This is a genomic window from Morganella sp. HMSC11D09, assembly GCF_001807955.1.
GTDB lineage: Bacteria > Pseudomonadota > Gammaproteobacteria > Enterobacterales > Enterobacteriaceae > Morganella > Morganella morganii.
In genome coordinates, this window is sequence record NZ_KV791672.1 from 145,498 (window position 1) to 203,168 (window position 57,671).

Genomic DNA, 57,671 nt, shown 5'->3' on the forward strand with positions numbered 1-57,671 from the left:
TTGCCACAGACTGAATGATTTAGAGGATTGTGCGAATTGTCCTTCAGCCTGTGGCGGTGTTGGCTTCATTCATCGCCCGGGTCACATACTGATGTATGCTCCCCGGATTCTTTATTTTGCCGCCTTGCCACAGACTGAATGATTTAGAGGATTGCGTGAATTTTTTAAAGATAATACCTGATGACTCAATTTGGGATTGATCAGAATAAAAAGAAGCGGTTTGCACAGTAACAGGCACAAAAAAAGCGGCGATTTCGCCGCTTTTTGCTGTCCGGAGTCCGGAGATTATTTTGCGGCTTTTGCTGCCGCTGCGGCTTTGACGATCACGGCGAAAGCATCTGCTTTCAGTGATGCGCCGCCGACTAATGCACCGTCGATATCCGGCTGGGTAAACAGCTCTGCGGCGTTTTTATCATTTACAGAACCGCCGTACTGGATAATAACCTGCTCTGCCACTTTCGCATCTTTCTTCGCGATATGGCTGCGGATAAATTTGTGTACTGCCTGTGCCTGCGCAGGAGTAGCGGACTTGCCGGTACCGATAGCCCAGATTGGCTCATACGCGATGACGGCGCCGAGGAATGCATCCGCACCCTGAGTGTTCAGAACGGCATCAATCTGACGTGAGCAGACTTCTTCGGTTTTACCCGCTTCATTTTCTGCTTCGGATTCACCGATGCACAGTACCGGGGTCAGACCCAGTTTTTTCAGGATCGCGAATTTCTCTGCCACTAATTCATCACTCTCACCGTGGTAAGTGCGGCGCTCGGAGTGGCCGATAATGATGTATTGTGCGCCGATGTCTTTCAGCATTTCAGGGGAGGTTTCACCGGTGAACGCACCGGAGAGATTCAGACCGGTATCCTGGGCACCCAGTACAATGGAGGAGCCCGCCAGAACCTGTTTGGCCTGAGAGAGATAAATTGCCGGTGGTGCGATCGCAACATCACATCCGGTGACATTGCCGATTTCATGACGCAGAGCGGTGATCAGCTCATAAACCATTTTACTGCTGCCGTTCAGCTTCCAGTTACCCATGACTAAGGGATGTCGCATTGTATTTCCTCCTGCCGGAATGAGTTAAATGACTTAAGCTTTATTACCATTGTCCGCGCAGAGCGGCGAACAGGCAAACAGAGAGACAGTATAGTGAAAGCGGCGCGAAATAGCTTTGCTTTTCGGCCACTGTTTACTGTGCCGTATCACTATTAGATAGCGAAAGCTTAATCGGTTCAATAGCGAAAGTTACCCCATTTTTGTCATCAACTACCAGAAGATAGCGTAATGCACCGAATTGAGAGGCGTAAGTGCCGGTTTTGAAATCCGTCGCCAGTGCCCGGCTCAGGGCAGCATCAATATTGTTTTTATTGAGCGTCGGTTCGAACTGAATAATCAGTGCCTTAATATAGGCCAGCATCAGGGCTCGGTTGGTTTTTTCCGCTGCACTGTCTGCACCGGGCAGCAGTGTCAGCTGGAGACTTTTGATTTTTTCACTGTCGCGCTCAAGGATGGCGGAAGAGTAAATATAAGGGCTGATGCGGGTTGCCGCCCGCAGATAGCTGGCGGTAATGTCGTTTGAGGCCACGACTTTGTATTCCCGTAATGGCAGCGACGGGTTGTTGCGGTTAAACTGTTCGCGCATAACGGGGATGGTGATGCCGAAAGCAGGGGCATCCGCCTGAAGCCAGAGTGTTTCCGGCGGGCAGGGGATGGGGATCAGTACCGCGTCACCGGCCGCAGCCGGTGTGACGGGCAGCAGCGTGCATCCCGCTGTCAGGGCGGCCAGTGCGGTTTTTTTGACTGCGTTCATAGCGACTCCCTGTGGTCCGTCTGCAATATAACCAGTGTACACGATTAGGAAAGAGAAATGACACTACAACAATGGGCGTTTTCGTTTCACGGGCGGATCGGCCGCAAAGCATTCTGGGCGGGGATCGGCGTGTGCGGCGCAGTGCTGTTTCTCCTGATGTCATTACAGGGGCTGTTTAAGCTGCCTGTTGAAGTGATTATGGTGCCGGTGCTGATGGTGATGTATCCCGCCGCCGCGATTTTTACCAAACGCCTGCATGACCGCAACAAGCGCGGCGGCTGGGCGTTAATGCTGGTGATGGCGTGGGCACTGACCACGCCGGACTGGAGCCTCGCCGGTGATTTCTGGCAGTGGGGGCTGGGGCGTTTTCTGCCGATTTTTATCGTGATGATAATGGTGCTCGACTGCGGTGTGTTTAAAAGTCTTGATGAGGGCAACCGCTTCGGGGAGAGCACACAGCCGGTGGATAAAATCGACAGCCACTGAGGCAGAGACAGCGGGCGAACCCGCGGTCAGGGTATCACCAGTATTGCTCGCTGGTGATATGGCCGGGTTTGCGGCGCAGGTGTTTGCGCATTTCCCGCCCAGTTTTCAGCAGATTTTGTGTGTCTTTCACCATCTCCGGGTTACCGCACAGCATCACATGGCTGTTTTCGGCGGTCAGCGGTAATCCGGCGGCGGCTTCCAGTTCACCGGAACTGATCAGCGCCGGTACCCGGCCATGCAGTGAGCCTTCCGCATGCTCCCGGCTGACGACAGTCACGATCCGCAGTTTGTCACTCCCGATTTTTTTCTGCAGTTCCCGCATCAGCGGCAGATAGCTCAGGTCGGCGGCATAGCGCACAGCATGCACCAGCACAATATGACGGAACCGCTCCAGATCTTTGCCATATTGCAGAATGGATAAAAACGGGCCGATGGCGGTGCCGGTGGAGAGCATCCAGAGGGTGTCGCAGTCCGGTACTTCATCAAGCACAAAAAAACCGGCCGCTTCATCGGTGATCAGCAGTTCATCTCCCGGGGTCAGGGCTGCCAACTGCGGGCTGAGTTTACCGTCGCCGACAGTGACCAGATAAAATTCGAGGTCATCATCATCCGGTGCATTAACATAAGAATAAGCGCGCTGTGTGCGTTCGCCGTCAATTTCCAGGCCGAGTTTGGCGAATTGTCCCGCTGTAAAGGGAAGGACAGGTGCCTGAACATGCAGGCTGAATAAGGTATCAGTATGGTGTGTGATACGTGTGACACGTCCTGTGATCCAGTTTGACATGCATAACCTCCGTCAGTCGCAGAATGGTCGTTATTAATATGTAAACCAGTGTAATAAGCCGACGGGGAAAAATGTATCGATTAAATGCGTCAGAGGATCCTGTCGCATGAATACGATAAATCAGGATGAACTGTACAGTTTAGTTGCCGGAAACAGCATAAAAACGGTCGTTCTGTTACAAAAATAAATGTGTGAACTATCTCCCAAAATTTTTTTAATTTGCTATTTTATACGGTATCGCAAGTATGACTGATTCCGGCCGTGATTAATGCTGCCGGAATTGTGCTGTGCCCTCCCGGTGACAATGTAAAGACTGACAATAAAAATGAAAAAACTGGAAAATTTTCATCTGCTGGTAATGCTGATTGCGCTGATTGCTGTCGGGCAAATGACGCAGACAGTGTATGTGCCTGTAATAACGGATATTGCGCTGGATTTCGGTAAACCGGCGGGTGCCGTGCAGAGCGTGATGGCGGCGTATTTATTTACTTATGGTGCATCCCAGCTTATTTACGGGCCGATTTCAGATAAAGTCGGCCGCCGTCCGGTGATCCTCACCGGGTTATTTATTTATGTGTTATCCACGACTGCCGCGCTGTTTTCACCGAATCTGACTATGCTGGTGATTGCCAGCGGGTTACAGGGGCTGGGGACCGGGGTGGCCGGGGTGATGGCACGGACCATGCCGCGTGACTTATACACCGGAATTTCCCTGCGTTACGCCAACAGCCTGCTGAATATGGGGATCCTGGTCAGCCCGCTTATCGCCCCGATGCTCGGCGGTGCACTGGCATTTTTCTTCGGCTGGCGTGCCTGTTATGCGTTTCTGCTCCTGCTCGGTCTGGCGGTGGGTTACAACATGTGGCACAAACTGCCGGAAACCCGTCCGCCGATGAAAGAGAAACCTAAAATGTGGGCCTCTTTCCGTCTGCTGCTGACCAACCGGACATTTGTGCCGTATCTGGCGATGCTGATATGCGGCCTGGCCGGGGTGGCGGTATTTGAGGCATCCAGCGGTGTGCTGATGCGTGACGGCCTGGGGCTGGGCAGTATGGCGGTGAGTATTCTGTTTATTCTGCCGATACCTGCGGCATTTTTCGGTGCCTGGTTTGCCGGGCGTGACAGCAAATCCTTCAGTTTTCTGGTGTGGTGTGCGGTAATCTGCTGTCTGGTGGCCGGGGCGCTGATGTGGATCCCGGGGCTGCTGGGCGTGATGAATGTCTGGACCTTACTGATCCCTGCTGCGCTGTTTTTCTTTGGTGCCGGGATGCTGTTCCCGCTGGCCACCACGGCGGCCATGGAGCCGTTCCCGTATCTGGCGGGGGCTGCGGGTGCGCTGGTGGGCGGATTGCAGAATGTGGGCTCTGGTGTTGCTACCTGGATTTCCGCACTGATGCCGCAGGGCGGACAGGGCAGTGTCGGCCTGCTGATGCTGGCGGTCTCTGTGATTATGGTGTTGTGCTGGCTGCCGCTGGCTCACCGGTTGCAGAATCAGCAGCCGATGGCATCCTGAGTCAGGCTGCTGATATAAAGAAAACGGGCACTATTGTGCCCGTTGTTCTGTTTCGCAACAGAGTAGTGATCACTGATGCCGTTTATGTTTTTGCAGAAACTGTATGCCTTTGTCCGGAAAATCAGTAAATAACCCTTCTGCTCCGGCCTGAATATAAATAGCATCAAATAACTGTTCAGTGTTTTCCGCATACGGCGGCAAGGCATCCGCGCGGACAGTAAACGGATGGATCATCAGTTGCGAAGCGTGTGCCTCTTTTGCCATCGGCGTCAGAGTGATGTGACCCGGTTTGGACTCCTTGCTGATAAGCATATGATAATCAGGCCCGATACCATCAGCATATGCTGCGATTTTACTCATCGCACCGGGAGCCATCATCCAGTCGTAGTTATAGTTGACCCATTTGCCTTCCGCATTCTGTTCAAATGTTTCCTGCCAGTCGGTGTAAGCGATCAGCTGTATCAGCATCAAATCCATCTTCATTTCCGGCATCAGCTCATTTTTGATGCGCTTTAATTCATTCGGATCGAAACACTGAAGAAATACCCCGGAATCTTTAGTCTGGTAGCCGTAGGCTTTCAGCACTTCCAGGGTTTTACGGGTGATATCTTTACCTTCCTGACGGTGGAACCACGGCGCTTTGATTTCCGGGTAAATCCCGGTATTTCTTCCGGTGGAATGGTTCAGACCCTGAATGAACTCAAGTTCTTCCTGAAAGGTATGAATACGGAAATCTGATTTTCCCATCGGAAAACGACCCGGATATTTTTGTACGGCTTTACCATTTTCGATTTCAAACCCCTCGGTAAATTTCAGGGATTTAATTTCCGCGAGGGTAAAATCGATGGCGTAGTAACGGCCATCTTTACGTGCGCGATCCGGAAAGCGTTTTGCCACATCGGTAACACGGTCAAGGTAATGATCATGCAGGACGATGAGCTCATCATCTTTGGTCATCACCAGATCTTGTTCCAGATAATCAGCACCCTGTGCATATGCCATCGCTTTGGCCGGCAGGGTATGCTCCGGCAGATAGCCGCTGGCACCGCGATGTGCAATCACAATCTTATTGTCTGCCGCAAAAGCGGCAGAGCCGCAGATCATGGCACCCGCAAGGGCACTGACAAGATAAAACTGACGGGGTATATTCATCTGTCTGTCTCCGCTTATGCTTTATTGCGGGCGATTTCATCGTGATGTTTCTTCTCACCACGCATCACCACAACTAACAGGATCACAGCGAGCACACTGCCGCCAATCATGACACCAAAACCGCCATCCCAGCCGAAATAATCCACAGTAAAGCCGACGATTGCACTTGCTGCCACAGAACCGCCGAGATAGCCGAATAATCCGGTGAATCCGGCGGCGGTACCGGCTGCTTTTTTCGGTGCCAGTTCCAGGGCATGCAGGCCGATAAGCATGACCGGACCGTAAATCAGGAAGCCGATGGTGATCATACACGCCATATCAACAGACGGGTTACCCGCCGGGTTGAGCCAGAAGACCACGGTGGCAATCGTCACCAGCGTCATAAAGAACACTCCGGTTGCACCGCGGTTTCCTTTAAAGACTTTATCTGACATCCAGCCGCACAGCAGCGTGCCCGGGATCCCCGCCCATTCATACAGGAAATAGGCGACAGAATAGCCTGTTATATCGAAATGTTTGACTTCCCGGAGATAGGTCGGTGACCAGTCGAGCACGCCGTAACGCAGCAGATAAACAAAGACGTTAGCAACAGCGATATACCACAGTAACTTATTCGGCAGAATGTACTGCATGAAGATCTGTTTTGCCGTCAGTTCAACTTCACTGTTCTCTGTATAATCATCAGGATAGTCGTTTTTGTACTCTTCGATTGGCGGTAAGCCACAGGATTGCGGCGTATCCCGCATCAGGGCAAATGCGATGAGTGCCACCAGAATGGCCGCAAATGCCGGCATATAAAACGCCGCTTTCCAGTCACCGAACCAATACATCCCCAGCAGCATCAGCATCGGCGGTAAGCCGCCGCCGACGTTATGGGCACAGTTCCAGATTGATACAATCCCGCCGCGCTCTTTCTGTGACCACCAGTGCACCATGGTACGTCCGCACGGCGGCCAGCCCATCCCCTGGAACCATCCGCAGAGAAACAGCAGGATAGCCATAACCCAGACGGAAGAGGTTGCCCAGTCGCAAAAGCCCATGATAAGCATGACAGCCGAGGCAAGGATAAGCCCGGTCGGGAGAAAATAGCGCGGGTTAGCCCGGTCAGAAAACGACCCCATGATAAATTTGGAAAGACCATAAGCAATGGAGATCGCAGACAATGCCGTCCCCAGTTCGCCTTTGGAAAATCCCTGCTCCATCAGGCCGGGGAAGGCGAGGGCGAAATTTTTCCGGACCAGATAATAGGCAGCATAGCCAAAAAAGATACCTATAAAAATTTGCCAGCGCAGACGGCGGTATACCGGATCAATGCGATCAGCACCGAGCCTCTGAATATGCGGTGCAGGTTTAAACAGGCTTAGCATAGACATCTCCCTCGCTAAGTATTTGTCAGTATTTGGTGGTGAAGTTTACCGGAACAGCAGCGGTTTTCTTCATATATTTTCCTTTTCGCTCACAGAATATTCGATTTAATTCGTTATTACTGTGAATGTCAGCACACACGGTTACATACTGATTACAGTTGGTTGTTTTTTGTGATCTCTGACGGGTATCCGGGAGTTTGGTCTGCGGATATGTACTTTTACCGGGTGAGGCGGGTTTTTGTTCTGGTGGTGATTATTGTTTTCGCGCATAAAAAACCGCCGGTATTAACCGGCGGCAGAGAGCAAAGAAAAAGAAAGAGGGATTAGTTGTGGTCTTCCCAGTCCTGTGCGCGGGCAACGGCTTTTTTCCAGCCGCTGTAGCGGACATTCCGTTCGGTGGTTTCAATGCCCGGACGGAAGGTTTTCTCGATGGTGGATTTGGCTTTGATTTCCTCTAAATCCTGCCAGAATCCGGTGGATAACCCGGCCAGCAGTGCCGCACCCAGTGCAGTACTTTCGCGGATCAGCGGGCGTTCCACAGATGTCCCCAGGATATCGGACTGGAACTGCATCAGGAAATTGTTTGCCACCGCACCGCCATCGACACGCAGCGCTTTCAGACGCGTTCCGGCATCGGCCTGCATGGCTTCCAGCACGTCGCGGGTCTGATAGGCGATAGATTCCAGGGTGGCGCGGATCAGGTGATTGCTGTTCACACCCCGGGTCAGGCCGAAAATAGCACCACGCGCATACGGATCCCAGTAAGGTGCGCCCAGGCCGGTGAAGGCAGGCACCACATACACGCCGTTGCTGTCTTTGACTTTGGTGGCGAAATATTCGGAATCGGTGGCATCGGCAATGATTTTCATCTCATCGCGCAGCCACTGGATAGAAGCGCCGGCCACAAATACCGCACCCTCAAGGGCATAATTCACTTCACCGCGCGGGCCACAGGCGATAGTGGTCAGCAGACCGTGTTCGGACAGCACCGCTTCGTTACCGGTGTTCATCAGCAGGAAGCAGCCGGTGCCGTAGGTGTTTTTCGCCATGCCCGGCTGAACACACATCTGGCCGAACAGTGCCGCCTGCTGGTCACCGGCGATACCGGAGATAGGAATACGCGTGCCTCCTTTCCCGCCGATGTTGGTTTTGCCGTAGATTTCCGAGGACGCTTTCACTTCCGGCAGCATGGCGCGCGGAATACCGAACAGGTCGAGGATTTTCTGATCCCACTCCAGTGAGCGGATGTTATACAGCATGGTGCGCGAGGCGTTGGTGTGATCGGTGACATGCACACGTCCCTGGGTCATGCGCCAGACCAGCCAGGTATCGACAGTCCCGAACAGTAGTTCTCCTTTCTCCGCCTTCTCCCGCGCACCTTCGACATTGTCGAGGATCCACTTCACTTTGGTGCCGGAGAAATACGGGTCAATCACCAGGCCGGTATTTTCCCGGATATAGCGGACCATCTCTTCATTCTGTTTGAGACCGGTGCAGTAATCTGCTGTCCGGCGGCACTGCCAGACAATCGCATTATAAACCGGTTTGCCGGTCTCTTTTTCCCAGACGATGGTGGTTTCGCGCTGGTTGGTGATACCGATAGCTGCGACTTCGTCCGGATGCACGTCAGTTTTGGCGAGGACTTCTGTTAAGACTGAGCTCTGTGTGGCCCAGATTTCCATCGGGTCATGTTCCACCCAGCCCGGTTTCGGGTAGATTTGAGTGAATTCGCGCTGCGCGATATCGATAATATTGGCATTACGATCAAAAAGTACCGCCCGTGAACTGGTGGTTCCCTGATCCAGCGCGACGATATACTTTTTCTCACGGGTGATTGTTTCTGTTGTCATAATTAAACCTGTTTTATTTCTGAGTGAACAAACACGCGATAACGTCAGAGTACGTGATTCGCTGCGGTATTATTTTTCGTCCCCGGTATTACACACTTCGCACGGCAGATGGCGGCCGATCAGCTTGCGGTAACCGAATGCACCGAGTAACCCGCCGACGATCGGCGCAAACATCGGTACCAGGAAATACGGGATATCACGCCCGCCGGTGAAGGCAATATCTCCCCAGCCTGCAAGGTATGCAACCACTTTCGGGCCGAAGTCACGGGCAGGGTTAAGGGCGAAGCCGGTCAGCGGACCGAAGGAGCCGCCGATAACCGCAATCAGCAGACCAATCAGCAGTGGTGCCAGCGGGCCGCGCGGTACACCGTTGCCGTCATCGGTCAGTGCCAGGATAAGACAGACGAGGATAGCGGCGATCACCACTTCGATAAAGAACGCCTGACCCACGCTGACCGGTGCTGCCGGATAGGTGGAGAAAACCCCGGCGGTAAAGAGGCTTTCCTGTGAGCCGCGGACAATATGATGCACCTGGTCATAATCGAGGAACACATTGTAATACATGGCATAAACCAGCGCTGCAGCGGCAAACCCGCCGAGGAACTGGGCCACAATATACGGAATCACTTTGCGGCGCTCAAAGCAGGCAAACAGCCAGAGCGCGAGTGTGACAGCCGGGTTGAGATGTGCGCCGGAGATCCCGGCTGTCAGATACACCGCCAGTGCCACACCCAGACCCCAGATGATACTGACTTCCCATAATCCCAGTTGTGCACCGGCGATACGAACCGCGGCCACACAGCCTAAACCAAAGAAGACCAGCAGTGCTGTACCCAGGAATTCGGAGAGACATTGTCCGAAGAGGGTCGGAGATTTCATTAGACTCATAGTATCAATCCTGATAGTGCAAAATTAGGGTGAAATAAGTGCAAATTATTAACAAATGATGTTCTTCGTGTATCAGACGTATGTCTTAGTGTGAATTTATCGTTAATGAGCGGAAACGAGAAATAACGAAATCAAAAACTGTGGATCTCGTCAACAAATTGAGCGATTTCGCTTATTTTATAACAAGCGAGCAACATTCAGGCGAATATCAGCCGGATTTTATTCTGCTGCATTATGGGGAATACACGGGATGTGACTGGACACATTGATAACACCTACTTACAATCAGAGCATCGCTTACAAGGAGGACGCAAGATGTCATTTGAAGTATTTGAAAAGCTGGAAGCAAAAGTCCAGCAGGCTATCGATACCATCACCCTGTTACAGATGGAAATCGACGAATTAAAAGAAACGAACAACAACCTGAACCGCGAAGTGCAGAATGCAGCCGGTGCCCGTGAGTCACTGGTGCGTGAAAACGAGCAGCTGAAGCAGGAGCAGGCAGGCTGGCAGGAGCGTCTGCGGGCGTTGCTGGGTAAGATGGACGACGTCCAGTAAATTACACGTCATCCTTCGTTCCGCAGCGGCGTTGGCTTCGTTCGTCCGCCCCGGTCACATACTGGTGTATGCTCCCGGGGACGTCCTCACTTCGCCGCCTTGCTGCAAAACGAATGATTTAGTGTAATCGCGGTTTTGATGCTGTGGCTGTGTTGGTTTCGCTCAGCTCCCCGGTCACATACTGGTGTATGCTCCCGGGGCTCTTCGCTTCACCGCCTTGCCACAGAACGAATGATTTAGCGTAATCGCGGTATTGCTGCAAAACGAATAATTGAGTGTGATGCGGTTTTTATCTTGTGTCATAACGACAAAAGGGCGGATATTCCGCCCTTTTTGCTGTTTGTATCTCTGATGAGGATTACGCTTCGGTCAGCTCGTCTTCATCGTCATCATTTTCTTCCGGAAGCGTCAGCGGGATATCTGACAGGATAATCCCGGTGTTATCCGCATACAGATAATCGCCGGAGAAGAAGGTCACACCGCCGAAATTCACGCGGATGTCACTGTCGCCGATACCTTCTGAACCACAGCCTGCCGGAATCGCGGCCATCGCCTGGATACCGATATCCATTTCAGCCAGATCATCCACCTGACGCACCGCGCCGTATACCACAATACCTTCCCAGCCGTTCTGCACAGCCAGTGCCGCGAGTTCCGCGTCAACCAGCGCACGGCGGACAGACCCGCCCCCGTCAACGAGGAGAATACGGCCCTCTCCCTCTTCTTCCAGGAGATCAAAGAGCAGTCCGTTATCTTCAAAGCATTTTACGGTGGTGATTTGCCCCGCAAACGATGAACAGCCCCCGAAGTTGGAAAACAGGGGTTCAACGACATTCACATTTTCCTGGTAAATGTCACAAAGCTCGGAGGTGTCGAAGGTATCATTTTTCATAGGATTTTACGTCTGGTTGCTGCCGGATACAGTCAGTATAGCCCCTTCACACGGTTGTTTGCAAAATCAACAGCGGCCGCTTTCCGATCTGAATCAAGAAAGCGGCAGATTTCGGCGTAAATCCCGGTTACAGACGCTGGCAGATAAGTCCTGCGGAAAACAGGATATTGACCAGAAGTGCGGCTTTCACCATCTGTTCCAGCAGCGGGCGCATTCCGGTGGCGGTCATATCCCCCAGCACGCGTCTGATATGCATAAACAGTACCGGTGCAGAGAGCAGGAACAGCCAGCTGTACCAGCCGTGCAGATAGAGAAGGGTAAAGAGCACCAGGCACAGGAATGCCACGGTAATCACGGTGGCATGGTAATAGCGGGATTTCAGCGGGCCGAGGCGGACGGCCAGGGTGTTTTTCCCGGCCAGGATATCATTTTCGATATCGCGCATATTATTGATATTCAGCACTGCAACAGACAGCAGTCCGCAGGCGGTCGCCGGCAGAATGGTCAGCGGGCTGAAAAAACCGGCCTGCAGGTAATAGGTGCCTATCACACTCAGCCAGCCGAAAAAGATCAGAACAGAAATATCACCCAGTCCGAGGTAGCCGTAGGGTTTTTTCCCGACTGTATAGGTGATTGCGGCGATAATCGCGGCCACACCTAACCCCAGGAAGCCGATAATATCTTCCGGTTTCTCACAGGCGACAATAATCAGGGCCAGCCCGGACAGACAGGCGAGAGTGACGGTCAGAATCAGCGCCTTTTTCATCTGAGCGGCGGTGATAACACCTTTCTGCATACCGCGCAGCGGCCCGAGGCGTGCTTCGGTATCGGTGCCTTTTACCGCATCGCCGTAGTCATTGGCCAGATTCGACAAAATCTGCAGAATGCCGGTGGTGATAAGGGCGAGCAGGGCAACAGGGAATTTAAAGTGGCCGGTCCAGTAAGCCAGAGCGGAACCGGTAATAATCGCGATCACCCCGAGAGGTAATGTTTTGGGCCGCAGGCTTTCCAGCCAGGCTTGGGTACGGCTGATGGCCGGTGAAGGGGGGACTGACATTGAAACTCGCTTACTTTTCAGAATGAAATAATAACGACAAAAAATAATAACGCAGACTGCCGGGCAGATAATACCCGTACAGTCTGAATACTATTATGTCTGATTATTATCAAATTACAGAATAAAGCGACTTAAATCTTCATCTGCCACGAGCTGATCCAGATGATCTTTCACATATTCCGCATTGATCTCAATGGATTGACCCTGTTTTTCACTGGCATCGTAGGAAATTTCTTCCATTAATCGTTCCAGCACCGTATGTAAACGACGGGCACCGATATTTTCGGTGGTTTCGTTGACCTGCCACGCAGATTCAGCAATTTTACGGATGCCGTCGGCGGTAAAGGTGATATTCACACCTTCGGTAGCCATCAGTGCTTTGTACTGAACCGTCAGTGAGGCGTTAGGTTCGGTCAGAATGCGCTCGAAATCTTCAGTGGTCAGTGCCTGTAATTCCACACGGATAGGCAGACGACCCTGTAATTCCGGGATCAGATCAGACGGGCTGGAAACCTGGAACGCACCGGAGGCGATAAACAGGATGTGGTCGGTTTTGACCATGCCGTGCTTGGTGGAGACAGTACAGCCTTCAATCAGCGGCAGCAGGTCACGCTGAACCCCTTCGCGGGACACATCCGGCCCGGAGGACTGGCCGCCGCGCTTACAGATTTTATCGAACTCATCGATAAACACGATACCGTGCTGTTCAACCGCTTCAATGGCCTGCTCTTTCAGCTCTTCCGGATTGACCAGTTTGGCGGCTTCTTCCTCAACCAGCAGTTTGAAGGCTTCTTTGATCTTCATTTTGCGTGGTTTTTGTTTCTGTCCGGCCAGGTTCTGGAACATGGACTGTAACTGGCTGGTCATCTCTTCCATGCCCGGAGGTGCCATGATTTCCACACCCATTGGTGCGGCAGAGACTTCAATTTCAATGTCTTTGTCATCCAGCTGGCCTTCGCGCAGTTTTTTGCGGAATGCCTGGCGGGCAGCTGACGGCTCTGCCTGGGTGTCAGTCTGACCCCAGTTATTTTTTGCCGGCGGGATCAGCACATCGAGAATGCGTTCTTCGGCCATTTCCTCAGCACGGAAACGGTTTTTCTCGATAGACTGCAGGCGCACCATTTTCACAGCGGAATCCGTCAGATCGCGGATAATGGAATCCACTTCTTTACCGACATAACCCACTTCGGTGAATTTAGTGGCTTCGACTTTGATAAACGGCGCATTGGCCAGTTTGGCGAGACGACGGGCAATTTCGGTTTTACCGACACCGGTCGGGCCGATCATCAGAATATTTTTCGGGGTGACCTCGTGACGCAGCTCCTCATTGAGCTGCATACGGCGCCAGCGGTTACGCAGCGCGATGGCAACAGCACGTTTGGCTTTATCCTGGCCGATAATATGGTTATCGAGTTCGCTGACAATTTCGCGTGGAGTCATTTCGGACATAACGTCGATCCTTATGCTTTTGAAGGTAATTCTTCAAAATTCAGATTGTGGTTGGTGTAGATACAGATATCACCGGCAATAGTCAGTGCGCGCTCCGCGATTTCACGGGCACTCAGATCGGTGGTTTCCAGCATGGCGCGGGCTGCTGCCTGGGCGTACGGGCCGCCGGAACCAATGGCAATCAGATCATTTTCAGGCTGAACGACATCCCCCTGGCCGGTGATAATCAGCGATGCGGTTTCATCGGCAACAGCCAGCAGGGCTTCCAGTTTGCGCAGCATGCGGTCGGTACGCCAGTCTTTGGCGAGCTCAACGGCGGCTTTTGTCAGGTGTCCCTGATGGAGTTCAAGTTTGCGTTCAAACAGTTCGAAGAGGGTAAAGGCATCCGCGGTGCCACCGGCGAAACCGGCAATGACTTTGTCGTGATAGAGGCGGCGGACTTTGCGGACATTACCTTTCATGACGGTATTACCCATTGTCGCCTGCCCATCACCACCAATTACGACCTGGCCATTACGGCGAACACTTACGATTGTTGTCATGAGTCAGCCCCTGGTTGTGCTAAAGGATGGAGAGAGGCCGCCGGGTATATTCCCGGCGGCACAGAATTAACTAAAGATATGGGGGGAGGGCTGAAGAATTTCAACCCCCGGCGGAGCGAAGAATACAATTTGTTACGCCGGCATCAGCGGCACGGCTTTTCACCGATTGCGCGGCAGATTTCTCATACGGGCCGAGCATCACACGATACCAGCCGCCGCCCTGGGACACCCGGCTTTCGATACCGGAGAAGGCGAGACCGGCGCGGACTTCTTCTGCCTGACCACTCTCACGGAATGATCCGCACTGGATTAACCAGCGCTCAGGCGCAGCCTGTGGTTTTTCCTGCACCGGTTTTGGTTTCTCAGCCGGTTTTTCGGCCGGTTGCGGTGCCGGACGGGTTTCCGGCTGCATACGCAGCTGCGGATCCTGGCCGGTAACCACGACCTGAGAACGCGGAACCGTGCCGTTTGCCGGTACTTCCTGTAACTGAACCGGTGCCTGCTGCATATCAGACTGCATCTGCTCCAGCAGCTGCCGCTGTTCCTGGGTCAGTTTGGCATTCGGATCAATGCGGTTGGCCGGTGCCTGCGGGTTGGAGTAATACTGCTCCGGTACCCCGGCTTCGCGGTTTTCCAGCTCTTTGATATAACGCCAGCGCTCCTCCGGGATCGGCGGGAGCCCGTTACCGGTACTCTGCTGATGTGCAGGCGGAATGATGCTGTCAGAAGAGGTCTGACTTTTTTTGTTATGGACCAGATAGAACAGGCCGCCGACAAAAACGACCACCAGTGCCACGGCGATCACCAATGTGGTGAACGGCAGGCCTTTCGCCTGACTTTTCTTCCGTGATTTACTTTTTTTACGCGGCGCAGAGCGTCCGCGTCCCACATAATCTCGTTGTGCCACTGTTTCAATTCACTAATGAGTCGGTTAAGGGAACATATTATTCAGCGTTACATGTTACTTAACCTTATGGTTTTTGCCTAGCTTTTAGGCGCGCAGGCACTTTCTCTGATGATTAAATCAGAATCCAGCAGGCGCGAACCTTTTGCCACGGTGTGTCCCTGCAACTGTTCCAGCAGCAGTAAGAAAGACTGACGGCCGATTTCATAACGGGGCTGTGCGATAGTCGTCAGGGTCGGCGAACAGTATTGTGCAGCCGGTAAATCATCGAAACCGACAACCGAGAGATCCTGCGGCAGCGTCAGCCCCTGTTTTCTGGCCGCCCAGAGAACGCCGATCGCCATAATATCGTTGTGGCAGAAAATCGCGGTCGGCGGTTCCGGCAGTGCCAGCAGCTGTGCGGCACATTCCGCGCCGCTCTCGTGGGTGAAATCCCCGCGTACCAGATATTCGTCCCGTACCGGCATTCCCATGCGGCGCATGGCCTGAATATACCCTTCGACACGGTACTGACACAACGGTAGCTCTTCCGGTCCGGAAATACAGGCGATGCGGGTGTGTCCGAGCGACTGTAAATAATGGGTGGCATTAAAGGCGGCGGTCAGGTTATCAATATTCACCGTCGGCAGCTCCAGCTCCGGGGCAAATTCGTTAGCCATCACCATCGGCGGGAAGTGGCGCTGTTCATCATGGCGGCTGTCAAACGGCACATCGGAGCCGAGCAGCACCATGCCGTCAATTTGTTTGGTGACAATCAGATTCACAAAGGTGTGTTCCGGCTTGTGCTGATAACGGCAGTCGCCGATCAGGACCAGATAGCCGTGTTTGGCGGCAATTTCCTCGATGCCGACAATAATATCGGTAAAAAACGGATCGCCGATATCCGGTACAATCACCAGAATGGTGCGGGATTCATTACGTTTCATCCCCCGGGACAGATTATGCGGGTAATACCCCACTTCCAGGACAGCATTTTCCACTTTCTGCCGTGTCTGCACAGACACTTTCTCCGGATTCATCAGTGTCCGCGACACGGTCGCGGTTGAGACGCCTGCGGCTCTGGCGACATCTTTCATTGTCGCGCCGGTATCGTTACGGCGTGGTTCCATCATTAATTCCTTTGGTTACCCTGTAAGTGTATCGATTGCGCGGTTTTTGTGATCATTATGGTCCGCTGTACTTTTCACATGCCTGTGAAAAACCGCCTGAGCTTCTTAAGTGAAATTCAGACGGTTTATTAATCGTTCTATTAACGGCTATTCTAAGCCCTTTGTAAAATTAATCTGTTACCTGGTTTGCATAAAACTGTGAGTTATCTCAATTTTTTGAGACAGCGCGCACTTTCCGTGAGACGTCAGTCTCAGCCATCAGTCGGATCGACATCCACATTCCAGCGGACTTTCCGGCTTTCCGGCATCTGCTGAATATACGGAATGGCCTGCGCGACAATTTTCTGCAACTGACTGCGGGACGGATGCTGTAACAGCAACTGCCAGCGGAAACGTCCGCCGCGTTTGGCCTGGATAGCAGGCAGCGGCCCCATCAGCCAGAAATGCTCATCCCGCAGCGGATGGGATTCGAACAGCTTGCGTACCGTCTGCAGGAATGCATTCGCCCGCTGGTTATTCTGATCTTCGGCGCGGATCATCACCTGGCTGGTATAAGGCGGCAGACAGACACTCTGCCGCTCATTCAGTGCCTGTGCGGCGAAGGCGGCATAGCCTTTTTCCAGCAGCACGGTCAGCAGCGGATGTTCCGGATGGTGAGTCTGTAAAATCACCTCGCCGCGTTTCCCGGCGCGTCCCGCCCGGCCGGAGACCTGGGTGTAGAGCTGTGCAAAGCGCTCCGCCGCGCGGAAATCACCGGAGAACAGCGCGCCGTCGACATCCAGCAGTGCCACAAGGGTGACATCCGGGAAGTGATGCCCTTTGGCCAGCATCTGAGTGCCGATCAGGATGCGTGCGCCACCCTGATGCACATCCGCCAGATGCTGCTCCAGCTCGCCTTTGCGGCTGGTGGTATCGCGATCCAGCCGCGTGACCGGAACATCCGGGAACAGCGGGGTGATGCTCTCCTCCAGCTGTTCGGTGCCCAGCCCGACCGGCACCAGCTGTGTGGAGCCGCACTGCGGGCACTGTTTCGGTACCGGGCGCTGGCTGTCACACTGATGGCAGCGCAGCATGCGGTGGTTCTGGTGCAGAGTATAAAAATGGTCGCAGCGCGGGCATTCCGCTATCCAGCCGCACTCGTGGCACAGCATTGCCGGGGCAAAGCCGCGCCGGTTGAGGAACAGAATAACCTGATTATCTGCGGCCAGATGGTGGCGGATGCGTTTGATCAGCGGTTGTGACAGCCCGGAGGTCAGCGGCAGCCCTTTCAGGTCGAGCAGATGCTGGTCGGCAAGCTGTGCATTTCCCGCCCGCTGTGTCAGCGGCAGGACTTTGTATTTTTTCTGCCGGACATTAAACAGGGTTTCCAGTGACGGGGTCGCCGTGCCCATCACAATCGGAATATCATTTTTCTTGGCACGGAACACGGCCAGATCACGGGCGTGATAACGCCAGCCGTCCTGCTGTTTATAGGAGCCGTCGTGCTCCTCATCGATAATAATGATGCCGAGAGAGGTAAACGGCGTGAACAGCGCGGAGCGGGTACCGATAACAATGGCGGTCTCCCCGCGTTTTGCCCGCAGCCAGACAGCCAGCCGTTCGCTGTCATTCATGCCGGAATGGAGAATATCCACCGGTGCCTGAAAACGGGCGCGGAAACGGGCGATGGTCTGGGGGGTCAGGCCGATTTCCGGCACCAGTACCAGGGCCTGGCGGCCTTCAGCCAGCACATTTTCCAGCACACTGAGATACACCTCGGTTTTCCCGGAGCCGGTCACACCGTCCAGCAGCCAGGGGGAAAACTGATGCTGCTCTGCGCGGATCGCTCCCACAGAGGTGGCCTGCTCGGTATTGAGTTTCAGTCGTTCGCCGGTGACGGCAAATCCCGGCTGCCAGGGTTTGCTCTCCGGCTGCACATCGTTCAGGATGATCAGATTTTTCTTTTTCAGTCCCTGCAATGCACTGTCGCTGAGTTCATATTCCGCAGTCTGATGGCGGTAAACCGGCTGACGGCGCAGACAGGCCAGTGCCTGCTGCTGTTTCGGGGAGCGTTTGAGGGTATGGATATCAATCTCACGCCCTTCCGGCGTCACTTCCCAGCACCACAGCGGTGCAAAGGCGGCCTCTTTGCCCTGACGCAGCAAAATCGGCATGGCATGAAACAGCACTTCCCCTAACGGATAGTGATAATACTGTGCCGCCCAGTTCAGCAGCGGCCACAGATCCCCGGGAAACAGCGTGTCATCATCCGGGCAGGCAATGACCGGCTTGAGTTTCTCCGGGCTGAAGGTGCTGGTTTCCGCCAGTTCAGCCACAATGCCGACTGCCTGTTTCTGTCGTCCGAACGGCACAATCACCCGTGCCCCCGGTACCGGGCGGGGCATATCATCAGGCAGTAAATAGTCAAATGTTTGTGTCAGAGGTACTGGTAATATCACCCGGACGACTGTCATTATAATGTCCATCATCGGCAGAGCGCCGGCGTGTAAAAAATACACAGCGGCGGAAAAGGCGCAAAAGTGTCTGAATAATCACCGGATTTCAGTTTTTCCCCGGTAAAAACAGGGAAATTATCCGCAAAACAGGATCCAGAATACCACGAAAAGACAGCGGATTTCATTGCATGGTTCAGGGAATTTCTGTATGATCCGCCGCCTTTGGTAATTAAAATACCACCGATAACTTATCATCAACACGACGTGTGGTGTCCGGCAAAAAGGCCCGGATAGCGACACGGCCTTAACCGAGGTTTTCCCATGAAAAAAGGTATTCATCCTAACTACGCAGAAATCACTGCAACCTGCTCTTGCGGCAACGTAATGAAAATTAACTCTACCGCAGGTCACAACCTGAACCTGGACGTGTGCGGCGAATGCCACCCGTTCTACACCGGTAAACAGCGTGACGTTGCAAGCGGCGGCCGTGTTGATCGCTTCAACAAACGCTTCAGCGTTCCTTCTGCGAAGAAATAATGGCACTGCGCGGCATGCCGCGCTCTGTTCCATAAAAAACGCCCTGAATGAAAATATTTCACAGGGCGTTTTTTTATGTCTGTTTCCGGGTTGAGAAGTCGTATAACACGCGGATAAAACTCAATATTCCCACGTATCCGGGTCGACCCCATGCTGGCGCATAATTTCTTTCGCCACTTCCGGGATTTCATCACTGCGTTCTTTGCGCAGATCATCATCATCGGGCAGTGGCTGTCCGGTAAAAGCATGCAGAAATGCTTCACATAACAGTTCGCTATTGGTGGCATGACGCAGGTTATTCACCTGGCGGCGTGTGCGCTCATCCGTTAAAATTTTAAGCACTTTCAACGGGATAGAAACTGTAATCTTCTTTACCTGCTCACTTTTTTTGCCATGCTCAGCATAAGGGCTGATATATTCGCCGTTCCATTCAGCCATGGATTACCTTGTTATCTTAGTCAGTTTGAGGAGGAGCCGGGCACAGAAAAGTACCTGACTGATATCGGTATTATCCCACTTGTATATATAACCGTAAAGCAGGATGGATGTCCAGACATATTGACGTCTAAATGAACCGCGGATATGCTGATAACTCGTTCAGTTACTGACAGGGAAAGAGGTATGGCACGCAAACCCGCGACAGCGGCAATTCATAACGGACTCAATGAAGAGACCCAATTCGGCTGTGTCATACCGCCGGTGTATCTCTCATCAACCTATAATTTTCCGGCCTTCAACAGCCCGCGTGAACATGATTATTCACGGCGCGGCAATCCCGGGCGGGATATCACCGGGCGCACGCTGGCGGAGCTGGAAGGCGGTGCCGGGGCGGTGGTGACCAGCAGCGGGATGTCAGCTCTGCATCTGCTGTTTACCGTGTTTTTGTCACCCGGGGATGTGATTGTGGCTCCCCATGACTGCTACGGCGGTACTTACCGGCTGCTCGACAGTTGTCAGCAGCGCGGCCATTTTACCGTCCGTTTTGCGGATATGAACGATGAGGCGTCACTCAGTGCCGCACTGGCAGAAAAGCCGAAACTGGTGCTGATTGAAACGCCGGGCAATCCGCTGCTGCGGATCACAGATATCGCCGCGGTCAGTGAAAAAGCACATCAGGCCGGGGCACTGGTGGCGGCAGATAACACATTTCTCAGCCCGGCATTACAGCAGCCGCTGGCGCTGGGCGCGGATTTTGTCATCCATTCCTGCACCAAATACCTGAACGGACATTCTGATGTGGTCGCCGGTGTGGTGATCGCCGCAGATGCGGAACACTGTGAAACACTGGCGTGGTGGGCGAATAATATCGGAGTGACACTGGGGGCGTTTGACAGCTATCTGCTGCTGCGCGGTATTCGCACTCTGATCCCGAGAATCACCTTACAGGAAAAAAATGCCCGCATCCTGGCGGATTATCTGGTGCATCAGCCGCTGGTGAAAAAAGTGTATTATCCGGGACTGGAGACGCATCCCGGGCATGAACTGGCGGCAAAGCAGCAGAAAGGATTCGGTGCAATGCTCAGTTTTGACATTAATGGTGATGAAGCTGCAATTTCCCGCTTTTTATCTCACCTGTCTCTCTTTACACTAGCAGAGTCATTGGGCGGGGTGGAAACGCTGATTTCCCATGCCGCGACCATGACACACGCGGGAATGCCGGAGCAGGCACGGCATGCAGCGGGAATTTCAGACAGCTTATTACGTATTTCTGCGGGGATTGAGGACAGCAGTGATTTGATTGCTGATCTGGATCGCGCATTTCAGTCAGTGACTAAGGGGTAAGGGTAATCATGAGTGCGTTGGCGATTGATGAATCAGTAAAAGGGCGTCAGTTACATAAATTCGGCGGCAGCAGCCTGGCAGATGCAAAATGTTATCTGCGGGTGGCGAATATTATGGCGAACTACAGTGAGCCGGATGACCTGATGGTTGTATCTGCCGCAGGCAGTACCACCAACCAGCTGATTAACTGGGTCAAACTGAGTCAGAGTGATCGTGCTGCCGCAGAACAGGCGCGGCAGACCCTGCAACGCTATCAGACAACCCTTATCAGTGACTTACTGCCGGAAGTTCAGGCCAATGTCCTGATCTTTCAGTTTAATGATGATATTCAGCGCCTGGCGAAACTGCTGGAAAATCCGCTGAATGATGTGATTTACGCGGAAGTGACCGGCCACGGGGAAATCTGGTCTGCCCGTCTGATGGCTCAGGTACTTCAGGAGCAGGGTATGGCCGCACAGTGGCTGGATGCCCGGACATTCCTGTGTGCGGAGCGGGCGGCGCAGCCGGAAGTGGATACCGCGCGGTCGCAGCCGCTGCTTGCAGAACTGCTGGCGCTGCATCCGGGTAAACGCCTGGTGGTGACCGGGTTTATCTCCCGTAACCGTGCCGGGGAAACCGTGCTGCTCGGCCGTAACGGCAGTGACTATTCCGCCACTCAGGTTGGTGCGCTGGCCGGGGTGAAAAAAGTGACTATCTGGAGTGATGTCGCGGGGGTTTACAGCTCGGATCCGCGCAAAGTCAAAGATGCCTGTCTGCTGCCGCTGCTGCGTCTGGATGAAGCCAGTGAACTGGCACGTCTGGCGGCACCGGTGCTGCATACCCGCACTTTACAGCCGGTGTCCGTCAGTGATATCGATTTACAGCTGCGCTGCAGTTACCAGCCGGAACAGGGCTCGACAAAAATTGAGCGTGTGCTGGCATCCGGCACCGGGGCGAAGATCGTGACCAACCATGATGAGGTTTGTCTGATTGATATCCGCCTGCCGGCCGGGGATGACGCCAGAGCGCGTTATAAAAGTATTGATCTGCTGCTTAAACGCAGCCAGATCCGCCCGCTGGCGGTCGGCCTGCATAATGATGACAATCTTATTCAGCTCAGTTATACCGCCGAAGTGGCAGACAGCGCCCTGCATGTGCTGGAAAGCGCCGGACTGCCGGGCACACTGACACTACGTGACGGCTTCTCGCTGGTGGCGCTGGTCGGGGCGGGGGTCTGTAAAAACCTCCTGCATTACCACCGTTTTTATCAGCAGCTCAAAGATCAGCCGGTGGAGTTTATCTGGCAGGCCGAGGACGGCATCAGCCTCGTGGCCATTCTGCGCACCCGTCAGACCGGGCATGTGATTCAGGGTCTGCACCAGAGCCTGTTCCGTGCGGAAAAGCAGATCGGCCTGATGGTGTTCGGCAAAGGCAATATCGGCAGCCGCTGGCTGGAACTGTTTGCGCGTGAGCAGAGTAATCTCTCTGCCCGCAGCGGGTTTGAATTTGTTCTCGCCGGGGTGGCGGACAGCGAAAGAGCGCTGCTCAGTTACGACGGGCTGGATCCGAGCCGCGCACTGGCTTTCTTCAATGAGGAAGCAGAGCCGATCGCCGATGAGGACACCCTGTATCTGTGGATGCGCAACCATCCGTTTGATGACCTGGTGATTATCGACCTGACCGCCAGCCAAACCCTGGCGGAAAGTTACGCCGATTTTGCCGCGTACGGTTTCCATGTCATCAGCGCCAACAAAATTGCCGGAGCGGCAAAAACCCGCGATTACCGCCAGATCCGCGATGCGTTCCGCAAAACCGGGCGTCACTGGCTGTACAACGCCACTGTCGGTGCGGGACTGCCGATCAACCATTGTGTGCGCGATCTGCATGAAAGCGGCGACAGCATTATTGCGATCAGCGGGATCTTCTCCGGCACACTTTCCTGGCTGTTCCTGCAATTCGACGGCACCGTACCGTTTAGTGAGCTGGTGGAACAGGCCTGGCAGCAGGGGCTGACCGAGCCGGATCCGCGTATTGATTTATCCGGCCAGGATGTGATGCGCAAGCTGATTATCCTCGCCCGTGAAGCCGGGTATGAAATTGAGCCGGAAGATGTCCGTGTGGAATCCCTGGTGCCGGAAGCGGCACAGGAAGGCACACCGGATCACTTCTTCGAGAATGTCACTGCACTGAATGAACAGATGGCCTGCCGGCTGGAAGCTGCCCGTGAAATGGGCATGGTGCTGCGCTACGTGGCCCGTTTTGATGCCAACGGCAAAGCGCGGGTCGGGGTGGAGGCAGTCCGTCCTGAACATCCGCTGGCGTCATTACAGCCGGGTGACAACCTCTTTGCGGTGGAAAGCCGCTGGTACCGCGATAATCCGCTGGTGATCCGCGGGCCGGGTGCCGGACGTGATGTCACTGCCGGGGCGATTCAGTCAGATTTAAACCGTCTGGCACAGTTACTGTAATTCGTCGGATTGTGATAACTAACGGGGTTAAATAATCTTAAATATCCTGTAAGCAGAACAAAAGATGACTATAACGGGAATTATCTTATTACGTTTATAGTACAGGGTTGGTATAAATAACGCATGGTGATGTTTCACAACGGACATATAACCATTATGGATGATGGCTGTGACAGGATGTCATGGTAAGGATATGCACCGGACGTGCTTCTTCTGACAGGAAGTCAGGCTAAGGACAGAAACAATCCCGGCGGGATGCGATTAACGGATTTAATTGCATCCCGTTACTATTTTCACTTCCCGCTGTTTTTCTGCTGACGGTTTCCCGTTACACTTTCCCGCTGAATTTTTCCCCGCCGGACTGAGGTTTTTCGCTCAGGCTGAATCGTTACTATTTTTGCCTTAATTCGCGATATCTGTCTGTGACGTTTGTTTTTCCCTTTCATTATGCTGGCGGGACGGATTTTTACCCGATAATCCGGCACCTGCCTGTGCGCAACATGATGGCAGCACGGTAATTAAATCTGATAAAGTCCTTTCAAAGCGCGTTTTTTTTGATATGAATATAGGGCAGAGATAAATGCAAGGGAACGGCGTCACAAAATAAGAATTAATCCGTCGTATGAAATCACTAAGATGTACAGGACAGAGAACTGCCGGCTGAAAGTTCCTCACCGGCGGTCATAGGATTCTGCCGTCAATAAGGGTCAGGGGTCGTATGAATCAACAATATTCCGCAATGCGCAGTAACGTCAGTATGCTCGGGAAACTACTCGGAGACACGATCAAAGAGGCCCAGGGTGAACATATTCTCGAGAAAGTAGAATCCATCCGTAAGTTATCCAAAGCGTCACAGGCCGGTAATGAAATTCAGCGGCAGAAGCTGCTGATGACACTGCAAAATCTATCCAATGAAGAACTGCTGCCGGTTGCCCGCGCATTTAACCAGTTCCTGAATTTAACCAACGTGGCGGAGCAGTATCACAGCATTTCGCCGCACGGTGAGGCGGCCAGCAATCCGGTTGCCCTGGCGGCGCTGTTTGATCAGCTGAAAGCCAAAAACTTTACCAATGAAGAGATGCGCAAGGCCGTGGATGAGCTCTCCATTGAGCTGGTGCTGACCGCACATCCGACCGAAATTGCCCGCCGTACTCTGATCCACAAACTGGTGGCGGTGAATACCTGTCTTGCACAGCTGGATCACGATGACCTGGCTGATTATGAGCACGATCGTATTATGCGCCGTCTGCGTCAGCTGGTGGCACAGGCCTGGCACACTGATGAAATCCGCAAAGACCGTCCGACGCCGCTTGATGAAGCGAAGTGGGGCTTTGCTGTGGTGGAAAACAGTCTGTGGGAAGGGGTTCCGGCGTTCCTGCGCGAGTTTAACGAGCAGCTCGAGGCGTCTCTGGATTACAACCTGTCCGTGGAAGCCACACCGATCCGCTTTACCTCCTGGATGGGCGGTGACCGCGACGGTAACCCGAATGTTACGGCAGATATCACCCGGCGCGTGCTGACCCTCAGCCGCTGGAAGGCTGCTGATCTTTTCTATAATGATATTCAGGTGCTGGTCTCCGAGCTCTCCATGAGCGAATGCACGCCGGAGCTGCGTGAGCGTGTGGGTGAGGATGCCGCCGAGCCGTACCGCGTCATCACCAAACAGCTGCGCGCCCGTCTGAAAAGCACACTGGACTATCTGGAGCGCTGCCTGGCCGGTGAACCGGCTATCAAACCGGATAACCTGCTGACCGATAACGAAGAGTTATGGGAGCCGCTGTATCTCTGCTACCGCTCGCTGGTTGAGTGCGGCATGAAGATTATTGCCAACGGCCAGTTGCTGGATACCCTGCGCCGCATCCGCTGCTTCGGCCTGCAGCTGGTGCGCATTGATGTGCGCCAGGAAAGCACCCGTCATACCGAAGCGCTGTCTGAACTGACACAGTATCTCGGCCTCGGGGATTACGCCGCCTGGCCGGAAGAGGAAAAACAGGAATTCCTGCTGCGTGAACTCCAGTCAAAACGTCCGCTGGTACCGCAGAACTGGGAGTGCAGTAATGAAACCCGCGAAGTTTTTGATACCTGCCGGGTGATTGCCGAATCACCGGAAAATTCTGTCGCCTCCTATGTGATTTCGATGGCAAAAGTACCGTCGGATGTCCTGGCGGTCAAACTGCTGCTGAAAGAATCCGGCAGTCCGGTCACCCTGCCGGTCGCACCGCTGTTTGAAACCCTTGATGACCTTAATAATGCAGAGAGTGTTATCACCCGCCTGCTGAGCATCGACTGGTACCGCAATCTGATTAATGACCGCCAGATGGTGATGATCGGTTACTCCGACTCTGCCAAAGATGCCGGGGTAATGGCGGCGTCCTGGGCACAATACCGCGCTCAGGATGCACTGATTAAAGTCTGCGCCCGTGAAGGCGTGACACTGACGCTGTTCCACGGACGCGGGGGCACCATCGGCCGCGGCGGTGCACCGGCACACGCCGCACTGCTCTCACAGCCGCCGGGAAGCCTGAAAGGCGGTCTGCGTGTGACAGAGCAGGGTGAAATGATCCGCTTTAAGTTTGGTCTGCCGCAGGTCACTATCAGCAGCCTGGCAATGTATGCCAGCGCCAGTCTGGAAGCCAATCTGCTGCCGCCGCCGGAGCCGAAACCGGAGTGGGCTGCGATTATGGATCGCCTCTCGGATGTCTCCTGTGAGATGTACCGCGATTATGTCCGCGAACAGCCGGATTTTGTCCCGTATTTCCGTGCAGCCACGCCGGAGCAGGAGCTGGGCAAACTGCCGCTGGGATCCCGTCCGGCAAAACGCCGTCCGACCGGTGGTGTGGAAACGCTTCGTGCGATTCCGTGGATTTTTGCCTGGTCGCAAAACCGTCTGATGCTGCCGGCCTGGCTGGGTGCGGGTGCGGCACTGAAAACCGCCGTGGATGAAGGTAACCGGGCCATGCTGGAAGTGATGTATTACCAGTGGCCATTCTTCAGAACCCGCATCGGTATGCTGGAAATGGTGTTTGCCAAAGTCGATTTATGGCTGGCGGAATACTATGACCAGCGCCTGGTGGAGCCGCGCCTGTGGCCGCTGGGGGCAAAATTGCGCGAACAGTTATCACAGGATATTAAGAGCGTCCTGATGATTTCCAAAGATGAGCAGTTAATGGCGGATCTGCCGTGGATTGCGGAATCTATCGCTCTGCGTAACGTGTACACCGACCCACTGAACGTCCTGCAGGCCGAACTGCTGCACCGCTCACGTGAATGCGATCAGTCAGATCCGCAGGTAGAGCAGGCCCTGATGGTGACTATTGCAGGCATTGCGGCAGGTATGCGTAATACCGGTTAATAACGTTATTTTTACAATCACTGACGGTCGCTGCCAACCCCTGCGGGTTGGCCGGCGGCCCCGGATGGCCGCAGTTGCGGCCATTTTTTATTCAGGGATGCAAATGTGTTCTCAGAAAATTGTAAGCATGCATACCGGGTTGTATCAATGAACCTGCTGTCTGGTTAGTGATGCCGCAAACTTTCGCTTTCAGAGGGCTTTGCGGGTGGAATACCCGGCTTTTTCCTGCATGACTGTTATTACCCGCCTGTACCGGTGAGATTTTTTTTGTGTATCCTTTAACCGGGCAACCTGTTTTATTAGCCAGCATCTGTGCATTCGAAATCGCGCCTCCTGCAGCCCCGTAGCAACTAACAAAATTAATTGGTGAATTTCCTGTGGCTTTAATTGTTTTTGCCAGATGATCTGCTGCTTTTTTGCCTGACATAACCTTGCCATTATCCAGCCGGACATTACATGGCGCACCATGTAACCGAATTTGAAGCATCAATTATTTCCTTATTATTCATGAGATAATTAAATATTTATCTTACCGTATATGCCATAAATTAATTGCAGAAAACGGCAGTTTGCCGGAGATATCTCAAAATAATGGCGGGAATATATGAATAATGATATTGAATAATCTGCAAATTTATATAATATTAAAATATATATTGTATGTAACTGTTACTCTCACTAAGGATCGGAAATGTCATATTACAAAGATGTCACTAAAGAAATCGCCGTAAACATGCAGGAACTGGGTAAATTTATCCCGGATGTTATGACCGCTTTCTCAGAGCTGGTCAGCAGCAGCTCGGCGGATGGTGTATTAGATAAAAAAACAAAAGAACTGATTTTTATCGCGGTTGCGGTGGCAAACCGTTGTGATGGTTGTATTGGTTTTCATACCAAAAAATTGGTTGATGCGGGGGTAACGGAGCAGGAGCTGGCGGAAGCACTGGGTGTGGCTGTTGCTATGGGTGGCGGTCCGTCTGTGATGTACGCGGCAAATACGATTAAGGCATTTAAAGAGTTCTCATAAACGCCTTACCTTTCGCTGTGACGGATGCTCACGATCCGGCGACATACTGATGTATGTGCCCGGATCGTGATAAATTATGCCACGCAGGCGGCCGGGCGGACACCCAGAGTATGGCAGATAGCGTAAGTCAGTTCCGCGCGGTTCAGGGTGTAAAAATGGAAATCTTTCACGCCTTCACGGCTGAGCAGTTTCACCATCTCCATTGCCACGGAAGCCCCGACCAGCTTGCGGGATTCCGGGTCATCATCCAGGCCTTCAAACATGGTGCCGAGCCAGCCCGGGATGCGGACGTTAGTCATTCCTGCAAAGCGCTGTAACTGTTTGAAGTTAGAGACCGGAAGAATGCCCGGCACAATCTCCACATCAATACCGGCCGCCGCACAGCGGTCACGGAAACGCAGATAGGTGCTGACATCAAAGAAAAACTGCGTGATAGCACGATCTGCACCGGCATCTATTTTCTTTTTCAGGTTAATCAGATCTGACTGCGCACTGCGTGCTTCCGGATGCACTTCCGGGTAAGCGGCGACGGAAATATCAAAATCGGCGACCGATTTTAACAAACCGACCAGGTCAGCGGCATACATATCCGGTTTGCTGCTGCTGTCCGGCAGATCGCCGCGCAGCGCCACAATATGGCGGATACCGTTATCCCAGTAATCTCTGGCGATAGTTTTCAGCTCATCACGGGTGGCATCAATACAGGTCAGGTGCGGAACAGCAATCAGCCCGGTTTTCTCTTTGATACTTTTAATCACCGAATGGGTGCGGTCCCGCTCGCCGGAGTTCGCCCCGTAAGTGACGGAAACAAATTTCGGCTTCAGCACACTGAGACGTTCGATGGACTGCCACAGGGTTTTTTCCATTTCCGGTGTGCCCGGCGGAAAGAATTCAAAAGATACGGCCACACGACCGGCCAGTTCTGCCAGGTTCTGATTCAGTGCTTCGTGCTGGTCTATATGTAAAAAACTCATCGCTGCCCCCGCAGTTATCCGTCCGTGATTATTTGAATGTCTATACGTTTAGACGTCTGGATGTAGATTACGGGATGAACTGGTTAAACGTCAACCACTAATTGTCACAGTGCGGGTGAGGTTTTCTCACACGCTGTATGAAAGATTGTCATGATGAGGGGAAAAGCGCGGACAGACGGGCTGTCCGCTGAGAAGAATTATTCGGGGGTTTTACAGCAGAAATGGGTGACAAGCTGGGTCAGCAGTTCACGGGTCGGCTCAATAAAGCGGGTTTCGAGAAATTCATCCGGCTGATGCGCCTGTTCAATCGACCCGGGGCCGAGCACCAGGGTCGGGCACAGATCCTGAATAAACGGTGCTTCGGTGCAGTAATTCACCGTCTGCGCTTTTTCGCCGAGCAGGTTTTCAATCACACCGACCATTTTATGATCTGTCGGGCAGGCGTAACCCGGGATCGGCGCATGCAGCTCCTCAATCGCCAGCCGTCCCGGCCAGCGCTGCTTCACCGGCTCCAGCGTGGTATTGAGCATGTCGTCAATATCACTGAGAGTCATGCCCGGCAGCGGCCGGATATCCATATGCAATTCACAGCAGCCGCAGATACGGTTTGCCGCATCACCGCCGTGAATATGACCGAAATTCATGGTCGGATACGGAATGACAAACGCCGGGTTATTGAATTTTTCTTTCAGCTCGTTACGCAGTGACATCAGGTGCGTGATGGATTCATTCATCAGCTCAATCGCATTGACGCCGCGCTCCGGATCACTGGAATGACCGGACTGACCGGTAATGCGGATAGCATTGGAGAGGTGGCCTTTGTGCGCCCGCACCGGCTGTAACGACGTGGGTTCGCCGATAATGGCAAAGGACGGGCGGATAGCTGCATTGGCGGCAAAATAGCGCGCCCCGGCCATGGTGGTTTCTTCATCTGCGGTGGCGAGGATATAGAGCGGGTGCTGCAAATCCTTCACACTGATATCGCGCAGCACGTCGAGGATAAAGGCGAAAAAGCCCTTCATATCCGCTGTTCCCAGCCCGTACAGCTTGTTGTTCTGCTCTGTCAGGGTGAAGGGATCTTTGCTCCAGCGGCCTTCATCAAACGGGACGGTATCGGTGTGGCCGCACAGCAGCAGACCGCCGTCGCCATCCCCGAGACTCGCGAGCAGATTGAACTTGCCGCGCGTTTCCGGAACGGGTTGCACCTCGACATCAAACCCCAGGGTTTCAAACCAGGTCGCCAGCAGATTGATAACAGTTTCATTGCTCTGATCAGATTCCGCTTCCGTGGAACTGATGGAAGGTGCCGCGATGAGCTGACGATAAATCTCAATAAATGCAGGTAATTTAATATTCACTGTTGACAGCCTTTAGTCATAATAGTATCAATATTCATGCAGTTTATGTGAATAAAAATACATTGTTTGTGTTTCAGGTACAAGGTGAAGATAACTTATGTTGAAAACGCTGATTATCGGTGCCAGCGGATATACCGGTGCAGAGCTCGCTGCTTATATCCAACGCCACCCGCAGACGGAACTGACCGGCCTGATGGTTTCTGCCAACAGTGCGGATGCCGGAAAATGCTTTTCGGATCTGCATCCGCAGTTCCGGGGCCTGGTGGATCTGCCGCTGGAGCCGCTGACAGACCCGGCCGCCGTTGCACAAAATACCGATGTGGTGTTCCTGGCAACCGCCCATGAGGTCAGCCATGACCTCGTGCCGGTTTTCCTTGCGGCGGGTTGCACGGTGTTTGATCTTTCAGGCGCTTACCGCGTTCAGCAGGATAATTTTTACCCACAATACTACGGATTTGAACACAAACATACCGCCTTATTGGCGCAGGCCGTGTACGGCCTGGCGGAATGGCAGCATGACAACATCCGTACCGCGCAACTGATTGCGGTGCCGGGCTGTTATCCGACGGTCTCCCAGCTGGCGCTGAAACCGCTGCTGGATAATGACCTGCTGGATCTGACCCAATGGCCGGTTATCAATGCCACCAGCGGCGTGAGCGGTGCGGGGCGTAAAGCCGCGCTGAATAACAGTTTTTGTGAGGTGAGTCTGCAACCCTACGGGCTGTTTACTCACCGGCATCAGCCGGAAATTGCCGCACATCTCGGCACTCCGGTAATTTTTACCCCGCATCTCGGCAACTTTAAACGCGGGATCCTGGCAACCATCACCTGCAGACTGAAAAGCGGCGTCACCGCAGAGCAGGTCAGCGCGGCCTATCACAAGGCCTATGACGATAAACCGCTGGTGCGGGTGTATGACCACGGCGTACCGGCACTGAATGCTGTTGTTGGTCAGCCGTTCTGCGACCTGGGCTTTGCCGTGCAGGGAGAGCATCTGATTGTCGCTGGTGCAGAGGATAACCTGCTCAAAGGGGCGGCTGCTCAGGCGGTTCAGTGCATGAATATTCGTTTTGGCTTTAATGAAACGCTGTCCCTGCTGCCACAGTAAGCAGACAGCCCGGCTCACTCTTTTATCTGACGGAAAACGGAAATGGAACCATTAGTCATCAAATTAGGCGGTGTGTTACTGGACAGCGAAGAAGCCCTCGGGCGTTTATTCACCGCACTGGCCGCATACCGGGCGTCAAATGACCGCCGCATCGTCATCGTTCACGGCGGCGGCTGCGTAGTGGATGAACTGATGGCGAAATTACAGTTACCGGTGGTGAAAAAGCAGGGGCTGCGGGTCACCCCGGCGGATCAGATAGACATTATCACCGGAGCGCTGGCGGGCAGTGCCAACAAAACACTGCTGGCGTGGGCGACCCGTTATCAGCTCAACGGTACCGGCTTGTGTCTCGGGGATGGTCAGAGTGTCAAAGTCACACCACTAAGTGACGAACTGGGCCATGTCGGTAAAGCGGCACCGGGCAACCCGGCTCTGCTGAATCTGTTACTGAACAACGGTTTTCTGCCGGTCATCAGTTCCATCGGCATCACGGAAGACGGACTGCTGATGAATGTGAATGCGGATCAGGCGGCTACCGCCATTGCGGAAACGCTGGGCGCAGATCTGGTCCTGCTGTCGGATGTCAGCGGCATCCTGGACGGCAAAGGGCAGAAAATCAAAGCACTCGATGGTGTACATGCACAGAAAATGATCGACGACGGCATTATCACCGACGGCATGATTGTGAAAGTGAACGCGGCGCTGGAAGCGGCGGCCACACTGGGGCGGCCGGTGGATATCGCCTCCTGGCGTCATGCGGATCAGCTGCATTTATTATTTGATGGCGAAGCCATCGGCACGCGGATTTCCGCGTAATCCGGATTATCAGCACATTGGCAGAATCACTCCGCAGCGGCGGATAACATTTACTGAAAGGACAGGGTTATGACAGAGGCAAAAAAAACAGGCATTAAAAAAATCGTACTGGCTTACTCCGGCGGTCTGGATACATCGGCGATTATTCCGTGGCTGAAAGAGCATTATGATAACTGCGAAGTGGTGGCATTTGTCGCCAATATCGGCCAGAGCGCGGAAGATCTCGACGGTGTCGAGCAGAAAGCACTGAACTCCGGGGCGTCTTCCTGCTATGTCGTCGATCTGCGTGAAGAATTTATCAAAGATTTTGTCTATCCGGTGCTGAAAAGCGGCGCACTGTATGAAGGTAAATATCTGCTCGGTACATCGATGGCGCGGCCGATTATCGCCAAAGCTCAGGTGGAGCTGGCACTGAAAGTCGGCGCGGATGCGCTTGCACACGGTGCGACCGGCAAAGGGAATGACCAGGTGCGTTTTGAGGGAACCTACACCGCCCTGGCGCCACAGCTGAAAGTCATTGCACCGTGGCGTGAGTGGGATCTGCGTTCCCGTGAGGCGCTGCTGGATTACCTGAAAGTCCGTAATATCCCGACCACCGCATCCCTGGAAAAAATCTACAGCCGTGATGAAAACGCGTGGCATATCTCTACCGAAGGCGGCGTGCTGGAAAGCCCGTGGAATCAGTCGAATGCGGATTGCTGGGTATGGACCGCAGATCCGCAGGAAGCCCCGGATCAGCCGGAGCTGGTCACTGTCACCATTAAGGCCGGTGAAGTCACCGGGGTGAACGGCAAAGCGCTGTCTCCGTATAACTGCCTGAATGCCCTGAATGAACTGGGTGCGAAACACGGTATCGGCCGGATTGATATTATTGAAAACCGGCTGGTGGGCATGAAATCCCGCGGCTGTTATGAAACCCCGGGGGGCACCATCATGATGGCGGCACTGCGCGGACTGGAAGAGATCATCCTCGACCGCGACAGCTTCAAATGGCGTCAGCAGATTGGCCTGGAAATGTCCTATGTGGTGTATGACGGCCGCTGGTTTGCCCCGCTGCGTAAATCCATTCAGGCAGCTGCGGATTCCCTGGCGGAAGAGGTCAGCGGTGAAGTGGTGCTGAAACTCTATAAAGGACAGGTCACGGCGATCCAGAAACAGTCCGCCAACAGCCTCTATTCCGAAGAGTTCGCCACTTTCGGCGAAGATGACGTGTATGACCACAGCCATGCGGGCGGCTTTATCCGCCTGTATTCACTCTCCTCGCGGATCCGTGCGCTGAAAGCGCAGAAATAACCGGCGGGAGACAGGGAGATTATGCACAGGGACGTGCATCAGACTGATTTATCATTAAAAACAGAAAGGGAAAAAGTATGGCACTGTGGGGCGGACGCTTCAGTCAGGAAGCAGATCAACGGTTCAAACAATTCAACGACTCGCTGAGATTCGACTATCGTCTGGCGGAGCAGGATATCACCGGCTCTGTGGCCTGGTCGAAAGCACTGGTGACGGTCAATGTGCTGACCGCACAGGAGCAGGCGGCGCTGGAGCAGGCACTGAATGAGCTGCTGGCGGAAGTGCAGGCCGATCCGCGTGCCATTCTGCGCAGTGATGCGGAAGATATCCACAGCTGGGTGGAAGGCAAACTGATCGGCAAAGTCGGCGATCTGGGGAAAAAACTCCACACCGGACGCAGCCGTAACGACCAGGTGGCGACGGATTTAAAACTGTGGTGCAAAGAGGCGGTCAGTCAGATCCTCGCGGCATTACAGGAATTACAGCAGGCGCTGGTGCTGACGGCGGAGCAGAATCAGGATGCGGTGATGCCGGGTTACACCCACTTACAGCGGGCGCAGCCGGTGACATTTGCTCACTGGTGCCTGGCGTACAGTGAAATGCTGGCGCGGGATGAAAGCCGTGTCCGCGATGCCCTGGCGCGTTTTGATTACAGCCCGCTCGGCTCGGGTGCGCTGGCCGGAACCGCGTATGCCATCGACCGGGAACAGCTGGCCGGCTGGCTGGGATTCGCCGGTGCAACCCGCAACAGCCTCGACAGTGTGTCTGATCGTGACCATGTACTGGAACTGCTCAGTGATGCGGCGATCAGCATGGTGCATCTCTCCCGCTTTGCTGAAGATATGATTTTCTTCAACAGCGGCGAAGCAGCGTTTATTGAATTATCTGACCGCGTCACCTCCGGCTCTTCCCTGATGCCGCAGAAAAAGAACCCGGATGCTCTCGAGCTTATCCGTGGCAAATGCGGCCGGGTGCAGGGCGCACTGACCGGTATGATGATGACCCTCAAAGGTCTGCCGCTCGCCTATAACAAGGATATGCAGGAAGACAAAGAAGGGCTGTTTGATGCACTCGACAGCTGGCTGGACTGCCTGCATATGGCGGCACTGGTGCTGGAAGGCATTCAGGTGAAACGTCCGCGCTGCGAGGAAGCGGCCAAACAGGGTTATGCCAACGCGACAGAACTGGCGGATTACCTGGTGGCAAAAGGCGTTCCGTTCCGCGAGGCGCATCATATTGTCGGTGAAGTGGTGGTCGGCGCGATAGCAAAAGGCGTGGCGCTGGAAGAAATGCCGCTGACAGAACTGCAGGAATTCAGCCCGGCGATTGCCCTGGATGTGTATGACATACTGTCACTTCAGTCCTGTCTGGAGAAACGCTGTGCGAAAGGCGGTGTTTCACCGGAGCAGGTGGCTGCGGCTATCAGTGAAGCCAAAATCCGGCTGAAACTGGTGTGACGTAATGTATTGTCCCCGGCTCACCCTCTTTTCCTGTGAGCCGGGGGTAATTATTGCCATCAGTATATTTTTGCCTATAACGCGAAAGCCGGATTCCGGCCGGTGATACCTTCAGGAAATCCGCAATAATCTTTTCGCCTTTCGGCCAGCGCCGGGTAAGGGCATTATGGGTTTTCCTGATGACCGTACCGGGCTCTGCTGTATTCTGACCATTAAGGTATCCTGCATTTCCTGCACACTGCTATCAGTGTTGCCGGTATTTCCCGATCCGGTCTGACAGTTATGCTTTCTTACCGGTAACGCTATGGATTTTCTGTCTGTTTCCGTCCTGTGATTTAAGCTCGACTAACAATGCAGTTGCGTTATGATAGTTATCAATTGATTTTATCTATTAATCGCAGACGGAGACACAGGCATGAATATCCGGGATTTGGAATATCTGGTGGCACTTTCTGAGCATAATCACTTTCGCCGCGCGGCAGATGCCTGTCATGTCAGCCAGCCGACACTGAGCGGACAGATCCGCAAGCTCGAGGATGAACTGGGTGTGATGCTGCTGGAGCGCACCAGCCGCAAAGTCCTGTTTACCCAGCAGGGAATGCTGCTGGTGGATCAGGCCCGGACCATTCTGCGGGAAGTGAAAATTCTTGAGGAAATGGCCTCCCTTCAGGGAGAAAGCATGGCAGGGCCGCTGCATATCGGGCTGATCCCGACCATCGCCCCGTATCTGTTGCCGCATATCATTCCGGAACTGCACCGGCTGTGGCCGAAGCTCGAGATGTATCTGCATGAAGCCCAGACCCATCAGCTGCTGGCGCAACTGGACAGCGGGAAACTCGACTGCGCGATTCTGGCGCGGGTAAAAGAAACCGGCAGCTTTATTGAAGAGCCGCTGTTTAATGAGCCGATGAAACTGGCGATTTATGATGAGCACCCGTGGGCATCCCGTCAGGAAGTGGAAATGCATGAGCTGGCCGGGGAAAAACTGCTGATGCTGGAAGACGGGCACTGTCTGCGTGATCAGGCGATGGGATTCTGTTTCCAGGCCGGTGCGCGGGAAGATACCCACTTCCGGGCGACAAGTATGGAAACCCTGCGCAATATGGTGGCGGCAGGCAGCGGTATCACGTTACTGCCGGATCTGGCGATTCCGCCGGAGCACAAACGCGACGGCGTGTGTTATCTCTCCTGCACCAATCCGGAGCCTTTCCGTGAAGTGATCCTGGTTTACCGTCCGGGGTCGCCGCTGCGCAGCCGTTACAGCCAGCTGGCAGAGGCTATCCGTGCAAAAATGTGTGCTTATTACCAGCAGGAGCCTGCGGCTTAAAATAAGCGGTTAAGTCCGTTCAGTGCGGCAACCCGGTAGGCTTCCGCCATTGTCGGGTAGTTGAAGGTGGTATTGACGAAATAATCGATGGTATTACCTTCACCTTTCTGTTCCATAATCGCCTGGCCGATGTGGATAATCTCAGCCGCACGCTCGCCGAAGCAGTGGATCCCCAGAATCTGCCGGGTTTCGCGGTGGAACAGAATTTTCAGGCTGCCTGCATCCAGCCCGGCAATTTGCGCCCGTGCCAGATGTTTGAACTGTGCCCGGCCCACTTCATACGGGATCTTCATCGCCGTCAGCTGCTGCTCTGTTTTACCGACCGAGCTGATTTCCGGAATGGTATAAATCCCGGTCGGGATATCCTCTATCAGATGCAGCGGTGCATTGCCGTCATGAGTGATAGCGCGGGCGGCAATCCGCCCCTGGTCATAGGCCGCCGAGGCGAGGCTCGGGTAGCCGATAACATCCCCGACTGCATAAATCGCCGGATTGCTGGTCTGGTAGGTATCATTGACACTGATGAGTCCCCGGCTGTCAGCGGTGATCCCGACATGCTCAAGACCGAGATTATCGGTGTTACCGGTGCGGCCGTTGGCAAAGAGCAGGCAGTCCGCCTTCACTTTTTTCCCTGAACGGAAGTGAATAATCACACCGTCATCCGTGCCCTCAATCCGCTCATACTCTTCATTCTGGCGGATAACCACGCCGTTGTTCCAGAAATGATAGGTAAGTGCGTCTGACATCTCCTGGTCGAGAAACGCCAGCAGGCGGTCGCGGGTGTTGATCAGATCCACCTTCACACTCAGACCACGGAAAATAGAGGCATATTCACAGCCGATAACCCCGGCACCATAAATGATCACATGGCGCGGTTCGTGTGTCAGTGACAGAATGGTGTCGCTGTTATAGATGCGGGAGTGGCTGAAATCCACATCCGGCGGGCAGTACGGGCGCGAACCGGTGGCGATAACCACATTCTCCGCACGGAGAATATCGCAGCTGCCGTCACTGTAGCGCACACGGACATCACCCTCCTCGGTGAATTTAGCTTCGCCGCAGAACATGGTACAGCCGTTGCGCTCGTAAAAACCACGGCGCATGCCGGTCTGCTGGGTAATAACCCGGCCGGCGTGAGCCAGGATCTCAGAAAATGACGATTTCAGAACCCGGGAGTTATCACTGTACAGCGGATTCTGGTTAAATTCGATAATACGGCTGACCGCGTGGCGCAGCGCTTTGGAAGGAATCGTTCCCCAGTGGGTACAGCCGCCGCCGACGTCATCATAACGCTCAATTACGGCAACCCGTTTTCCCTGCTTCACAAGTCCCATTGCCACACCTTCACCACCCGGGCCGGAGCCGATGACAATGGCATCAAACTGGTTCTGTTGCATATGAGAAGTAACCTGTTTATACATAAGTTAACAACATCATCTTAACATCAGATGGAAAATCAGCCTATGATTAGTAAGGTTTACAGGTCACACTTCGGAAAATCTTTTTTTCAGGAATTTCACCGGCCATAAGCTAATCATCACTGAAAAAAGTATTAAGTTTGTTATATTGATCCGTCTGAATAAATTGAGAGTCTGAATTCCGTGAGTAACGTGATTGGTGTAAGAGCAAAACAGAAAGAAAAAACCCGCCGGGCCCTGATTGAAGCTGCCTTCAGTCAGCTCAGCGCCGAGCGCAGCTTCACCAGTCTGAGCCTGCGCGAGGTTGCCCGTGAAGCCGGGATCGCCCCGACCTCTTTTTATCGTCATTTCAAAGATGTGGATGAACTGGGGCTGACGATGGTGGATGAGAGCGGGCTGATGCTGCGCCAGCTGATGCGTCAGGCGCGTCAGCGTATCGCCAAGGGCGGGAGTGTGATCCGGACATCAGTTGCGACATTTATGGAGTTTATCGGTAATAACCCCAACGCTTTCAGGTTATTATTGCGTGAGCGCTCCGGCACATCCGCGGAATTCCGTGCGGCGGTCGCACGGGAAATCCAGCATTTTATTGCAGAACTGGCAGACTATCTGGAACTGGAAAGTAAAATGCCGCGTCAGTTTACTGAATTGCAGGCAGAATCGATGGTGACCATCGTTTTCAGCGCCGGTGCGGAAGCACTGGATATTGATTTGGAAAAGCGGGCACACCTGGAAGAGCGGCTGGTATTACAGCTGCGGATGATCGCCAGAGGCGCGTATTACTGGTACCGCCGCGAACAAGAGAAAATGCATGACCCCGATTACAACACCCCATTAATCTGACACTCATCACCAAGGAGAACGTTATGACGGAACAACATCGCCGTGACAAAGGAACCTTACTGCTCGCTTTTATTGTCGGGCTTTCAGTACACGGTACTTTTTCAGCACTTTTTAATTCCGCAGTCCATTTTTCGGTTTTTCCGGTTCTGGCATTGTGCCTTGCGGTCTATTGTTTCCATCAGCGTTACCTCAATCAGATGCTGCCGGAAGGCATGCCGAAACTGGTGACCGGTACGTTCTTCCTGGGTCTGTTCTCCTATAACGCCCTGATGCGCGCAGAATATCCGGAAGCCGGATCAAACTACTTTTCTGCCGTCTTTATTGTGATTATCGCGTTGTGGCTCTACCGGGCGATGAAACAGCGCCGTGCCACCGGGCAGGATGAAGTGACAGAGTAATCGCGGCAATTTACTGAACATACTCTCGGTGGCAACCCGCTGCCGGGGGTTTTTTGTGTCTGCTTTATTGTTCCGGCCGGACAATCCCCAGGCAGACCGCCTCTTCTTTTGCGCCCGGCTGTGACTGATAGACCACCTGTTTACGCTTCACGATAACCAGATCCGGCCAGTCTTCCAGGGCACCGGTAAACGGCTCATCGGCACAGGTCCGGTTTATTTTGCCGATCAGCAGCGCACCGTGACGGCGGATATCATCCCGGGTGACATGCAGATTATAAATATTGGTTGCCCGGTAATCATGGCCGAACTCATTGATCCACGGCTGAAGTGTTTCCGGCTGATGTTTACCGTAAAACGTTACCCATTCATGCAGATATTCCCCGCCGGTGTATTTCAGCGGTTTTCCGGTTTCCTGTTCCCACCAGCTTTCTGCCTCCGCCGTAAAGGTTTTCATCCCGATATTTTTTTGTCCGGCGTCACGGATGTTGAATCCCATCACTGCGGCATAGCCCGTAATCACAATGACGGCAAAGACTATCAGCCCGTTCATCACGTTTTTCAGCGGTTTTACCGGCGGTGTGACCACAGAGCAGATCAGTGCCGGAATACACAGCAGAACAAAAGGCTGCAGCCACTCGGTAATACGTCCGCCCTGATGGAAGGTGAACCAGACATAAATCACCGCGAGTGGTGCCAGAATCATAATATTGATAAGCCGTTTTGCCTGCTCTTCCGGCCAGCCGAAACGGCCGCCTTTCAGGCGGATAATGACGGCAATAATGATCAGCGGATAGAACACCGTAAACAGTGAACCGGTGGTTTTCAGGGTCAGGCCGGTTTTAATCTGTGAATCGACCCATTTAAAGGCGGCAAAATCATTATTCATCAGCCAGATAATATTCGGGACGACCAGTGCAAACCAGATGGCTATCGCAGCATAAAACCAGGGGGAACGGTAACTTTCCCGCGCTTTCGGCACAAACAGGGTGAAGATAAAGACCATCCCGGTGAGTGCGAGCGTGGAATATTTCCCCATGGTCGCCAGCCCGGATGTCAGTGCAAAACCAATCCACCAGGCCGGATTGTCATAAACGGCGCGGACAAAAAAGTACAGCATCCACGGCCAGAAGGTGACCAGGATATAGTTATCATTATAAGGGATTAAATCGAAATTAATGATCCCCGACAGATTCAGTGACAACAGTGCCAGCCAGGCGTAATCAGAACGCTGTGTGAGGCGGTGTGTCAGATACCACACCCCGCACATACCAATACCGATGCCGGTAAAATGAATGAAGTACCAGTAAAAATCGGCAGCAATCAGGTCAGGGAAGGCGATGACCGGGTACATCAGCATACCGACCAGCCACGGATTTTTCGGTGCACCCCATTCACCGGTTTTGCCCCAGTTCAGGGCTTCCACGGCATCGTAGGGCACCGTCGGATCCAATCCGTAGCTGACAATAATCCAGAGCGTGACATAAGCAGTGACCCAAAACCAGACAGGGCGGTGCGACGTTTGTTGTGAAAAGTGCATAATTCTATATCTTGGTTAAAATAATGGCTGTGTTCATTATTCACCCGGAGGCGAAATGATAGATCGTTTTGACGGAAATCAGGGTAAACTAGCCGCCAGCGAATCATTGTCATGGCTGCGGGCAGCCCGGAAGCCATGAATATAGTTTTGTACTGTTCATTTACGTGGTAAATGTTAACACAAATTAATCAGTTATTTTTAAGCGAGTAAGGTATATGGCCGCTATTTCAAAAAAACCAGCCCGGTCACGGACACCAAAGAAAAGCCGTGAGGAGCTCAACGCGGAAGGCCGTGAACGCAAACGGCAGAAAAAACACCGCGGTAATCCGTCCGGTGCCCGTCAGCAGGATGATGCCCGCAAGACCGGCCGTGGTGCGGAGAATACGGTTGCTGATCCGCGTATCGGCAGTAAAAAACCGGTTCCGCTGTTTGCGGAAGGTAAAACCTCCGTCAAACCGGCGGTAAAAAAACCGGCTGAGCCGGTCAAAGCCAGACTGTCTCCTGAAGAGGAACTGGCAAAACTCGAGAATGACGAGCGTCTCGATGCACTGTTGCTGCGCCTGGAGAACAACGAAACCCTGACCGCAGAAGAAAACACCTACGTTGATACCATGCTGGAACGTATCGACGCGCTGATGGAAAAACTCGGTATTTCTCTTGATGAAGATGATGATGAAGAGAAAACCGACGACATCATGCAACTGCTGAAAGGGCGCTGATCCTCAGTTATTTTACTGAAACCGGCGGTACTGCATCAAAACCGGCGTAACGGGCGACTGTTATGCCGGTTTTCTTATTTTAAGCCTACGTGTTTGCCGTGTTATCTGCCTTAACAGAGGATTAAACAGCGCCGTGCGGCGGTTTTTCTGTGACAGTTATGGCAGATATCTTACTGAGAATAATAAATAATTCTGAAGAGTAATACGGGATTATGCTGATGCTGTTCACCGGGAGAAACCAATGAGTGATACAAAACGTCCGCCGCACGATCACAGCCGCTTTATCCGCTGCCTCGGCTGGGTGGCAACCTTTACGGCATTTTGTATGTATGTCTCCTATATTCCACAGATTATGGATAATCTGGCGGGACATAAAACGTCACCGCTGCAGCCGCTGGCTGCCGCATTTAACTGTACACTTTGGGTGATTTACGGCCTTAAAGTGAAAGATCTGCCGGTTGCGGTCGCCAATGCCCCCGGTGTCCTGTTCGGGCTGGCGGCGATGCTGACTGCATTATAGTGATCCGTCTGATTATCCGTCTGTGGCACGATCATATTAATCGGGCGGCAGATCCGATAAACTGTGCGGCACACAAAACCGTCAGAGAACGGAAATACATTAATTCTGCAATGGTGAGGCAAAGGGGAGAGCATGTCTGACGCGATCATCTGGGATCTGGCATTGATCCGGAAATATAACTATTCCGGTCCGCGATACACTTCGTATCCGACCGCACTGGAATTTAATCAGCAGTACAGTGACAGTGATTTTATCGCCTCAGCAAACCGCTATCCGGAGCGCCCGCTGTCGTTATATGTGCATATCCCGTTCTGCCATAAATTATGTTACTTCTGCGGCTGTAATAAATTAGTCACCCGTCAGAAGCATAAGGCGGATGAATACCTGGCCGTGCTGGAGAAAGAAATCGCCGCCCGTGCCCCGTTGTTTGCCGGACGCGAAGTGCATCAGATGCACTGGGGCGGCGGTACGCCGACCTATCTCGATAAAGCACAGATCAGCCGTCTGACCGGTATGCTGCGTCAGCATTTCCGCTTTGCGCCGGATGCCGAGCTTTCCATTGAAATCGACCCGCGTGAAATAGAATTGGACGTTATCGACCATCTGCGGGCGGAAGGATTTAACCGCCTGAGCATGGGGGTGCAGGATTTCAACAAAGAAGTGCAGCGCCTGGTCAACCGCGAGCAGGATGAAGCGACGATTTTTGCGCTGGTGGAGCGTGCCCGTGCAACCGGGTTTGAATCCGTCAGTATCGACCTGATATACGGGCTGCCGAAACAGACGCCGGAAAGTTTTGCTTTTACCCTGAAACGGGTGGCGGAACTGTCACCGGATCGCCTGAGTGTCTTTAACTATGCCCATCTGCCGGACCTGTTTGCCGCCCAGCGGAAAATCAAAGATGAAGACCTGCCTTCCGCAGAGCAGAAACTGACAATTTTACAGCAGACGATTGAAAACCTGACCGGCAGCGGTTATCAGTTTATCGGGATGGATCACTTCGCCAAACCGGATGATGAGCTGGCGGTCGCACAGAATAACGGCATCCTGCACCGTAATTTCCAGGGGTACACCACTCATGAGGAGTGCGATTTGCTGGGCTTTGGTGTCTCTGCGATCAGCATGCTGGGTGATCACTATGCCCAGAACCAGAAAGACCTGAAAACCTGGTATGCACAGGTGGAAGAGCGCGGCAACGGGTTGTGCCGTGGTCTGGTGCTGACAGAGGAAGACTGCCTGCGCCGCGATGTGATTAAGGCGCTGATCTGCAACTTCCGGCTGGATTATTCACAGATCGAAAAGCAGTATAACCTGGATTTTAAAACCCATTTCGCCGAAGATTTGCAATTATTGCAGCTGATGGCGGATGACGGGCTGGTTGAGATCCGCGACGATGCTCTGGTGGTTACACCGCGCGGACGGCTGCTTATCCGTAATATCTGTATGTGTTTCGATACTTATCTGCGCAACCAGATGCGTCAGCGTCAGTTCTCCCGCGTGATTTAATCTGTTTCCGGGGTTGATGCAGTGTCATCAATCCCGGCTTCTTTCAGTTTCCGCGTCAGCGTATTGCGCCCCCAGCCCAGCAGGCGGGCCGCGTCCTGCTTGTGTCCGTTGCTGTAATTCAGTGCGCACTGTAACAGGGTGCGTTCAAACAGCGGCAGAGCATCCGCCAGCAGATCGGTTTTCCCGGCCCGTAACTGTGCATCCGCCCACTGCGCCAGCTGCTGATCCCAGTTTCCGGCTGCCGGATTATGGCTGTGCTCACTGCGGATATGTTCTCCGGCGGCGGTCATGGTCAGGTCGGCAGGCAGATCCTGCGGCAGCACTTCCTGGGTGGCGGACATCACGGTCAGCCAGCGGCAGACGTTTTCCAGCTGGCGGACGTTGCCGGACCACGGCAACTGCATCAGCAGTGCTTCGGTATCCGGATGCAGGCTTTTCGCTTCTGTTCCCAGCTCTTTTGCGGTTTTCTGCAGAAAATGGCGTGTCAGACGCGGAATGTCCCCCGGCCGTTCCCGCAGCGGCGGCAGCTGCATGCGGATCACATTCAGGCGGTGGAACAGGTCTTCACGGAATTTACCTTCCGCCACCAGCCGCTCCAGATCCTGATGGGCGGCGGCAATAATCCTCACATCCACTTTCACCGGTGCGTAACCGCCGACGCGGTAAAACTGGCCTTCCGCCAGCACACGCAGCAGCCGTGTCTGAATATCGAGCGGCATATCGCCGATTTCATCAAGAAACAGCGAGCCGCCGTCCGCCTGCTCAAAACGCCCCCGGCGCACCTGTGATGCCCCGGTAAATGCCCCTTTTTCATGGCCGAAGAGTTCCGATTCAATCAAATCTTTCGGGATCGCCGCCATATTGAGAGCAATAAACGGTGCATCCGCCCGCGGGCTGTGATGGTGCAGGGCGTGAGCCACCAGCTCCTTCCCGGTCCCGGATTCGCCGTTAATCAGCACACTGATGGAGGAACGGGATAGCCGGCCTATCACTCGGTATACCTCCTGCATGGCAGCGGATTCACCGATAATGCCGGACACCGGATCGGCGGCCGCTTCCTGCCGTACCGGCAGATGCTGCTCGCGGTAGTGTTCCAGGGCGCGGGCCACCAGTGTGACCGCATCATCTATATCAAACGGTTTCGGCAGATAATCAAACGCGCCCTGCTGGTAAGCATTCACTGCGGCATCCAGGTCGGAATGGGCGGTCATAATAATCACCGGCAGTAACGGGTTATGCTGTTTGACCGCCGCCAGCAGAGACAGGCCGTCCATGCCCGGCATCCGGATATCGGAGATCAGCACGTCCGGCTGTCCGCTGTTCAGGGCCGCAAGGGCATTTTCAGCACTGTCAAAACAGACACAGGCATAACCGGCGCTGCTCAGTGCGCGCTCAAGCACCCAGCGGATCGCGCTGTCATCATCAACGACCCAGATTTTTCCCGGCTGCATATGACCTCCTCAACAGGCTTACTGACGGATTGGCAGATAAAGTGAAAATAAGGTGTGACCCGGCCAGCTGCTGAACTCAATTTTGCCGTTATGCTGATCGATAAGATTGCGGGCAATGGATAAACCCAGCCCGGAGCCGCCTTCGCGGCCGCTGACCATCGGGTAGAACAGGGTATCCAGGATATGCGGCGGAATACCCGGGCCGTTGTCCTCAATATCAATCCTGGCGGCCAGCCGGTAGCGTTCACCGTGCAGCATTACCTGGAATGCGGTGCGGGTGCGCAGAATAATGGTGCCGCCTGCGGAATGCAGGGCTTCCAGAGCATTGCGCATAATATTGAGGATAACCTGCTCGATCTGGTCGGGATAATGCGACAACTCCGGCAAACTGGGATCGTAGTCTTTAACCAGCGTGATATTGTCCGGTTTTTCCAGATTGATGAGCTGAAAAACGCGCTCCGCCACATGGTGAATGCTCTGCATACTTTTCTGCCCCGGATGCTGAGGGCCGAGAAGGCGATCAACCAGCGCCCGCAGGCGATCGGCCTGTTCGATAATCACCTGTGTGTATTCCTGCAGTGCCGGGTCCGGCAGCGCGCGGGATAACAGCTGTGCGGCACCGCGTAACCCGCCGAGCGGATTTTTGATTTCGTGCGCCAGTCCGCGCACCAGATCACGGGCGGCGGCCTGCTGCGCCTGCTGTAATTGTTCCTGAGTAATGCGCCGGTGACTGTCCAGCGGTGTCAGTTCCAGCAGAATAAAATCGCCGGATACCGGCTGGGCACTCAGCGAAAGAGCGTGCATTTGGTTATTTACCACCAGGGTCACATCGTTGTCAGTAAAGCTGTGGCCTTCTGCCAGTGTGGCCTGCAATGTGGCGGTATCGAGGGAAAGGTAGCTGTATAAAATAGGGAGCGGTGTGCCGGTGAGTTTACGGGCACTCTGGGCGAATAACTGCATGGCCGACTGATTGGCGTAACGGATAATCAAATCATTATCCAGCAGCAGGACACAGTTGATCAGTGAATCAAGGAGCTGCTCTGCCTGCGGTTTGTTATCCGGGTTCATATTATCCACCTCTTTGCACCAATTTGGTGCATTGTAGCGTATTTACCCCGCAGGAGAAAAGGACCCGCCCAACGGCGGGTCAAGTGCTTCACGGCAACAAAATAAACCGGAACCTGTCACTCTGAGTGCCGCCAAACGGCGGCACTATCAGAATCACACGCTGTAATACATATCAAACTCAACCGGATGCGGCGTCATATTCAGGCGCTGAACATCAGCACGCAGCAGGTCGATATAGGTGTTAATCGCATCTTCGGTAAACACACCGCCGCGTACCAGGAACTCATGATCCGCTGCCAGCGCATCCAGTGCATCGCCCAGAGACGGTGCAACTGTCGGGATTTCTTTTGCTTCTTCCGGCGGCAGGTCATACAGGTTTTTATCCATGGCATCGCCCGGATGAATTTTATTGATGATACCGTCCAGACCGGCCATCAGCTGTGCGGCAAAGGCCAGATACGGGTTAGCAGCCGGGTCCGGGAAGCGGACTTCAATACGGCGGGCTTTCGCGCTGGACACAATCGGAATACGGATTGAGGCCGAACGGTTACGTGCAGAGTAAGCCAGCATGACCGGTGCTTCGTAGCCCGGCACCAGACGTTTGTAAGAGTTGGTGGTCGGGTTGGTAAAGGCGTTCAGGGCACGGGCGTGTTTGATGATCCCGCCGATGTAATAGAGCGCCATTTCTGACAGACCGGCATATTTATCCCCGGAGAACAGGTTAACGCCGTCTTTTGACAGAGACATATGGCAGTGCATACCGGAACCGTTATCGCCGACCAGCGGTTTTGGCATAAAGGTCGCGGTTTTGCCGTAGCGGTGCGCCACATTCTGCACCACATATTTGTACATCTGGGTTTCGTCCGCTTTCAGCGTCATGGTATTGAAACGGGTAGCGATTTCGTTCTGGCCGGCAGTACCGACTTCGTGGTGATGTGCTTCCACGACCAGACCCATCTCTTCCATGACCAGACACATTTCAGAACGCAGATCCTGTGAGGAATCGACCGGCGGCAGCGGGAAGTAGCCGCCTTTCACGCGCGGACGGTGGCCTTTGTTGCCTTCCGGATAGACAGTACCGGTGTTCCAGGCGGCTTCAATATCATTGATATGATAGTAAGCACCGGAGATATCAGCACCGAAACGGATGTCATCAAACAGGAAAAACTCAGGTTCAGGCCCGAACAGGACGGTATCCGCAATACCGCTGGTGCGCAGGAAATCTTCGGCACGTTTGGCGATAGAGCGCGGGTCACGGTCATAACCCTGCATGGTGTTCGGCTCTAACACATCACAGCGCAGAACCAGTGTCGGGACTTCAAAGAACGGGTCGATCAGGGCGGATTCCGCAATCGGCATCAGTACCATGTCAGATTCGTTGATGCCTTTCCAGCCGGCCATTGAGGAACCGTCAAACATTTTTCCGTCTTCGAAGAAATCTTCATCTACCTGATGAGCAGGGATCGACACATGCTGTTCCTTGCCTTTGGTATCGGTAAAGCGTAAGTCCACGAATTTAACGTTGTACTCTTCCATCATGGTCAATACATGTTCAACAGACATATTCAGATCTCCTGGTTTGGGATGTTCCGTCAATCCTCTGGTGGTCACCCGGAGGGACACTGATTGCGGTTCTCACATTGCTTGATAAACATAAAGCGAAAAGCGTGCCAACTTTTTTAAAAGGGGGTAAGCCGCGTTACTGCTGCGGGTTACTCAGATAAGGATAGCGGAAACAGGGTGAATTGCACCATATTGGTGCACTTTTGATTCGGCTTGCAGATCCGGGATGCACTGTTATGGTGCAATGAAATCAGTGCACTGTTTCCCGGCTGCAAACGCAAAAAAAGTATCTCTTTTATCCTGAATAGGTTTATGATATGCCCCTCTGAATTCGTCGCTGAGCGTGGTATGCGCCGCTGATTTTGTAAAAAAATGGCAGGATGAATTTTATCTCTATGTTTTATAATCATTTATTTTTTAAGTGAGATGTATCACACTTCTTTCACTTGCCTCAGAGAACGTGTAAAATACCACCAAACATCTACACCATAGATGGGCGTTGTTGAAAAGAATGCTATCTGTGACGTAATTCCCATCCATTAACGAAAACGGTACAAGTCTTTGTCTATCGAGAAATTAAGAAATATTGCCATCATCGCTCACGTTGACCATGGCAAGACCACGCTGGTCGATAAATTATTACAGCAGTCCGGTACGTTTGATGAGCGTTCAAAACCGGAAGAGCGTGTAATGGACTCCGGCGATCTGGAAAGAGAGCGCGGCATTACTATTCTTGCAAAAAATACCGCGATTACGTGGAACGACTATCACATCAACATCGTTGACACCCCGGGGCACGCCGATTTCGGTGGTGAAGTAGAACGTGTGATGTCCATGGTTGACAGCGTACTGCTGCTGGTAGATGCGATGGACGGTCCTATGCCGCAGACCCGCTTTGTAACGCAGAAAGCGTTTGCAAACGGTCTGAAACCAATCGTCGTTATCAACAAAATTGACCGTCCGGGCGCACGTCCTGACTGGGTTATCGACCAGGTGTTTGACCTGTTTGACAACCTCGGCGCAACTGACGAGCAGCTCGACTTCCCTATCATTTATGCATCTGCGCTGAATGGTATCGCGGGCACCGATTATAACGATATGGCGGATGACATGACCCCGCTGTACGAAGCTATCGTTAAGTATGTTGAGCCGCCTCAGGTTGACCTCGACGGCCCGTTCCAGATGCAGATCTCCCAGCTCGATTACAACAACTATTTAGGTGTTATCGGGATTGGCCGCATCAAGCGCGGTAAAGTCAAACCAAACCAGCAGGTTACTGTTATCGATGCGGAAGGTAAAACCCGTAACGGTAAAATCGGTAAGGTTCTCGGACATTTAGGTCTGGACCGTATCGAAACGGAAGTTGCTGAAGCCGGTGATATCATCGCGCTGACCGGCCTGGGTGAACTGAATATCTCAGATACTATCTGTGACACCAACTGTGTTGAAGCATTAAAACCACTGGCCGTTGATGAACCGACCGTCAGCATGTATTTCTGCGTTAACACCTCACCATTCTGCGGTAAAGAAGGGAAATATGTGACTTCCCGTCAGATCCTTGACCGTCTGAAGAAAGAGCTGGTTCACAACGTGGCACTGCGCGTTGAAGAAACTGAAGACCCGGATGCATTCCGTGTATCAGGCCGTGGTGAGCTGCACTTATCTGTTCTGATCGAAAACATGCGCCGTGAAGGTTTTGAGCTGGCGGTATCCCGTCCGCGCGTTATCTTCCGCGATATCGACGGCCGTAAACAGGAGCCGTTCGAGCAGGTGACTCTGGATATTGAAGAACAGCACCAGGGTGACGTGATGATGGCACTGGGTGAGCGTAAAGGCGAACTGCGTGACATGATGCCGGATGGCAAAGGCCGCGTACGTCTGGATTACAGCATCCCGAGCCGTGGTCTGATTGGTTTCCGTACTGAATTCATGACCATGACTTCCGGTACCGGTTTACTGTATGCCACATTCAGTCACTATGATGATGTTAAACAGGGTGAAATCGGCCGCCGTCAGAACGGTGTGATGATTTCCAACGGTCAGGGTAAAGCAGTTGCATACGCACTGTACAGCCTGCAGGATCGCGGTAAGCTGTTTGTCGGTCACGGTACTGAAGTGTATGAAGGCCAGCTGATCGGTATTCACTCACGTTCAAACGACCTGACAGTTAACTGCCTGACCGGTAAGAAACTGACCAACATGCGTGCATCCGGTACTGATGAAGCTACCACACTGACTCCGTTTATCGAGAAAACCCTGGAACAGGCGTTAGAATTTATCGATGACGACGAATTAGTGGAAGTAACGCCGAAGTCTATCCGTCTGCGTAAACGCCACCTGACTGAAAACGACCGCAAACGCGCACACCGCAGCAAAGATTAATCTCTGCCGGTTGTTTTGATTCATGCCACTCAGGGCGCCTCCGGGCGCCCTGAGCTTTTTCTGCGTGCTGATTACATACCGGTCACAGGCTGATAACCGCACTGAAATACGGGCGGGATCGCACTCCCGGATATTTTTTCTCACCGAAAATGGTTTTCACTCTGTTCAGGAAGGTACTCTGCGGGTAGAGTAAAAATAATTCATCAACCCGGAGGGATGGTATGCTTTATATTTTTGACATGGGTAATGTCATTATTGATATTGATTTTAAACGTGTTTTATCAGTCTGGAGTAATCTGAGCGGTAAGCCGCTGTCCGAACTGAGCAGTGATTTTATTCACGGTGAAACCTTTAAACAGCATGAATGCGGCAAAATTTCCGATGTTGAATTTGCTGAAGCTATTAATGACCAGCTGGATATGTCGCTGAGTTTTGATGAGTTTGCCGAAGGCTGGCAGGCTATCTTTATCTCTGTCCGCCCTGATGTGATTGATATCATGAACAGGCTGCGTGAGCAGGGACACCGCGTGGTGGTGCTCTCTAACACCAACCGTCTGCATCAGGATTACTGGCCGCAGCACTATCCGGAAATCGCTGCTTCCGCGGATTTCCTGTATCTCTCCCAGGATCTGGGACTGCGCAAGCCGGACCCGGATATCTATCAGTATGTGCTTGAAACCGAAGAGTTTGAGCCGCAGGATGCCGTGTTCTTTGATGATGTCCGCGAAAACGTGGATGCGGCAGTGGCACTCGGTATCAAAGGCGTGTTGGTCACCGGTCGTGACACAGTCTCCCGTTATTTTGCAGAGTATGATTTTTCAGCAGAAGTGACTGAGTAATTCAGGTGTGATTGTTTTTTAAACGGATATGACATGATTGCATTAATACAGCGTGTGACCCGCGCAGATGTCCGGATCGCCGGGGAAATTGCCGGTGAAATCGGTCCCGGATTGCTGGTTCTTCTGGGCGTTGAGCGGGATGACGACGAACAAAAATCAAAACGCCTGAGTGAGAAAGTGATGGGTTACCGCATTTTCAGTGATGCGGACGGGAAAATGAACCTGAATGTGGCGCAGTCCGGCGGTCAGCTGCTGGTGGTGTCACAGTTCACCTTAGCAGCGGAAACACAAAAAGGAATGCGCCCGGGATTTTCAAACGGCGCGGCACCGGAAAAAGCCAATGCCTTATATGAGCACTTTGTAGCACAGTGCCGTGCAGCAGGAATGGTGACGGAAACAGGCCGGTTTGCGGCAGACATGCAGGTCAGTCTGACAAACGATGGTCCGGTCACTTTCTGGCTGCAGGTATGATACAACAGTCTCAGGCCGGTCACCGGTTACCACTGACAGGAGAAAGTGCGATGTATCATTTACGTGTACCAAAAACCGATCAGGAGCTGGAAAGCTATTTTCATTTCCGCTGGGCGATGCTGCGCAAGCCGCTGAATCAGCCGCAGGGATCGGAAAAGGACGGTTATGATACCTATGCACATCATCAGATGGTGGTAGACGAAACCGGGCAGCCTGTGGCTGTCGGCCGTTTGTATATCAATGCAGAAAATGAAGGCGCGATCCGCTTTCTGGCAGTTGATCCGCAGATGCAGGGACGCGGGCTGGGCACACTGATTGCACGCGCACTGGAGTCCGTGGCGCGTCAGGAAGGTGTTAAGCGGATTGTCTGCAGTGCCCGTGAGGAAGCGGTCGCATTTTTTGAAAAATCAGGTTTTGAAAACAGAGGACCGATTACAGGCCCGCAAACGACGCCTGTTCGTCATTTTTTTATGATTAAATCCGTTGAAACCCTCGATGCGATCCTGCATCGTCCTGACTGGTGTGCTGAATTACAGAAAGCATGGTATGAAACCATTCCCCTGAGCGAAAAAATGGGGATCCGCATTACGCAGTACACCGGTCAGGAATTTATGACCACCATGCCGGAAGGCCCGAACCAGAACCTGCATCAGACCATTTTTGCCGGCAGCCAGTTCTCGATGGCGACACTGACCGGCTGGGGGCTTATCTGGCTGCTGTTACAGGAAAACTCCCTGGACGGCGATATTGTGCTGGTGGATGCCAATATCCGCTACCGCAAAGCAGTGGCAGGCAGACCGGAAGCTATTGCTTCCCGTGATAAACTCAGCGGCGACCTGGATCGTCTGGCTCGCGGCAGTAAAGCGCGGATTAAGCTGGAAGTGACTGTCGGGCAGGGGGATGAAGTCGGCGCGGTCTTTACCGGCACCTATATGGTGCTGCCCGGGCAGAAACACAGCGCGGAGTGAGAGGTAAAACACATTTCTTTCGCTGTGGCTGACAGAGAGGACAATTGGTCAGATACGGCGGTGATAACGGGCAGGCGGACGAAAAGCATGCGCGTCATGGATGACGCTACAGCGCCTTACGGCGCTGTTTTTGTATCAGCAAAGGTTACAGAATTTCTCCGGTTTCGCTGTTATCCGGGATCACCCGCTGTGCAGGCGGGGCAGAAGGTACCGGCTCTGCGGATCCCGGGGTGTTGCTCATCTGTCCCTGCGTGATAGCCCGGTTTATCTGATTTCCCTGTTTATCCTGTCCGGAGAGCATGCCGCTCAGTGTGCTGCGGATATCCTCTGCCCGCAACTGCCCGTTCAGGTGCAGGGTGTAATTGGCGCTGCCGGTCAGCGGAGCAGGTTGCCAGCCCCATTGTGACAGGATCTGACTGTCCGCACCGGTTGCCTGTAATGTGAAACTGAAAGGCACAGTACCGGATGGCGTGGCCTGAAACTGCATTTTCAGCAACCCTTCCCCGGCAGAGGCGGCAAATTGTGTGGTTGCCGCGCTGTCAGTTCCGGCAGTCAGAGTCAGATACGGGCGGTGCAGTTCGACCCGGTTAAAGGTGGCATTGCCGGCACTGACAGAAAGCTCGCCGTCCCATAATCCCCACTGACCGGATTTCAGGATCTGCATGGTTTTGATGTAGCCGTTCACATTGGTGAGCTGGAACGGGAAAACCGGCTGTGTATCAATCAGCAGGGCATTGGAGACTTTAATATCCTGCAGGCGGATAGCATCAATTCCCTGCGGGGCGGCTTCCTGTAATGTGGCGAACCACTGTTCCGGGAGGCTGTACAGCAGGTTGTCGGCGACACCGCTGGTGATATCCAGTGTCCGGGTGGCGCGGTTCCACTCCCCGGTAAAGCGCAGAATACTCTTGTCATAGCGGCCGGTCAGACGGTTGACCGCAATCTGATCGCCGCGCAGTTCCAGGGTGCTGATAATGTCAGAAAAATGCTGCCCGCTGAGTGTCAGATCTGCTGCGGCGATATCTGCCTGTCCGTTGTCCGTCTGCAAGCGCCCTTGTTTAAAGGCCAGATTTTTGACCGTGCCTTCCAGATAGTTTACCGCCCACTGATGACCTTCGAGCTTGATATTGGTGGCGGTGATATTCCTGGCCTGAATATCCGGCAGGTTTTCTGTGCTGTCTGCCAGCTGTGTCAGTGTTTGCGGTGTCTGCCAGCGGATATCATTAAGCAACAGGTTATCCAGCTGCCACTGACCTTCGGCGCTGCGGCGTCCGGTGGCGGTGATCAGGCCGTTTTCCAGTGTGGCGGTCAGGTTATCAAACGTGAATTGTTTTCCGCTGACCTCGCCCTGTGTCAGGATATTTTTCAGCGGCAGCCCGTAGTAATTCAGGCTGTTGGCGGAAAACTGGTATTTGCCGTTTCCGGTCAGGTCACTGCCCTGCGGCTGCCACGGTGTGATCCCACCGGTAACACCTTCCGCGTCAATTACCCGGTTGCCGTCGGTGCGGCGGAGTGCGGTCTGATTGAGCTGTAATAACCCGGCACTGACCGGCAGGGTGCTGCTGTCAGCAGCATCAGAAATTTCGATATCCCCTTTCTGCACAATGATACGGGCAAACCAGCCGGGTTCAGAAAAACTGCGCCAGTCCAGGGTCAGCTCAACATTGGCCGCTTCCAGGGCAAAATCACCGGAAACCGTGCTGATGCTGATATCACTGAGCGAAATAAGTGAGGGGGAGGAGAGCGAGTGACTTATCGCGGAAAGCGAGACTTTGTAGCGTGTGTTGTCACTGATAAGGGCTGAAACCTGTTTTGTGCCCCATGATGTCTGCACCACAAGGGCCGTGGCAACGATAAGAATAATGACCAGTGTTATCAGCCAGAAAACAGCCCGTCCCAACCATTTCATAATGCGCTCCCCGATAGATAATCCTGAGGGCATACTAGCGTGAGGCTCTTTATGGTGACAAGGATTATCGCGGTTTTTCCGCACAGAGCAGCCCGCGTGACCGTTTCCGGTCACGCGGTTAAACAGATGATTATTTCTCCGGCGGGAAAATCAGGTTCAGGGCAATCGCGGTCAGACCGCCCGCCGCAATTCCTGAAGAAAGCAGGGTTTTCAGCCAGTCAGGCGCGAACTGCAGGATCAGCGGCTGCTGGGAAACGCCCATGCCGACAGCCAGCGACAGCGCAATAATCATAATTGCCCGGCGGTTCAGGGTTTCGCGGGAAACAATCCGCACCCCGGATGCCGCAATCGTCCCGAACATCACAATGGTTGCACCGCCGAGTACCGGCTCCGGAATGTGCTGCACAAAACCGGCCACGGCCGGGAACAGCCCCAGCACGATCAGCATCAGTGCTACCACATAACCGACATAACGGCTGGCAACACCGGTCAGCTGGATCACACCATTATTCTGTCCGAAACAGGAGTTAGGAAAGGTGTTAAAGACCGCAGACAGGGCGGAATTGAGACCGTTTGCCAGCACGCCGCCTTTCAGGCGCTTCATATAGAGCGGGCCGGACACCGGTTGTTCGGAGACATCGGACGTAGCAGTAATATCACCGATGGTTTCCAGCGAGGTCACCATAAAGATCAGGATCAGCGGCAGCAGCAGGTTCCAGTCAATGGATAAGCCGTAATAGAGCGGTGCCGGGATCACAATCATTTCTTTTGGAATTTCTGCATGGTTATCCGGCAGCATGCCCATCCACCAGGCGGCCAGATAGCCCGCGGTCATCGCCAGTACCAGTGAAGCGACGCGCAGATACGGGTTTTTCTGGCGGTTCAGCAGCACAATCACCGCCAGCACAATACCGGCGAGGATCAGGTTATCGGCAGAGCCGAAGGTGTTATCCGCCATTGCGCCATAACCGCCGCCGATGGAGGTCAGCCCGACCTGAATTAATGACAGGCCGATAATCATCACCACCACACCGGAGACCAGCGGTGTGATAATACGGCGAGCCAGATGCAGGAAACGGGAGAGGATCACTTCTGTCATCGCCGCCAGCATCAGTGTGCCGAACAGCGCCGCCATCATTCCTTCCGTATCCACACCATTATTTTTCAGTGCCATACCCCCCATAATCAGCGGGGCAACAAAGTTAAAGCTGGTGCCCTGGATAGAGAGCAGCCCTGAGCCGACCGGCCCCCAGGTACGGATTTGCAGCAGTGAGGCCAGCCCGGAAGCGAACAGCGACATACTGATAATCCGCTGGGTATCATGGGCGGAAAGGCCAAGCGCCTGAGCGATAAGCAACCCCGGCGTAATCACCGCCACAAACATCGCCAGCAGATGCTGGCAGGCGGCAAAGAGGGTCTGCGGCAGCGGCGGACGATCTTCCAGACGGTAGATGAGTTCACTATTTGTGTTAGTCGCGGGAGTTACACTGGTTTTGTCAGAAATTGCAGAGTTCATGTCAACAGGTCCGGGATAAGCAATTTCCGTATTTTAATGATCTGCGGCACAAAAGCAATCGTTTGCGCGGATGAGATGTTATTTTTTATAGCGGAATATAATCACAGTTTTATTTATTTTAACTTGTCTTTATCCGCTTTTTTTTCTTTAATCCCGATACCTGCTTTTTTTCTTGCGTAATAAGGACGTTATTAACGCGATACTGATGTAACAAATACCAACAATAAAAGGGGTACGTGAATGTATCAACTCGACGTTTACGGCACGCTGGTTGCGGCCACACTCGTCCTATTACTGGGACGTAAACTCGTAAAAACTGTACCATTCCTCGAAAAGTATACTATTCCTGAGCCTGTGGCCGGTGGTCTTCTGGTCGCGATTGTATTATTGGGGTTCAAATCCGGTATGGATCTGGAAGTGAAATTTGATGATTCACTGAAAGACCCGCTGATGCTGGCGTTCTTCGCCACCATCGGCTTAAACGCCAACTTAGCCAGCCTGAAGGCGGGCGGTAAAACATTATTTATCTTTGTGATTGCCGTTGTGGGCTTACTGATTGTGCAGAACAGTGTCGGTATTTCCCTGGCGAAAATGATGGGGCTTGACCCGCTGATTGGTCTGCTGGCCGGTTCTATCACACTTTCCGGTGGTCACGGTACCGGGGCGGCATGGGGTAAAATTTTCAGCGACAGCTATGGTTTCACCTCTGCAACAGAAATTGCGATTGCCTGTGCCACATTTGGTCTGGTGCTCGGCGGCCTGATTGGTGGTCCGGTGGCCCGTTTCCTGATCAAAAAGACAGCCATGAGCGATGTGAAATTACAGGATGATGAAGCACCGACCGCGTTTGAAAAACCGCAGGCCGGACGCATGATCACTTCAATGGTTCTGCTTGAAACAATTGCACTGATTGCTATCTGTTTGCTGGCAGGGACGTATCTGTATGGTGTTCTGACGGATTTCTTCACGTCGATGCAGTGGAAGTTCCAGATCCCGGCGTTCGTGTGTGTGCTGTTTATCGGGGTTATCCTGAGCAACAGTCTGTCACTGATGGGCTTCTACCGTGTGTTTGAACGGGCGGTGTCGGTGCTGGGTAACGTCAGTCTGTCACTGTTCCTGGCGATGGCACTGATGAGCCTGAAACTGTGGGAAATCGCCTCTCTGGCGGTACCGATGCTGGTGATTCTGGCGGTACAGACCGTGGTGATGGCGCTGTATGCCGTCTTCGTCACTTACCGTGTGATGGGGAAAAACTATGATGCGGCGGTACTGGCTGCCGGTCACTGTGGCTTCGGGATGGGCGCGACACCAACCGCGATTGCCAACATGCAGGCGGTAACTGATCGCTTCGGTCCTTCCCATGTGGCCTTCCTGGTGGTACCGATGGTGGGGGCGTTCTTCCTGGATCTGATTAACGCACTGGTTATTCCGTTCTTCCTGGCGTTACCTATCTTCCCGGCTGCGGGCGGGTAACAGAACAGTTCTTAAAGCAGGCAAGCCACCCCTCCGGGTGGCTTTTTTCGTTATACGTTGGTGTATTGTGTGCGTTCCGGCAGCCAGCGTTCTATCAGGGCTTTTGCCTGTTCCGGATAGTTTTGGTGCAGATGCCGTGCAACGCGCTGTACTTCCGGCAGCATGCCCTGGTCGCGCAGTAAATCCGCCACTTTAAATTCCGCATTGCCGGTCTGGCGTGTGCCGAGCAGTTCCCCCGGCCCGCGGATTTCCAGGTCTTTCTGCGCGATAACAAAGCCGTCGTTGCTGTCCCGCAGTACCTGAAGACGCAGTTTTGCTGTCTGGGTGAGCGGGGTTTTATACAGCAGCACACAGTGGGAGACCGCAGAGCCGCGCCCGACCCGGCCGCGCAGCTGATGCAGCTGTGCCAGCCCGAACCGTTCCGGGTTTTCGATAATCATCAGGCTGGCGTTCGGTACATCCACCCCGACTTCAATCACCGTGGTGGCAACCAGCAGATCCAGCTCACCGGCCTTAAACTGTGCCATTACCGCCTGTTTTTCTGCCGGTTTCATGCGGCCGTGAACCATCCCGACCCGCAGATCCGGTAGCGTGGCGGACAGCTCATCAAACGTGACCTGAGCCGCCTGGGCTTCCAGCAAATCCGATTCATCGATCAGGGTACAGACCCAGTAAGCCTGACGTTTTTCATCCTGACAGGCATTGCGCACCCGCTCAATAATCTCATGGCGGCGGCTGTCCGGAATCGCCACCGTGGTCACCGGGGTTCTGCCGGGCGGCAGTTCGTCGATAACCGAGGTATCGAGATCTGCATAGGCA

At 53.5% G+C, this 57,671-nt stretch carries 49 protein-coding genes and 1 pseudogene (1 of these 50 running past the window's edge); 23 read left to right on the forward strand and 27 right to left on the reverse strand.

The genetic code is table 11. The features are described 5' to 3' along the window. Positions 1-285 precede the first annotated feature (285 nt). Both tpiA and HMPREF3119_RS06815 read right to left on the reverse strand, forming a co-directional pair. Positions 286-1,056 (reverse strand): triose-phosphate isomerase, encoded by a 771-nt coding sequence (tpiA, locus tag HMPREF3119_RS06810; RefSeq protein WP_073970194.1) that lies wholly within the window; start codon positions 1,054-1,056, stop codon positions 286-288. Between the two features lie 133 nt (positions 1,057-1,189). After that, positions 1,190-1,810 (reverse strand): DUF1454 family protein, encoded by a 621-nt coding sequence (locus tag HMPREF3119_RS06815; RefSeq protein WP_032098020.1) that lies wholly within the window; start codon positions 1,808-1,810, stop codon positions 1,190-1,192. A gap of 57 nt (positions 1,811-1,867) precedes the next feature. Between HMPREF3119_RS06815 and HMPREF3119_RS06820 the strand changes: the two genes are divergently transcribed. After that, on the forward strand, positions 1,868-2,296 hold the full coding sequence (locus HMPREF3119_RS06820; protein WP_004236619.1) for a DUF805 domain-containing protein: 429 nt from the start codon (positions 1,868-1,870) through the stop codon (positions 2,294-2,296). A 34-nt stretch (positions 2,297-2,330) separates the two neighbouring features. Here the strand turns inward: HMPREF3119_RS06820 and fpr are convergent, their stop codons facing one another. Next, positions 2,331-3,080, reverse strand: a complete 750-nt coding sequence (fpr, locus tag HMPREF3119_RS06825) for a ferredoxin--NADP(+) reductase (RefSeq protein ID WP_036417412.1) — start codon at positions 3,078-3,080, stop codon at positions 2,331-2,333. A 325-nt stretch (positions 3,081-3,405) separates the two neighbouring features. Here fpr and emrD point away from each other — a divergent pair, with 325 nt between their 5' ends. Next, the gene (emrD, locus tag HMPREF3119_RS06830) at positions 3,406-4,593 is read left to right on the forward strand and encodes a multidrug efflux MFS transporter EmrD (protein WP_004236617.1); all 1,188 of its coding nucleotides are present in this window, start codon (positions 3,406-3,408) and stop codon (positions 4,591-4,593) included. A gap of 69 nt (positions 4,594-4,662) precedes the next feature. Here the strand turns inward: emrD and glpQ are convergent, their stop codons facing one another. From glpQ to HMPREF3119_RS06850, 4 genes are all read right to left on the reverse strand, one after another. Beyond that, complete coding sequence (gene glpQ / locus HMPREF3119_RS06835; RefSeq protein ID WP_070579096.1) at positions 4,663-5,745, reverse strand: glycerophosphodiester phosphodiesterase; 1,083 nt, start codon at positions 5,743-5,745, stop codon at positions 4,663-4,665. 14 nt (positions 5,746-5,759) lie between these two features. Further along, positions 5,760-7,112 (reverse strand): glycerol-3-phosphate transporter, encoded by a 1,353-nt coding sequence (gene glpT, locus HMPREF3119_RS06840; protein WP_070579099.1) that lies wholly within the window; start codon positions 7,110-7,112, stop codon positions 5,760-5,762. A 323-nt stretch (positions 7,113-7,435) separates the two neighbouring features. Next, on the reverse strand, positions 7,436-8,962 hold the full coding sequence (gene glpK / locus HMPREF3119_RS06845; RefSeq protein WP_046024803.1) for a glycerol kinase GlpK: 1,527 nt from the start codon (positions 8,960-8,962) through the stop codon (positions 7,436-7,438). A 69-nt stretch (positions 8,963-9,031) separates the two neighbouring features. Next, entirely contained in the window at positions 9,032-9,850 is an 819-nt protein-coding gene (locus HMPREF3119_RS06850; protein WP_004240798.1) for an MIP/aquaporin family protein, read from the reverse strand. A gap of 315 nt (positions 9,851-10,165) precedes the next feature. Here HMPREF3119_RS06850 and zapB point away from each other — a divergent pair, with 315 nt between their 5' ends. Next, complete coding sequence (zapB, locus tag HMPREF3119_RS06855; protein WP_004236611.1) at positions 10,166-10,408, forward strand: cell division protein ZapB; 243 nt, start codon at positions 10,166-10,168, stop codon at positions 10,406-10,408. A 358-nt stretch (positions 10,409-10,766) separates the two neighbouring features. Here zapB and rraA read toward each other — a convergent pair whose 3' ends face one another. From rraA to priA, 7 genes are all read right to left on the reverse strand, one after another. Beyond that, the gene (gene rraA, locus HMPREF3119_RS06860; protein WP_004236610.1) at positions 10,767-11,300 is read right to left on the reverse strand and encodes a ribonuclease E activity regulator RraA; all 534 of its coding nucleotides are present in this window, start codon (positions 11,298-11,300) and stop codon (positions 10,767-10,769) included. A gap of 127 nt (positions 11,301-11,427) precedes the next feature. Further along, positions 11,428-12,357, reverse strand: a complete 930-nt coding sequence (locus HMPREF3119_RS06865) for a 1,4-dihydroxy-2-naphthoate polyprenyltransferase (protein ID WP_070579102.1) — start codon at positions 12,355-12,357, stop codon at positions 11,428-11,430. A gap of 114 nt (positions 12,358-12,471) precedes the next feature. Beyond that, entirely contained in the window at positions 12,472-13,806 is a 1,335-nt protein-coding gene (hslU, locus tag HMPREF3119_RS06870; protein ID WP_049240817.1) for an HslU--HslV peptidase ATPase subunit, read from the reverse strand. An 11-nt stretch (positions 13,807-13,817) separates the two neighbouring features. Continuing rightward, entirely contained in the window at positions 13,818-14,348 is a 531-nt protein-coding gene (gene hslV / locus HMPREF3119_RS06875; protein WP_015422392.1) for an ATP-dependent protease subunit HslV, read from the reverse strand. A gap of 100 nt (positions 14,349-14,448) precedes the next feature. Next, positions 14,449-15,255 (reverse strand): cell division protein FtsN, encoded by an 807-nt coding sequence (ftsN, locus tag HMPREF3119_RS06880; protein ID WP_049240819.1) that lies wholly within the window; start codon positions 15,253-15,255, stop codon positions 14,449-14,451. 77 nt (positions 15,256-15,332) lie between these two features. Continuing rightward, on the reverse strand, positions 15,333-16,361 hold the full coding sequence (gene cytR / locus HMPREF3119_RS06885) for a DNA-binding transcriptional regulator CytR (RefSeq protein ID WP_004236605.1): 1,029 nt from the start codon (positions 16,359-16,361) through the stop codon (positions 15,333-15,335). A gap of 251 nt (positions 16,362-16,612) precedes the next feature. After that, positions 16,613-18,814, reverse strand: coding sequence for a primosomal protein N' (gene priA / locus HMPREF3119_RS06890; protein ID WP_070579153.1), 2,202 nt, complete (start codon positions 18,812-18,814; stop codon positions 16,613-16,615). 303 nt (positions 18,815-19,117) lie between these two features. Here priA and rpmE point away from each other — a divergent pair, with 303 nt between their 5' ends. Further along, positions 19,118-19,333, forward strand: coding sequence for a 50S ribosomal protein L31 (rpmE, locus tag HMPREF3119_RS06895; protein WP_015422394.1), 216 nt, complete (start codon positions 19,118-19,120; stop codon positions 19,331-19,333). A 120-nt stretch (positions 19,334-19,453) separates the two neighbouring features. On the opposite strand, the gene metJ is transcribed toward rpmE, so the two are convergent. Continuing rightward, positions 19,454-19,771 (reverse strand): met regulon transcriptional regulator MetJ, encoded by a 318-nt coding sequence (gene metJ / locus HMPREF3119_RS06900; RefSeq protein WP_004236602.1) that lies wholly within the window; start codon positions 19,769-19,771, stop codon positions 19,454-19,456. A gap of 183 nt (positions 19,772-19,954) precedes the next feature. Here metJ and metB point away from each other — a divergent pair, with 183 nt between their 5' ends. The 3 genes from metB to ppc all read left to right on the forward strand — a co-directional run bounded on the left by metB (position 19,955) and on the right by ppc (position 26,914). Next, positions 19,955-21,115, forward strand: coding sequence for a cystathionine gamma-synthase (metB, locus tag HMPREF3119_RS06905; RefSeq protein ID WP_070579104.1), 1,161 nt, complete (start codon positions 19,955-19,957; stop codon positions 21,113-21,115). A gap of 8 nt (positions 21,116-21,123) precedes the next feature. After that, the gene (locus tag HMPREF3119_RS06910) at positions 21,124-23,562 is read left to right on the forward strand and encodes a bifunctional aspartate kinase/homoserine dehydrogenase II (protein WP_070579107.1); all 2,439 of its coding nucleotides are present in this window, start codon (positions 21,124-21,126) and stop codon (positions 23,560-23,562) included. 718 nt (positions 23,563-24,280) lie between these two features. Continuing rightward, positions 24,281-26,914 (forward strand): phosphoenolpyruvate carboxylase, encoded by a 2,634-nt coding sequence (gene ppc, locus HMPREF3119_RS06915; protein WP_004240786.1) that lies wholly within the window; start codon positions 24,281-24,283, stop codon positions 26,912-26,914. 91 nt (positions 26,915-27,005) lie between these two features. On the opposite strand, the gene HMPREF3119_RS06920 is transcribed toward ppc, so the two are convergent. Beyond that, on the reverse strand, positions 27,006-27,401 hold the full coding sequence (locus HMPREF3119_RS06920; protein ID WP_125460931.1) for a hypothetical protein: 396 nt from the start codon (positions 27,399-27,401) through the stop codon (positions 27,006-27,008). A gap of 204 nt (positions 27,402-27,605) precedes the next feature. On the opposite strand from HMPREF3119_RS06920, the gene HMPREF3119_RS06925 reads away from it, so the two are divergent. Beyond that, on the forward strand, positions 27,606-27,941 hold the full coding sequence (locus tag HMPREF3119_RS06925) for a carboxymuconolactone decarboxylase family protein (protein WP_004236597.1): 336 nt from the start codon (positions 27,606-27,608) through the stop codon (positions 27,939-27,941). Between the two features lie 74 nt (positions 27,942-28,015). Here the strand turns inward: HMPREF3119_RS06925 and metF are convergent, their stop codons facing one another. Both metF and argE read right to left on the reverse strand, forming a co-directional pair. Next, positions 28,016-28,915, reverse strand: a complete 900-nt coding sequence (gene metF / locus HMPREF3119_RS06930; RefSeq protein WP_004236596.1) for a methylenetetrahydrofolate reductase — start codon at positions 28,913-28,915, stop codon at positions 28,016-28,018. A 197-nt stretch (positions 28,916-29,112) separates the two neighbouring features. Continuing rightward, a complete protein-coding gene (gene argE, locus HMPREF3119_RS06935) occupies positions 29,113-30,273 on the reverse strand; it encodes an acetylornithine deacetylase (RefSeq protein WP_070579110.1) in 1,161 nt (386 codons plus the stop codon). A 97-nt stretch (positions 30,274-30,370) separates the two neighbouring features. Between argE and argC the strand changes: the two genes are divergently transcribed. The 4 genes from argC (at position 30,371) to argH (ending at position 34,947) form a co-directional block, all read left to right on the forward strand. Then, entirely contained in the window at positions 30,371-31,381 is a 1,011-nt protein-coding gene (gene argC, locus HMPREF3119_RS06940; protein ID WP_004240779.1) for an N-acetyl-gamma-glutamyl-phosphate reductase, read from the forward strand. A gap of 42 nt (positions 31,382-31,423) precedes the next feature. Further along, a complete protein-coding gene (gene argB / locus HMPREF3119_RS06945) occupies positions 31,424-32,197 on the forward strand; it encodes an acetylglutamate kinase (protein WP_004236593.1) in 774 nt (257 codons plus the stop codon). A 69-nt stretch (positions 32,198-32,266) separates the two neighbouring features. Continuing rightward, on the forward strand, positions 32,267-33,490 hold the full coding sequence (locus HMPREF3119_RS06950) for an argininosuccinate synthase (RefSeq protein WP_004240778.1): 1,224 nt from the start codon (positions 32,267-32,269) through the stop codon (positions 33,488-33,490). A gap of 77 nt (positions 33,491-33,567) precedes the next feature. Continuing rightward, complete coding sequence (gene argH, locus HMPREF3119_RS06955) at positions 33,568-34,947, forward strand: argininosuccinate lyase (protein ID WP_032098014.1); 1,380 nt, start codon at positions 33,568-33,570, stop codon at positions 34,945-34,947. On the opposite strand, the pseudogene HMPREF3119_RS18765 reads toward argH, so the two are convergent. After that, positions 34,913-35,113 (reverse strand): annotated as a pseudogene (locus HMPREF3119_RS18765) (helix-turn-helix domain-containing protein); the annotation flags it as partial. The gene argH and the pseudogene HMPREF3119_RS18765 sit on opposite strands and share 35 nt — an antisense overlap. 249 nt (positions 35,114-35,362) lie before the next feature. Between HMPREF3119_RS18765 and oxyR the strand changes: the two are divergent. After that, entirely contained in the window at positions 35,363-36,274 is a 912-nt protein-coding gene (gene oxyR, locus HMPREF3119_RS06960; protein ID WP_004236590.1) for a DNA-binding transcriptional regulator OxyR, read from the forward strand. On the opposite strand, the gene sthA is transcribed toward oxyR, so the two are convergent. Then, entirely contained in the window at positions 36,271-37,671 is a 1,401-nt protein-coding gene (gene sthA / locus HMPREF3119_RS06965; protein WP_015422398.1) for a Si-specific NAD(P)(+) transhydrogenase, read from the reverse strand. The two genes, oxyR and sthA, sit on opposite strands and share 4 nt — an antisense overlap. Before the next feature lie 204 nt (positions 37,672-37,875). Between sthA and fabR the strand changes: the two genes are divergently transcribed. After that, a complete protein-coding gene (fabR, locus tag HMPREF3119_RS06970; protein WP_024473636.1) occupies positions 37,876-38,535 on the forward strand; it encodes an HTH-type transcriptional repressor FabR in 660 nt (219 codons plus the stop codon). A gap of 23 nt (positions 38,536-38,558) precedes the next feature. Continuing rightward, entirely contained in the window at positions 38,559-38,933 is a 375-nt protein-coding gene (locus HMPREF3119_RS06975) for a YijD family membrane protein (protein WP_004236587.1), read from the forward strand. A 64-nt stretch (positions 38,934-38,997) separates the two neighbouring features. On the opposite strand, the gene HMPREF3119_RS06980 is transcribed toward HMPREF3119_RS06975, so the two are convergent. After that, a complete protein-coding gene (locus HMPREF3119_RS06980) occupies positions 38,998-40,470 on the reverse strand; it encodes a glycosyltransferase family 39 protein (protein ID WP_070579113.1) in 1,473 nt (490 codons plus the stop codon). 215 nt (positions 40,471-40,685) lie between these two features. Here HMPREF3119_RS06980 and yihI point away from each other — a divergent pair, with 215 nt between their 5' ends. From yihI to hemN, 3 genes are all read left to right on the forward strand, one after another. Beyond that, positions 40,686-41,189, forward strand: coding sequence for a Der GTPase-activating protein YihI (yihI, locus tag HMPREF3119_RS06985; protein WP_032098012.1), 504 nt, complete (start codon positions 40,686-40,688; stop codon positions 41,187-41,189). Between the two features lie 241 nt (positions 41,190-41,430). Beyond that, positions 41,431-41,709, forward strand: coding sequence for a SemiSWEET family transporter (locus tag HMPREF3119_RS06990; RefSeq protein ID WP_004236584.1), 279 nt, complete (start codon positions 41,431-41,433; stop codon positions 41,707-41,709). Positions 41,710-41,841: 132 nt separating this feature from the next. Next, on the forward strand, positions 41,842-43,212 hold the full coding sequence (gene hemN / locus HMPREF3119_RS06995) for an oxygen-independent coproporphyrinogen III oxidase (protein ID WP_070579116.1): 1,371 nt from the start codon (positions 41,842-41,844) through the stop codon (positions 43,210-43,212). On the opposite strand, the gene glnG is transcribed toward hemN, so the two are convergent. The 3 genes from glnG to glnA form a co-directional block, all read right to left on the reverse strand. Further along, a complete protein-coding gene (gene glnG, locus HMPREF3119_RS07000) occupies positions 43,209-44,663 on the reverse strand; it encodes a nitrogen regulation protein NR(I) (RefSeq protein WP_070579119.1) in 1,455 nt (484 codons plus the stop codon). The genes hemN and glnG overlap by 4 nt on opposite strands. Before the next feature lie 18 nt (positions 44,664-44,681). Beyond that, positions 44,682-45,731 (reverse strand): nitrogen regulation protein NR(II), encoded by a 1,050-nt coding sequence (gene glnL / locus HMPREF3119_RS07005; protein WP_004236581.1) that lies wholly within the window; start codon positions 45,729-45,731, stop codon positions 44,682-44,684. Positions 45,732-45,884: 153 nt separating this feature from the next. Beyond that, positions 45,885-47,294, reverse strand: a complete 1,410-nt coding sequence (glnA, locus tag HMPREF3119_RS07010; RefSeq protein WP_004236580.1) for a glutamate--ammonia ligase — start codon at positions 47,292-47,294, stop codon at positions 45,885-45,887. A gap of 561 nt (positions 47,295-47,855) precedes the next feature. Here glnA and typA point away from each other — a divergent pair. The 4 genes from typA (at position 47,856) to fabY (ending at position 51,954) form a co-directional block, all read left to right on the forward strand. Continuing rightward, positions 47,856-49,676, forward strand: coding sequence for a ribosome-dependent GTPase TypA (gene typA, locus HMPREF3119_RS07015; protein WP_004236578.1), 1,821 nt, complete (start codon positions 47,856-47,858; stop codon positions 49,674-49,676). 221 nt (positions 49,677-49,897) lie between these two features. Next, complete coding sequence (gene yihX / locus HMPREF3119_RS07020; RefSeq protein WP_070579122.1) at positions 49,898-50,515, forward strand: glucose-1-phosphatase; 618 nt, start codon at positions 49,898-49,900, stop codon at positions 50,513-50,515. A gap of 33 nt (positions 50,516-50,548) precedes the next feature. Continuing rightward, a complete protein-coding gene (gene dtd / locus HMPREF3119_RS07025; protein WP_004236576.1) occupies positions 50,549-50,986 on the forward strand; it encodes a D-aminoacyl-tRNA deacylase in 438 nt (145 codons plus the stop codon). Between the two features lie 50 nt (positions 50,987-51,036). After that, a complete protein-coding gene (gene fabY / locus HMPREF3119_RS07030) occupies positions 51,037-51,954 on the forward strand; it encodes a fatty acid biosynthesis protein FabY (RefSeq protein WP_015422399.1) in 918 nt (305 codons plus the stop codon). 145 nt (positions 51,955-52,099) lie between these two features. Here the strand turns inward: fabY and HMPREF3119_RS07035 are convergent, their stop codons facing one another. Continuing rightward, positions 52,100-53,863: an AsmA family protein gene (locus HMPREF3119_RS07035; protein WP_049240840.1), complete on the reverse strand. Its 1,764-nt coding sequence runs from the start codon at positions 53,861-53,863 to the stop codon at positions 52,100-52,102. A 130-nt stretch (positions 53,864-53,993) separates the two neighbouring features. Next, positions 53,994-55,379, reverse strand: coding sequence for a uracil-xanthine permease family protein (locus HMPREF3119_RS07040; protein WP_004236571.1), 1,386 nt, complete (start codon positions 55,377-55,379; stop codon positions 53,994-53,996). 240 nt (positions 55,380-55,619) lie between these two features. Here HMPREF3119_RS07040 and gltS point away from each other — a divergent pair, with 240 nt between their 5' ends. After that, complete coding sequence (gene gltS / locus HMPREF3119_RS07045) at positions 55,620-56,852, forward strand: sodium/glutamate symporter (protein ID WP_036413517.1); 1,233 nt, start codon at positions 55,620-55,622, stop codon at positions 56,850-56,852. 50 nt (positions 56,853-56,902) lie between these two features. On the opposite strand, the gene recG is transcribed toward gltS, so the two are convergent. Further along, positions 56,903-57,671: the 3' end of an ATP-dependent DNA helicase RecG gene (recG, locus tag HMPREF3119_RS07050; RefSeq protein ID WP_070579124.1), read on the reverse strand. 1,313 nt of this gene lie beyond the right edge of the window; 769 of the gene's 2,082 nt are visible here — the last part of the coding sequence; the start codon falls outside the window, past its right edge — the gene reads right to left on this strand; it ends in the stop codon at positions 56,903-56,905.

What these genes read in the sequence shown, in the direction of transcription:
- hemN (WP_070579116.1), top strand. Translation starts at nt 41,842, where the DNA reads ATGTCTGACGCGATCATCTGGGATCTGGCATTGATCCGGAAATATAAC.
- zapB (WP_004236611.1), top strand. Translation starts at nt 10,166, where the DNA reads ATGTCATTTGAAGTATTTGAAAAGCTGGAAGCAAAAGTCCAGCAGGCT.
- yihI (WP_032098012.1), top strand. Translation starts at nt 40,686, where the DNA reads ATGGCCGCTATTTCAAAAAAACCAGCCCGGTCACGGACACCAAAGAAA.
- argH (WP_032098014.1), top strand. Translation starts at nt 33,568, where the DNA reads ATGGCACTGTGGGGCGGACGCTTCAGTCAGGAAGCAGATCAACGGTTC.
- metB (WP_070579104.1), top strand. Translation starts at nt 19,955, where the DNA reads ATGGCACGCAAACCCGCGACAGCGGCAATTCATAACGGACTCAATGAA.
- yihX (WP_070579122.1), top strand. Translation starts at nt 49,898, where the DNA reads ATGCTTTATATTTTTGACATGGGTAATGTCATTATTGATATTGATTTT.
- sthA (WP_015422398.1), bottom strand. Translation starts at nt 37,671, where the DNA reads ATGCAACAGAACCAGTTTGATGCCATTGTCATCGGCTCCGGCCCGGGT.
- tpiA (WP_073970194.1), bottom strand. Translation starts at nt 1,056, where the DNA reads ATGCGACATCCCTTAGTCATGGGTAACTGGAAGCTGAACGGCAGCAGT.
- fpr (WP_036417412.1), bottom strand. Translation starts at nt 3,080, where the DNA reads ATGTCAAACTGGATCACAGGACGTGTCACACGTATCACACACCATACT.
- fabY (WP_015422399.1), top strand. Translation starts at nt 51,037, where the DNA reads ATGTATCATTTACGTGTACCAAAAACCGATCAGGAGCTGGAAAGCTAT.
- glpK (WP_046024803.1), bottom strand. Translation starts at nt 8,962, where the DNA reads ATGACAACAGAAACAATCACCCGTGAGAAAAAGTATATCGTCGCGCTG.
- HMPREF3119_RS06910 (WP_070579107.1), top strand. Translation starts at nt 21,124, where the DNA reads ATGAGTGCGTTGGCGATTGATGAATCAGTAAAAGGGCGTCAGTTACAT.
- HMPREF3119_RS06820 (WP_004236619.1), top strand. Translation starts at nt 1,868, where the DNA reads ATGACACTACAACAATGGGCGTTTTCGTTTCACGGGCGGATCGGCCGC.
- dtd (WP_004236576.1), top strand. Translation starts at nt 50,549, where the DNA reads ATGATTGCATTAATACAGCGTGTGACCCGCGCAGATGTCCGGATCGCC.
- argB (WP_004236593.1), top strand. Translation starts at nt 31,424, where the DNA reads ATGGAACCATTAGTCATCAAATTAGGCGGTGTGTTACTGGACAGCGAA.
- HMPREF3119_RS07035 (WP_049240840.1), bottom strand. Translation starts at nt 53,863, where the DNA reads ATGAAATGGTTGGGACGGGCTGTTTTCTGGCTGATAACACTGGTCATT.
- HMPREF3119_RS06950 (WP_004240778.1), top strand. Translation starts at nt 32,267, where the DNA reads ATGACAGAGGCAAAAAAAACAGGCATTAAAAAAATCGTACTGGCTTAC.
- metF (WP_004236596.1), bottom strand. Translation starts at nt 28,915, where the DNA reads ATGAGTTTTTTACATATAGACCAGCACGAAGCACTGAATCAGAACCTG.
- metJ (WP_004236602.1), bottom strand. Translation starts at nt 19,771, where the DNA reads ATGGCTGAATGGAACGGCGAATATATCAGCCCTTATGCTGAGCATGGC.
- ppc (WP_004240786.1), top strand. Translation starts at nt 24,281, where the DNA reads ATGAATCAACAATATTCCGCAATGCGCAGTAACGTCAGTATGCTCGGG.
- HMPREF3119_RS06865 (WP_070579102.1), bottom strand. Translation starts at nt 12,357, where the DNA reads ATGTCAGTCCCCCCTTCACCGGCCATCAGCCGTACCCAAGCCTGGCTG.
- glnA (WP_004236580.1), bottom strand. Translation starts at nt 47,294, where the DNA reads ATGTCTGTTGAACATGTATTGACCATGATGGAAGAGTACAACGTTAAA.
- glpQ (WP_070579096.1), bottom strand. Translation starts at nt 5,745, where the DNA reads ATGAATATACCCCGTCAGTTTTATCTTGTCAGTGCCCTTGCGGGTGCC.
- gltS (WP_036413517.1), top strand. Translation starts at nt 55,620, where the DNA reads ATGTATCAACTCGACGTTTACGGCACGCTGGTTGCGGCCACACTCGTC.
- HMPREF3119_RS06815 (WP_032098020.1), bottom strand. Translation starts at nt 1,810, where the DNA reads ATGAACGCAGTCAAAAAAACCGCACTGGCCGCCCTGACAGCGGGATGC.
- HMPREF3119_RS07040 (WP_004236571.1), bottom strand. Translation starts at nt 55,379, where the DNA reads ATGAACTCTGCAATTTCTGACAAAACCAGTGTAACTCCCGCGACTAAC.
- HMPREF3119_RS06850 (WP_004240798.1), bottom strand. Translation starts at nt 9,850, where the DNA reads ATGAGTCTAATGAAATCTCCGACCCTCTTCGGACAATGTCTCTCCGAA.
- HMPREF3119_RS06975 (WP_004236587.1), top strand. Translation starts at nt 38,559, where the DNA reads ATGACGGAACAACATCGCCGTGACAAAGGAACCTTACTGCTCGCTTTT.
- argC (WP_004240779.1), top strand. Translation starts at nt 30,371, where the DNA reads ATGTTGAAAACGCTGATTATCGGTGCCAGCGGATATACCGGTGCAGAG.
- HMPREF3119_RS06920 (WP_125460931.1), bottom strand. Translation starts at nt 27,401, where the DNA reads ATGCTTCAAATTCGGTTACATGGTGCGCCATGTAATGTCCGGCTGGAT.
- hslU (WP_049240817.1), bottom strand. Translation starts at nt 13,806, where the DNA reads ATGTCCGAAATGACTCCACGCGAAATTGTCAGCGAACTCGATAACCAT.
- emrD (WP_004236617.1), top strand. Translation starts at nt 3,406, where the DNA reads ATGAAAAAACTGGAAAATTTTCATCTGCTGGTAATGCTGATTGCGCTG.
- HMPREF3119_RS06980 (WP_070579113.1), bottom strand. Translation starts at nt 40,470, where the DNA reads ATGCACTTTTCACAACAAACGTCGCACCGCCCTGTCTGGTTTTGGGTC.
- cytR (WP_004236605.1), bottom strand. Translation starts at nt 16,361, where the DNA reads ATGGAACCACGCCGTAACGATACCGGCGCGACAATGAAAGATGTCGCC.
- priA (WP_070579153.1), bottom strand. Translation starts at nt 18,814, where the DNA reads ATGACAGTCGTCCGGGTGATATTACCAGTACCTCTGACACAAACATTT.
- HMPREF3119_RS06990 (WP_004236584.1), top strand. Translation starts at nt 41,431, where the DNA reads ATGAGTGATACAAAACGTCCGCCGCACGATCACAGCCGCTTTATCCGC.
- glnG (WP_070579119.1), bottom strand. Translation starts at nt 44,663, where the DNA reads ATGCAGCCGGGAAAAATCTGGGTCGTTGATGATGACAGCGCGATCCGC.
- oxyR (WP_004236590.1), top strand. Translation starts at nt 35,363, where the DNA reads ATGAATATCCGGGATTTGGAATATCTGGTGGCACTTTCTGAGCATAAT.
- hslV (WP_015422392.1), bottom strand. Translation starts at nt 14,348, where the DNA reads ATGACAACAATCGTAAGTGTTCGCCGTAATGGCCAGGTCGTAATTGGT.
- glpT (WP_070579099.1), bottom strand. Translation starts at nt 7,112, where the DNA reads ATGCTAAGCCTGTTTAAACCTGCACCGCATATTCAGAGGCTCGGTGCT.
- glnL (WP_004236581.1), bottom strand. Translation starts at nt 45,731, where the DNA reads ATGAACCCGGATAACAAACCGCAGGCAGAGCAGCTCCTTGATTCACTG.
- rpmE (WP_015422394.1), top strand. Translation starts at nt 19,118, where the DNA reads ATGAAAAAAGGTATTCATCCTAACTACGCAGAAATCACTGCAACCTGC.
- HMPREF3119_RS06925 (WP_004236597.1), top strand. Translation starts at nt 27,606, where the DNA reads ATGTCATATTACAAAGATGTCACTAAAGAAATCGCCGTAAACATGCAG.
- rraA (WP_004236610.1), bottom strand. Translation starts at nt 11,300, where the DNA reads ATGAAAAATGATACCTTCGACACCTCCGAGCTTTGTGACATTTACCAG.